The sequence below is a fragment of the Citrobacter sp. CK181 genome (assembly GCF_030333595.1).
In the GTDB taxonomy this organism is placed as follows: domain Bacteria; phylum Pseudomonadota; class Gammaproteobacteria; order Enterobacterales; family Enterobacteriaceae; genus Citrobacter_B; species Citrobacter_B koseri.
This window is the reverse complement of the sequence record NZ_JAOWFN010000014.1, coordinates 596,318-653,988: the sequence shown is the minus strand read 5'-3', so window position 1 is coordinate 653,988 and position 57,671 is coordinate 596,318. Positions and strand designations below refer to the sequence as shown.

Genomic DNA, 57,671 nt, shown 5'->3' with positions numbered 1-57,671 from the left:
TCCAACAATCTGCTGTCCACCGCAATGGAACGTCTGGGTACTGGCAAGCGTATTAACTCCGCAGCGGACGATGCGGCGGGTCTACAGATTGCCACCCGTTTGCAGGGCCAGACCAACGGCATGGCCGTTGCACAGCGCAACATCTCTGATGCCACTGCGCTGCTACAGACCTCCGAAGGTGCGTTCGACGAAGTGAGCAACATCATGTACCGCATGAAAGACCTTGCCACCCAGGCAGCGAACGACACCAACACCACCAAAGACCGCGATGCCATCAACGCCGAGCTGAACGACCTGAACTCTGAGTTGCAGAACATCATGAACAACACCTCCTATGCAGGTGACAAACTGTTCGGTGCTTCCGGTAAGTTTGGCGAAGCGATGAACTTCCAGATTGGCTCTTCCACCGATGAAACCATGCAGGTTGATCTGTCTAAAGAACTAAAAGGTTCTGGCACCGACTCGCTGATTGATGCCAGCGGCGGTTTTGGCACGATTAGCGATATAGGCAGCAGCTACTACTCGGCCAGCGGCATCAACATTACTGACGCTGCCGGCGCGAAAGATCTGATGAACAACCTGGAAACTACGCTGAATGACGTCGGCGCCGTGCGTTCCAAAATGGGTGCGAGCATTAACCGCCTGGGCCACACCGCGGCTAACCTGGCGAACATGAAAGACAACACCGATCTGGCTCTGAGCAACATTCAGGATGCGGACTTCGCCAGCGAAGCCTCCTCTATGACCCGTAACCAGATGCTGGCGCAAACCAGCATGTCCATGCTGAAACAGTCCAACAGCATGTCCAGCATGGTGATGTCTCTGCTGGGTTAATCCTTCGCGGATATCTGCCCCTAAAACACCGCTGTATGGCGGTGTTTTTGTATCCGGCAATGCGCTTCCTTCTGCCGGAAATTGCGGAAGGGGACATTCCTCCTCTTACGTAACTCATTGATAAATACTTATTAAAAAATTGGCACGATAGTTGCTTTATCTACTGTATGTTGAAAGCGGCGCGCGTGCCCGGAGAAACCCACTATGTCTGATTTTGATCCAACGACACTGGCCACACAGTTGGCAGGCTATGACATTCTTGCGCTGCAAACCTCGCTGAAATCACAGACTTCCACGCTGGAAGCGCAGAAAAAAGCGCTTTCCTCGCTGCGTACCGCCCTGTCGGATTTCCGTTCGGCAATCACCGGGCTGAATTCCTCCAGCACCAGCGTGCTGAAAAATACCGCGACCATGAACCAGGAAGGGATCGCGACCATCACCGCCAGCGCGTCTGCCCGTAAAGGGACATACAGCCTGAACGTCACCCAACTGGCTTCTGCGCAGCAGAAAGGGTTTGACGGGCTTGATGATGAGGCGATTAAAAACGCCAGCGGTACGCTGAAGATCAATCTCAACGGCGAGAGCCTTGAAATTGAGATGGATGATTTAGACAGCCTCGCTGATTTTGCCGACGCCATCAATAATGCGGATTTCCCGAGCGCGTCTGACACCGCGACCTCTGACGACGGTCAGAACGGCGTTACCGCTTCGCTGATGCGTATTGATGGCAAGGTGACGCTGATGATGAGCAGCGATCAGAGCGGCGAGAAATACGATATTCAGCTGGATACCAGCGGCATGACCAACGGTCAGGATATCTTTAATGGCGAGAATGTGATTACCGCCGGTAAAGATGCCAAATTCACCGTTGGCGATTCCAGCACCGTTTACTCCAGCAGCTCCAATACCCTGGATAACCTGGTAGACGGCGTTTCGATCAAACTGACCGGCACCACCGAAGCCAACAAGCCGCTGGTTATTTCAGTCGACACGGATGCCACGGGGACAAAGGAGCAAATCCAGGCCTTTATCGATGCCTATAACACGTTGCAGGACACCATCTCCGGGCTGACGGCGACCGGCAGCAGCTCTGATTCGCGCGGCGCGTTTGCCGGTGATGCCAGTATCTCCTCGTTAACCAACGATCTGAGCAACATGCTGCGCGGCACCTTCGGCGATCAAAACATGACGAAGTTCGGCATTACTGCCGACAAAGACGGCAAGCTGTCGATCGACGCCGACACGCTCAATGAGCAACTGAAATCAAATCCGCAATCGGTCGCTGATTTCTTCAACGGGAATAACGGACTGATTAAAGCGATGGATAAATCGCTGGATAAATACCTGAACACCAGCACCGGTTTATTAAAAGGTCGCCAGGAAACGCTCGACAGACAGCAGCGCGACATCGACACCAAAACCGAAAAAATGAACACGCGTTATGAGTCCTCCTATAACCGCTATCTGAAGCAGTTCACGCAGTTACAGTCGATCATGACGCAGATGAATAACACCATGAGTATGTTTAGCTAATTCTTAGGGAATTTAACTTTCAATGTACGGTAACGAGCAGGAAGGCTTCGGCCTCTATCACCAATCTGACCTGGCGATTCAGGCCGCAGCAGCGAATCCGCATCAGTTAGTGCTGATGTTGTTCAATGGCCTGATGGACGAACTGGTACGCGCGAAAAGCCATATTGCGGCGCGTCGCTACGAACGTAAGGCGCAAAGCATTAATAAATGCATCGACATCCTGAACGCGCTGACCAGCGCGCTGGATTTTGAAAAAGGCGGCGAGCTGGCATTAAGTCTGGCGAATCTTTATGACTACTGCGTTTACCGCCTCTATGACGCCAGCCACAAGCTGTCTGTCGAAAATATTGAAGAGGTGGAAGTTATCCTCGGCAATATTCAGGACGGCTGGGAAAAAATGGGTCAGGGAACATGAGCTATGCGTTGACGATGCGAACGCTGATGCAGGCGTTACGCCAGGCCGCAGCCGACCATAACTGGTCTGCCGTACGGAATGTTGACCTGAAGATTGCTGAATTGCTTACCGCTGTCCGGGGTAAACCCCTGGACGCGGCAGACAGCAAAGCCCTGGACGAGCTGCGGGAGATTCACCGTCAGGTGCGCGATTACTGTCAGGGGCAGAGCGACATTATCGCGAACAAAATGGCGCTCGCCATGCGCAATCGTGAAGGTGCGACGGCGTATGCCGCGTTTATGGACGCAGAGGATATGGGGTAATGGATATTCTCAATCTTTCTCAAAATGCGGGGCACGCTTCCGGTTTGCCGATGCAGGCGGAGACGATCGCCGGACAGAGCGGCGCTCAGTCATCTGCCGGGCAGACGCAGCCAGGATTCAACGATGCGTTGATGAATGTTGTCAGCACGCTGATGGGCGGGCAGGGCAAAAATGCCCTGGGGATTACCGTCAGCGCGCAGCCGGTGAGCGTGCAGGACGAGGACGATACGGGCGATCGGCATCAGAAGGATGCCTCTCCGTTGAAAGACGATGCGCAACAGCAACTGTTGCAGGCGCTGTTGATGACCGGGCAGATGCCGGTTAAACCCGTCAGCTACGCGGGTCGTTCGCAAAACGAGATGAATGCGCTGACGTTGCAGACGCAGCCGTTACTGGCGGGACAGTTGCAGGAGAAGGGGGCGTTATCGCCAACGCTGCGCCCGACGCTGGCGGCAGGGGTTAACGTAACGCCTGCGACCGAGTCGCCGCAGACGCCAACCGCAGGGTTGCAGCACATTACGCCGCAGCTTATGACCGCAGTCGCTGTGGCGACGCCGACAGTGAATGCGCAGCCAGTCTCCGTTGTCTCCACGACGCCAACGGCGGCGGTGACGCCTGATGCAATGTCTGCGCATACCTCGACATTAAAACTTGATACGGAAACCTCCCGCTGGACGCAGCAGTTGCAAAGCGCGTTGGGCGATCGTCTGCAACTTCAGGTGAAGAACCAGATCCAGCACGCCACTATCCGTCTCGATCCGCCTGAAATGGGCAAGATCGACATCTCGTTGCAGCTTGATAACGGGCGCGTACAGGTACAAATCAACGCCAGCCATGCTGAGGTCTATCGTGCGCTTCAGCAAACGAGCAACGATCTGCGCCAGAGCCTGACCGAACAGAACTTTGTTCAGGTAAACGTGCAGGTCTCCTCTCAGTCAGGGCAGCAGCAGGGCAAAGAACAGCAGTTCGCACAACAACACGCCATCATTCAGGCGGGAGATGAGATCGCGGCAGGTCTGCCGGAATCAGAAAGCACCCGCCGTGAAGATGATTCGGTATTACTGACCGTTTAACAAAAAGACATTTATGAACGCAAAAACAATCTCCTTTGGGCTGGCGATCGCTTTGGTTACCGCTTTACTGACGGCATGTTTAACCGTTGCCGGCACCTGGCTACTTCGCGCGGACACGGCATCGGAGAGCAATCCGTTGACGAGCTTATTTAAATCCTCCACGCCGCAACAGGTGGAGTTCGTGGAAATTAAAAACATCCTCATCACCCTGAAAGGGAAAGGTAATGCGGAGCGTTATCTGATGCTGGAACTGAACCTGGCGACCATGAGCGCGGAAAACGCGCGGACGGCGCAAGACATGATCCCTGCGATTCGTGGAGCGACCGTCAATCTGTTTTCCGAAATGGACTATGACGCCGTGCGTGCGCTAAGCGTCAGCAACCTGCACGACAAACTCAAAGCCGCCTATGCCGCCAGATTCGACAGCCTGAAGATGGACGTCCCCTTTGATGACGTCATCATCAGCAAAATGGTCTTCCAGTGATTGATAAGCCGTATTGGACATGATGGATTTTATCGCAAGTGAAACGCTGACGTCTGCGGATGAAGCGCGCTATGTCAGCACGTATCTGCCGCTCGTCAACAAAGTGGTGAAGCAACTCGCTTACCAGACCAGTAGCGTTATTGATCGGGATGATATGGAACAGATCGCGCTAATGGGGTTATTAACCTCGTTGCGCCGTTACGGTCATCCTGATGAGCAGTTTGCCGCTTATGCCATACAACGCGTTCGCGGCGCGGTACTGGATGAGCTGCGGTTGCTTGACTGGCGTCCGCGTCGTTTGCGACAGAAAACGCATAAGCTCAATGACGCAATCCGCGAGATTGCGCGTCAGCTGGGGCGTACGCCCAGCTTTGAGGATATCAGCCACCATCTTTCCATTACGGCTGAAGAGTATCAGGAATATCTCTTACTCGATTGCGCCAAAACGCTGGAGAGTCTCGACGATCTTCTGGGTAATGACGTATATGCGGGGGCGCTGGATAGCCGTCCGCTTGAAGAAGAGATCATCGTCAGCAGAACGCTACGCAACGCGTTGGCGAGTCTTGATGAGCGTGAGCAACTTATTCTCACGCTCTATTACCAGCATGAAATGAGCCTGAAGGAAATTGCGCTGGTCCTCAATTTAACCGAGGCCAGGGTATGTCAGCTCAATAAAATCATTGCGCAAAAAATTCAGTCTTTTTTCCAGAAGTGAAAGGTTTATGCAGAAATTCTTAGGTATTCTCATCATCATGGGGTGTGTTGTCGGCGGCTTTATTTTGTCAGGCGGACACCTCGCCTCATTCTGGCAGCCGGGTGAAATCATCATTATTCTTGGCGCGGGACTGGGGGCGATGGTACTGGCGAACCCCAAAGCGGTGCTGAGCGAAATGTACCGTCAGTTTCGCGGCATTATGCGCAAAAACGAATATACCGATGAGTATCAGCGCCAACTGCTGATGCTGCTGTATGAACTGCTGGAACTGGTGCAGGACGGTGGCCTGAAGGTGCTGGATGAGCATATCGAAGCACCGGAAAACAGCGCGTTATTCCAGAAATACCCCCTCATGCTGCACGACAAAGCGCTGGTGACGTTCATCTCCGATAACTTCCGCCTGATGGCGATGGGGAAAATCAACGAGCACGAGCTGGAAGGGATTCTCGAACAGGAACTGGTGGCAATGGAAGAGAACCTTCTGCAACCGTCCCGCTCTTTGCAACGTACTGCGGAAGCGATGCCTGGATTCGGCATCTGCGCGGCGGTACTTGGCATCATCATTACCATGCAATCCATTGACGGCTCGATTGCGGTCATCGGCGTGAAGGTTGCGGCCGCTCTGGTGGGAACCTTCCTCGGCGTATTCTTCTGTTACTGCCTGATGGACCCGGTGGCGAACGCCATGGAGCAACGCACCAAAAAGCAAATCTCGGTGCTGGAGTGCGTGCGTACCGTACTGGTGAACCACGTTGCCGGTAAGCCGACGCTGCTGGCGGTCGATGCCGGGCGCAAAATGCTGCCGATGGACACGAAACCGACATTCGCGACGCTGGACGGTTGGGTAAACCAGATGATGGGTGATGCCTGATGCGTAACCGCAGCAAAGAACATACCACGATCATCAAACGCTCCTCGCGTAAAAGCCATGATGAATTTCATGGCGGCGCCTGGAAAGTGGCCTTCGCAGACTTCACGCTGGCAATGATGGCGCTGTTTATGGTGCTGTGGATCATGGGCGCGGTAACGGAAGAAGAACGTAAAGAGATTGTCTCCATGCTTAATGGCGAGTCGGTCTTTGAAGGCAACTCATTAACGCCCATTACGCAAAAAGAGGGGCAGGGCGGGCAGCTTTCGCTGATTGACAGCCGTCATCCGAAAACGCCTAAATCGTCGAAAACGGCAGAGTCGTCAAAACCGTTGACCGATGCGGAGAAGCAGGTTGCTCAGCAGGCGAAACAGACGGAAAGCCTGGACGACGTGAACGCCCGCTCGCGTAATGAGATTGAAGATCTGGCGCGCATTATCATGAAAATCACCTCGACGTACGATGCGCAAGCCAACCTGAAAATGGAAATTGTGCCGCAGGGGCTGCGTATTCTGGTCTCGGACGATCAAAAACGCGAGATGTTCCAGCGCAGTAGCGCAATCCTGACGCCGTTTTTCAAGCGCTTACTGACGGAGTTCGCGCCGGAGCTGAACAAGATCGACAACAAGATCATCATCACCGGCCATACCGATGCCACGCGTTTTCGCGATCAGGTGCTTTATAACAACTGGAACTTGTCCGGCGAACGCGCCATGCAGGCGCGGGCGGTTCTGACCACCGGGGGGCTGGATCAAAACAAAATTCTGCAAGTGAGCGGCATGGCGGATCAGATGTTGCTTGACCCGCAACATCCGCTGAGTTCCGCGAACCGCCGCATTGAAATTATGGTGCTGACGCATTCCGCCAGTGATTCTCTGTACCAGTTCTTTGGGCAGCATGGCGAAAAAGTCATTAAACCGCTGACCGATAAACTGACGAAAAACCATTAATCAGATCGTTATTGCTGTGAAACGTTTCATCCGTTCTGTCCGTTTTGTACCTGCCCGGCATGTTCTGTGCCGCCAGGTACCTTTTTTTTCTCTCATCCTGCTATTGCTGATGCCGACGGGCTACAGCATCGCAAAGCCGAAGCCTGTAGAAACGGGTATGACGCAGCAGGAAAACGCGTTGCAGATGCGGAAAAAAAATCGCGAGCGGCTGATGGCGAAAGTGAAAAAACGGACTGCCGTCGTACCGTTGACGCCGGAACAAAAGCAGCGGGAAACGGCGAAAAAACTGGCTGACCGCACTAAAAACCGCGAGATGCTGGCAATGCATGCTCGCTGGCAGCCCGGTAGCCTGGGAAGCTCCGACACACTGTGGAGTCAGGCGCGCAAAGGGAAGGACAAAACGGGGCGCATCAGCCCGAAACTGGCGTCCCGATTACATACCGTCATCAAGCGTCTGGAAGACCAGTTAGGTAAGCCCTATGTCTGGGGCGGTAAAAATCCGCTGGAAGGATTTGATTGCAGTGGCCTGGTTTTCTACGCCTTCAATCATGTGCTGGAGCGCAAGCTACCCCGCACGGCAAACGGCATGTATCAGGACCCCACTCTTAAACATATTCGCGTAGATAAACTCCGTCGCGGCGATCTGGTGTTTTTTAACATTAACCAGCGACCGGGCGCCGACCATGTTGGCGTCTACCTTGGAAACGATGAGTTTATTGAGGCCCCGCGTAGCGGGCTAAATATCCGCATTAGCCAGCTTTCAGATGATTTCTGGCAATCGCATTACCTCGGCGCTCGCCGCATTCTGACGGAAGAGGCGACGCTGTAAAAATGACCCTTAGATTGAGTTAAAACCCATGACCGCAACACGTATGAAATTCGCCATTGATGATGGCTCAACCAATGTGAAAATTAGCTGGATTGAAAACGGTACGCTGAAGACCGTTGTTTCGCCGAACTCCTTCCGTAAGGACTGGAAAAGCGCGGCGCTGCTGCGTGGTCAGTCGGTATACAACTACACCATCGGCACCACGAAATACACCTATGATGCGACCTCGGATAAAGCGCTTTCCACGACGCATATCGAATACCAGTATGATGATTTGAATCTGCTGGCGGTTCATCATGCGCTGCTGCAAACCGGCCTGACGCCGCGTGACGTTGAAGTTATCGTCACACTGCCGATTACGCAATTCTACAAGCCGGACGATTGCCAGCGTAACGATGAGCGCATCGAAGCGAAACGTCGCAACCTGATGCGTGAGATCTCGCTGAATAAAGGCGAGCTGTTCCGTATCGTTGATGTGCATGTTATGCCGGAGAGCCTGCCTGCGGCGCTGTCGCATCTGCTTAACTCCAACGTGAATGAATTCACCAAGTCGCTGGTCATCGACTGCGGCGGGACAACGCTGGACATGGGGGTGATTGTCGGCGAGTTTGACGATGTTTCCGCAATTTACGGCAACAACGAAATCGGCGTGGCGATGGTGACGGACGCCACGCGTAAATTACTGGCGGCGGCGGACAGCGACTCCAGCTATCTGGTGGCGAACGAGCTGATCAAGCGTCGCAACGATCTGGATTTTGTCAGAAGCGTCATTAACGATGAATCGCGGATTGACGAGATCCTTGAACGGATCGAGATCAAGATTCAGGAACTTGGCGATCAGGTGGCTTATGAAGCGAAGAAATTCGCTAAGAACCCTAACCGCGTTTATCTGGTCGGCGGCGGCGCGCATCTGATCGAATCCGCTCTGCGCCAGGCCTATTCGACGCTTGGCGATCGCGTGGTGACGCTCGACAACCCGCAAAGCGCGCTCTCTCGCGAGATCTGCCTGTACCATGCTGAGTCAGGCGTTGAGCAGATTGATTCGCCGCAAATGGTTGAGGTAGGCGACGATGAGTAACAGGCAGATCCGCCGTGTTAACCTCTCATTGCATTTGTCGCCAGAGCGATCGCGCGCGGATTTGCGCGCGATGCTGCAACTAAAAAAATGGTATGGCGCAGTGCAGCGGGACGGGAGCGACGTCAATGACGCCAACATGGAGATCCGCCAGTTTCATCGCAATATCTATCTGTCCGGCCTGCAATTGCATCTTCTCAACCCGCAATTGTGCAGCCATGTTGCAGAATCCCTGAGCCGGGAAGGTTTGAGCCTCGAATCCCTTTGCGCGGAATTGCAGGAGAGCAATTTGCTGCCCGTCGCCCTCATGACCGGCGATGGCGATGAAGAAAAAGAGAAAGACTTCAGCGAACAGCAGCTGGCGCAAATGCGTACGCTGATGGCGCAGGCCCTGCAAAAACAGCAGGTCGCCGCAGCGCCATCGGATAACACGCAGCATGAGGAGACGGCAAAACTGCGTGAAGAGGTCGCCCAGCTCAAAGTCTTGCTGGAACAGCAGCATCTGCTGTTGCAACAGCTGCGCGTAACAGGGCGCACGTCAGCGGCGGAACCGGCTAAATCCGTAAATGCTGAAGAAGTCGATCTCAGTACCGTAGACGCGCCAACGCAGAAGATGAGTAAAGTGCGTCAGAAAGGGATCTTTTAGACTTTCGCCCAGCGCGTCACCAGTGTTGAAAAGGGAACCCGGCGGTTCCCTTTTTATTTTATGCCGCCGCGCACGGCGTACTACCGGTATACCGGCAGAAGGTTAATGCTGGATAGAATATGGATAAGCGCGTTAGCTGCCCCAAAGCATAAAATCAGGACGATCATTGCGTTGCCTCCCCATACCCGATAGTGCGGGCTGTTAAAGCGTTTGCGCGATGCGCGCGCCAGCAGCGCCGGGACAATCGCCGCCCAGACGGTGGCGGCCAGCCCGGCAAAACCGATGGCGTAGATAAACCCATTTGGCCAGATTAAGCCGCCGGTGATGGGCGGCAGAAACGTGACCAGCGCAGTTTTGAAACGTCCTTTTGGCGAGTCGTCGAACCTGAAGAGATCGGCGAGGTAATCAAATAATCCCAGCGTAACGCCGAGGAACGAACTGGCGACGGCAAAGTTGGAGAAGACGGTCAGCAGCAGATCGAGCGTTGAGCTGTTCAGCAAACCGCTCAGCGTCTGTACCAGCACGTCGATATTGCCGCCTTTTTCGGCGATCTCAATAAACGCCGGACGCGGAATATTCCCCATCGTACCGACCAGCCAGATGATATACAGCACCAGCGCCATCAACGTTCCCAGCAGCAGGCAGCGGCGGATGGTCAACGGATCTTTGCCGTAATATTTCATCAGACTGGGCACGTTGCCGTGATAACCAAATGAGGCGAGACAGAACGGCAACGTCATCAGGACGTAGGGCAGGTAGCTGGGGCTGACTTCAGCGGTATTGAGTAAAATCGTCGGCTGGACGTGCCAGAGCAAACCGCCAAACGTCATAAAGAAGGTGAGAATTTTGGCGCCCAGCACAATGGTCGTCATACGGCTCACCGCCCGGGTGCTTAGCCAGACAATAAACGCCACCGCCAGGGCGAATAATAACCCGCCGAGCCTGGCCGGAAAGACGATCCCCATTTGTGCAAAGGTATGGTGAATAACCGAACCGCTGGCGGAAATATAGGCGTAAGTCAGAATATACAGTACGAACGCGACGGTCAGACCGTTAATAATATTCCAGCGATTTCCCAGCAGGTCTTTGGTAATCGTGTCGAAGCTGGCGCCAATATGATAATTCAGGTTTGCTTCCAGGATCATTAACCCGGAATGCAGCATACAAAACCAGGTAAAAATTAATGCCAGCAGTGACCAGAAAAACCAGGCGCCAGACATCACCACCGGGAGAGAAAACATGCCCGCGCCAATAATGGTTCCACCGATAATCATTGCCCCGCCGATCAGCGACGGCGCTTTATTTGCGACCGATAATGTAGCCATAGTGCGTTTTCCTCGCGTGGCTATGCCCGTCATTGTGCAGAGAAAAGGGCGATCCCGCTTTTCTCATGCCTGAATGCGTCGAATATCGTATTAAATAGCGGAATCGCGCTCCCGCAGGGGAGCGCGTATCAGAACGTTATTTCACCGGTTTCAGCCGGGCCACAAAGTGGCGCAGCACCGGCGGTTCATAGGTGAAAGTCAGCCCTTTGATCGATGCGGCGCGGGCTTTTACGGCGATTAACGCATCCGCGATATAGTCCATGTGATCGTTGGTGTAGACCCGGCGGGGGATCGTCAGACGCAGTAACTCCATTGGCGACGGTTTTTGTTTGCCAGTGGCCGGATCGCGCCCAAGCAGCAGAGAGCCAATTTCCACGCTGCGAATCCCGGCTTCCAGGTACAGTTCGTTATTCAGCGCATGAGCCGGGAACTGTTCTGCCGGAATGTGCGGCAGCAGCAGCTTCGCATCGACAAATACCGCGTGGCCCCCGGTTGGATACTGGATTGGAATCCCCCCTTCGCGCAGCCGTTCGCCCAGGTATTCCACCTGGTTAATTCGATAGGCGAGGAAATCTTCATTCATCCCTTCTTCGAGGCCGATCGCCAGCGCTTCCATATCGCGCCCCGCCAGCCCGCCGTAAGTGACAAACCCTTCCATCGGCACGCAGCGAATGCGCACGTCGTTGAACAGATCTTCATCATCACGGAAGCAGCACAGCCCGCCGATATTGACCATCGGATCTTTCTTCGCCGACATGGTCAGCATATCCCCATACTGGTACATCTCACGGACGATCTCTTTCACCGTTTTATCTGCGTATCCCTCTTCGCGCTGTTTAATAAACCAGGCGTTTTCGCAGAAGCGGGCGGAGTCGATGACCACCGGAATATTGTGCCGCTTCGCTATTTGATACACCTCGCGCATATTGGCGATGGAAACCGGCTGGCCGCCTGAGCTGTTGCAGGTGACGGTGGTGATAATCGCCGCGACGTTTTCTGCGCCATGTTCCGCGATAGTGGCGTTGAGCAGGTCGATATCAAAGTTGCCTTTCCAGTCGTACCATGAGGTGGTGTCGAACGCTTTTGGCGTCACCACGTTGATGGCTTTCGCGCCGTTTAATTCGACATGGGCGGCGGTCGTATCAAAGTGGAAGTTGGAAATAAAGACCGGTTTTTCGGCGTTGCGGCGGGCAATCAGGCAGGGAAACAGAATTTGCTCGGCGCCGCGTCCCTGGTGCGTAGGGATCGTGAACGGGTAGCCGATCAGCTCTTTTACTTTGTCGCACAGATGGTAATAGTTGCGTGAGCCGGCGTAGGCTTCATCGCCCATCATCAGGCCAGACCATTGACGATCGCTCATTGCGCCAGTGCCGGAGTCGGTCAACAGGTCGATATATACATCATCGCTTTTGAGCAGAAAAGGGTTATATCCCGCTTCTTCAAGCGCTTTAACACGGTCGTCCCAGGTGGTCATACGAATGTTTTCTACCATTTTAATGCGGAACGGCTCAGGAATACGTTTCATATTATTTCTCCAATAGCATGTCGCGCTACGTGAACGTTATTTTTGTGCCTTTAACAGGCGCAAGAAATACCGACCAAACGTAGTGTTCAGTTAATTTTTTATTGATGTTGAACGGCTAAGGAGAATTAACGCGGAAAGTCGTTAGAAATACGCGGATCGAGGTTATACCAGAAGTGCAGACCGCCTGCGGCAATGAGGCGATAAAACGATTTGTGTTTCATTACATCGTCCTCCATGAGTGAAAGGGAATTTAAAAATAGCGGAAGATTAAAATTTATCCGCGATAAAAATCACAAAATGTTAAATCTGATACAGTTCAGTTAAGAAAGTTGATGAGGCGCGCATTTTTGCGTTCATTGGGCGGTGTGAGTTTATTCATCTTAATGTGAGGGAATAGCGGGAATACCCTGCCAGAATTGACAGGGTATTTGGACGAGAAGGATCAGAACTCCATTTTTACCGTGAACTGAACTTCACGCGGGTCGCCAATCTGATTACCCAGATTATTGGTGGCAATGGATGAGGTGTAATACGTTTTATCAAACACGTTTTTCACGTTGAGTTGCAGAGTCACCGGGTATTGCAGTTTCATCTTATAGGCTGCGAAGGCATCGGCCACAAAATAACCAGGCAGATAATAGTCCGCGCCGTTGGTGGCGGAGCGACGGCTTACGCCATGTCCGCCGCCGCCAATGGTCAGCGTATTGCCCATAAAGGCGTTGTGAATGTCATAGGTCAGGAACAATGAACCGGTATGACGCGGTACGTTAGGCAGCGGTTTCCCTTTGTAATCGGGATCTTCCGTGACTTTTGCTGCGGTATAACCGTAGCTGGCGATGATATTGGTATTGGGCGTCAGCGAGCCTGCGACATCCACTTCCACCCCCTGTGAGCGTACGCGCCCTGCGGTTTTCGCCACGGTTTCGCCATCCACGATTTCGTTGTACAGCACGTTGCGCTTATCAATATTGAACAGGGCGATATTGGCGGTGATGCCGTCAAAGAGATCGAATTTCGCCCCCACTTCATAGGCGGTAGAGGTTTCCGGCGGCAGATCGCCAATGTAGCTGGCAATAGAGTATTGCGGCATAAAGGCGCGCGATACGTTGCCGAACAGCGACACAGAAGGGGTCAGCTTATAGACCATGCCGAATTTCGGCACCCACTGCTGGTCCGTACTGTCGGTGTTGACGTTGAACGGGCGGCCCTTCCCGGCATATTCGGTGTAGTACTGATAGCGCATCCCGGCGACGGCGATCCACTTATCGGTCAGATACAGCGCATCCTGTACGTAAGCGGAATAGCTCTCCTGCTTAATCGTCTGGTCGCTGTCGGAGGCCGAGACGCTGGTGCATTTGCCGAGCGTACCGTAGACCGGATTGTAAATATTAAATCCTTTCACGTTCTTACAGCGAATCATATCCGTGCGCAGCAGATCGTAATTCTCATAAGAGACGCCGGTCAGGATCTCGTTATAGAAACCAGCGATATCCACGTTTCCTTGTAAATCGGCGCGGGTCGCGTGCATCCGTTGGGTGGAGCCTTGCGTTGCATCCACGCGGCGGGTCAGGTTCCCGGTAGCGGAATCATAAGCCATCACGCGAGCCTGGTTATCGCTGTATTTATCCTGGCTGAAGCTGTAATCAAATTTCGCCGTCCACGCGCTGTTGAAGCGATATTCGGCATTGAGCTGCGCCAGATCCGATTCGCCATCGGTGATATTGAATTTCTCATCAAAGCGGGTTTTCCGATCCACGTTAACCGGCTGTTTGGTATTGAGATCGAAAATGGTGCCGCGATCGAACGGGGCTTTGTAATTACGGTGCGAATAGAGCACGCTGACCGTTGCGTTGTCGCCAAACCAGGTCAGGGAAGGGGAGATGAAGCTGCTCTGGTTAGTACCATAGTTGCGCCAGTAGTCCTCGTGCTGATACTCACCGATCAGGCGATACGCCAGTTGGGTGCCTTCAATCGGCCCGGTGATGTCAAACTGGCCTGTGCCGCCGCCGAAGCTGGAGGAGGTGGCGGAAATTGAGCCGCCAAATTGCGTTTGCGGACGTTTGGTTACGACGTTAATCAGGCCGCCGGGATCGAGAATACCGTACAGCGTGGAGGCCGGGCCTTTCAGCACTTCCACCCGCGACGTGGCCGCGTTGAAACTGCGCGGCAATACGGTTTTAAGACCGTTGGTCATCACGGAACCGTCACGATTCGCGCCGAAACCACGGCGAACAAACGCATCCTGCGTTCCGCCCAGCGTGTTGGTTTGCACGACGTTGCTGACGTTATACAGCGCTTCATCGAGGGTTGTGGCGTGCTGATCTTCCAGCACTTTGTCGCTGACGGTATTGACCACCTGCGGGATATCCAGCAGCGGCATCGACGTCAGCGTGGCGGTGGACGAACTCAGCGGTTGATAACCTGACGTGACGGCCTGATCGGTAGAAGAGGCGTCTGCGCGCACGGTCATCGTCTCTTCATTTTTGAGCGGCGAGTTTTCTTTTTCCGCCGCCATGACCGCAGGAGCCGTCGTGATACCCAAAAACAGAGCGGAGCACAGCGCTCGCCCTTTCATCCCAGAAAAATAAGGAGTTAACTTAGCCATCTTTTATTTATTCCGCAAAATACCCTGCCAAAAACGGGAGGGGAAACAGGTTTATCCAGTTCATTGCCCGGCTTGCTAGCCATGCGTTTTATCCATCTTTTAACCAACGTAAACGGCGTCAGATGTGTAATTGAGAATCATTCAATCATGGGCGTTTGTAGTAGTAAACGTAAAAATGAAAAAGAAACTACAGCAGGGTTAACGTCATAAAACCGTAGTGTTATTGCGGGAAAATAATTTTTAATTTATTGATATTTATCTGTTTTTATAAGTTTGTTCGTCTTTTTCTGCGGCGTTTTTGTTGCGTGCGTACGGTGAGGTAACTACAGGACGTAATTGCTTGACTACTACAGCGCAACCCAGCAAGATCTTAAAGAGAATGAGTTTTATTTTTATTTGAAAGGCTGCGCGCGCTGGCTTTGCCAGGCTGCGACGGCGCAGGAGTGAACATGCCACAGCATGTGGAAAACACCGCCCACAGAACGGGTATTGAGCTGAAACAGCTTTCTGCTGGCTATCGTCAGCACGCCATCGTGCATGATGTCTGCCTCACTATCCCGCAAGGTAAAATGACGGTGCTGGCCGGGGCGAACGGCTCAGGCAAATCCACCTTATTAAGTACGATTGCCCGAATGCTGAAGCCGTTGGGCGGCAGCGTGCTGCTTGATGGTAAAGCGATTCATCAACAGCCGACCAAAGCGGTTTCGCGTCAGCTTGGCATCCTGCCGCAATCCCCGCTGGTACCGGAGGGATTAACGGTTTTTGAACTGGTTTCGCGCGGGCGTTTTCCCTGGCAGAATTTTCTCCAGCAATGGACCGATGATGACGCACAGGCCGTAGAGCAGGCGTTACAGCTCACCGGAACAACCGACTTCGCCCATTTGCCGGTGGAGAGTCTTTCCGGCGGGCAGCGCCAGCGGTGCTGGATTGCGATGGCGCTGGCGCAGCAAACGCCGTTTATTTTGCTGGATGAGCCTACAACCTTTCTCGATCTGCGTTATCAGGTAGAGATCCTTGAGCTTCTGCATTCCCTGACCCGCCATCATGGTCGTACCGTGGTGGTGGTGTTACATGATCTCAATTTCGCGGTGAATTACGGCGATATGCTGGTCTTTCTCAGACAGGGGCGGCTGGAGGGGATCGTACATGAAGGAGAACACTGTACGCCGGAGCTGATCAAATCGGTGTTTGACGTCGATGTGCAGATGTCGGTGAATCCGTTGACCGGAAAGCCGTTCTTCATGCCGTTTCGTGCAAAGGCTGGAGCGGAAGAATGACGGCTATGGTCATCGCATCAGGCCGCCGTCGTGGTCGATTTCTGCTGGCGCTTCCTGTCTTGCTACTGCTGCTGTTTATGCTGGCGGTGATTCATCTGGGCGTCGGGGCGCGTGCCGTCAGTCCGCAGACCGTCATTCAGGCGTTATTTCACTTCGATGCCAAAAACTTTGATCACCGAATCGTTATCTCTCTGCGTCTGTTGCGTATGGCTGCGGCCATGCTGGTTGGCGCGGCTTTGGGCGTAGCCGGCGTTCTGTTACAGGCATTGATTCGCAACCCGCTGGGCGAACCGCACATTCTGGGGCTGAATGCGGGGGCCGCGTTCTCCGTGGTGCTGTGTACCGCGCTGGGCGTCGCGGGGCTCAGTCAGTCACTGGTTGCGGCAGGAGGCGCAGCGGCACTCTTTTCGCTGGTGATGGCGCTCTCTTCCGCCGGGCGTGGCGGACTGACGCCGCTGAAGGTCACGCTCTGCGGCGTGGCGCTGTCGGCGATGGTGTCGTCGCTCACGGCGGCAATCCTTATTCTGGATGAGCAGACGTTGCTGGCGATGCGCACCTGGCTGGTGGGCGATCTCGCGGGGATGAGTTGGGAAAAAGTACGCCAGGCTCTCCTGCCGTCGCTGGTTGGCGTTGTACTGGCGATAGCGATAGCGCCGGGGCTGAATATTCTGGCGCTAGGCGACCGGATGGCCTGTGGGTTGGGCGTTAATATTCTGCGCATTCGTCTGATGGCGATGATCGCCATTGCGCTGCTGTGCGGCGCGGCGGTATCCGTCGCCGGGCCGCTGGGTTTTATCGGGCTGTTGGTTCCGGGCGTCATCAGACGTCTGGTGACGGAAGACATTCGCCAGATGCTCCCGCTGGCGGCGCTGCTGGGGGCGGCAGTGCTGCTACTGGCGGATATCGTTGCCCGAATCCTGCTTGCCCCGCAGGAGCTGGCTACAGGGGTGATGACCGCGCTGGTCGGCGCGCCGGTGTTTATTTTCATTGCGTCGAGATTTCTTAAATGAGCGTTGTTCTGGCGCGTGCCGGGCTGCGCGCATGGCGGGTGGGAAAATTCTCACGCCTTGTCCGGCTGAAAACGGTGTGGTGTGTGCTGGGGTTTGCCATGCTGGCCGCCGTACTGCTGGTTTCGGGCGTGTTGCAGGGGTCGCTTCCCGTTCCGGCTTCCGCCATCGGGCGTGCGTTGTTCTCTCCGCAGGCGTTAACGGAGCAGCAGCAGTATGTTGTCTGGGATGTCCGTCTTCCGCGTTTGCTGATGGCGCTGCTGTGTGGAGCAATGCTGGGGCTGGCTGGCGCGGCGATGCAGTCGATTACCCGTAACGGCCTGGCGGACCCCGGTCTTATCGGCGTGAAAGAGGGGAGTAGCGTGGTGGTACTGGCGTTAGTGCTGCTCTTCCCGTCGGTCAGCCTGGTCTGGCGACCGCTGGCGGGTATTGCTGGCGGATTACTGGTCGCCGCGCTGGTCATGTTGCTGGCCCGTGATTTCTCCCGCCCGCGATTTGTGCTGATCGGCATTGGCGTCTCGTGGTTCTTTGCTGCGGGAATGGGCGTTTTTATGACGACAGCCGATGTCCGCGATGTGCAAACGGCGCTGGTCTGGCTGGCCGGAAGCCTGCACGCCGCCACCTGGCCGTTGCTGTGGGTGGCGCTGGGGTGGGCGTTGCCTGCGGCTGTTCTGCTGTTTGTGACGGCGAGAGCATCGGATGTGGCGCTGCTGGGTAATCACACCGCGACCGGGCTCGGGGTGCGTCTGTCTCATCTGGCGCTGCTGCGTTTTATGGCGCCGGTATTTCTGACCGCCGCCAGCGTCTCCTGCGTGGGCAGCCTGGGGTTTGTCGGCCTGATGGCGCCGCATATGGCGCGTTTTTGCCTGCGCGGAGGGCAAATGGCGCTGCTGTGGGGCAGTGCGCTCATTGGCGCTCTGCTGGTGCTGCTCACGGATACCATCGGGCGTCTGGCCTTTGCGCCGCTGCAAATACCGGCGGGGATCGTGATTGCGCTGGTCGGCGGCCCTTTCTTTTTACTGTTGCTCTGGCGTCGCCGGGATCGTTTGTAATTTTTAAGAGGGTGTATGCGTTTACTTTTTTCGCTGTTGCTGCTGCTGGGGTGCTCTGTACAGGCAGAGGTTGCCACCCGGCCTTTTACCGACGATCTCGGACGCGTGGTGAACGTGCCGCTGCATCCGCAGCGCATTGTGTCGCTACACGATCTTGATATCACCATTCCGCTGATTGAGCTGGGCGTTCCGCCGGTCGCCAGCCACGGCAGAACGCGTCCTGACGGCAGCCATTTCCTGCGTTCGGGCGCGCTGCTGACCGGCGTCGATTTTGATCATTCAACGATAAAGTTTATTGGTACGGCGGACATTGATATTGAAGCGATTGTCGCCGCGAAACCCGATTTGATCATCACCGAGCCGAGTCGCCATACGCCCATCGAACAACTGGAGAAAATCGCCCCGACGGTGAGCATTGATCATCTCGACGGCGGCGCGCCGGAAATTTACCGCAAGCTCGCGCAGCTTACCGGAACTCAGGCGCGATTGGCTATTCTGGAGCGTCGCTACCGGGAAGAGATTGACCGGTTGAAGCACACGGTGGATACCCAACACATTACGGTGTCAGTCATTCAGGCAAACCAGGGAAAAATCAATGCGTTGCACACCTATCATTCGTTAGGACGCGTCCTGCGCGATGCCGGGTTTTCCTTCCCGAAACTGATCGACAGCATTCCGCCGGGAGGGCGGATTGACGTGAGCGCGGAGCGTCTGCCAGAGATGGATGCGGATTTTGTTTTTGCCACCTGGCGCGGTGATACCGGTGGTAAGCCGCAGGATGAAATTGCCGCGATGGATGCCGTGTTGCCGGGCTGGTGCGAGTTTCTTACCGCTTGCCAGCGCGGGCACTACGTTTTGATCTCCCGTGAAGAGGCGATTTCGAACTCCTTTGCATCACTCAGCCTGATGGTTGCACAGGTACAGTCGCATATTGCCGGGCGCCACTTACCGGAGGGGAAATAACCATGCTGACGGCGAAGAAAGTGAAAAATCGTATTGATGTCTACGGCGATCGCTTCCGGGCGCGGGCGCATCTGCTTTCGCCGAGGATGCAGGCGGTGGCGCGTTATATCCATGAGAACCGGGAAGTGGTACTGGAATTTACGGCGATAGAAATTGCGGCCGCCACTCAAACTTCTGACGCGACGGTTGTCCGGGCGATTCAGGCATTGGGGTTTGCCGGGCTGCGCGATTTAAAACAGACCATCGAACACTGGTTTGGCCCGGGTATCACCTCGGAAGAGAAAATGACGACCACGGTGAATACGCTTTCCTGCGATGTAAATTCGAGCATTGATTTTGTTCTGCAAGGGCATCAGCGCACCTGCGACGTGCTGTCTACGCCGCAAAACCGTTACGCGATTGCGCAGGCGGTCGCACTGTTGGTGGAGGCGCGTCAGGTGGGGATATTTGGCATTGGCGCATCCGGGATACTTGCGGACTACACGGCGCGTCTGCTCAGCCGTATTGGCTTGCCGTCGGTGGCGTTTAATCGTACCGGGATTAACCTGGCGGAACAGCTGATTGCGCTACAGCGGGGGGATGTGCTGATTATGATGGCGCAGAAATCGCCGCATCGCGAAGGGTTGACGACCATCCGCGAGGCGAAGCGGTTGGGCGTGCCGGTGATTTTACTGACCAATGCGCTGGAATCACGTTTTAGCAAGGAGGCGGATGTGGTGATCAATGTGCCGCGCGGCGGTGAGAACGGGAAAATGCCGTTGCACGGTACGGTGCTGGTTTGCCTGGAAATGATCGTGTTGTCTGTCGCTTCGACAGCCCCGCAGCGTTCGATTAAGTCCGTTAAGCGCATCAATGAATTGTACCGGGGAATTGGAAAGTCAGGGGCAAAGAAATAAATTTAAATATTCTCTCCATTTGATTTTCAGATTTTTTTCATTAAATCTCCATAATCTCTCCATTATTTTCCTGGCAAATAATGCAGGAAAATAATAAGCAAAAAAATCCTTTTCAATGTGCGCAGGAGACGTATAATTAGCCAAAATGAGAACGATCATTCTCACTTTAGAGGTGACGAGGAGATGCGATGAGCAGCAAGCTGGAAATCCGCCAGAAACAACGACAGGATGAGATCATCAACGCCGCGCGCCAGTGCTTTCGCGCCAGCGGATTTCACGGCGCCAGCATGTCGCAGATCGCTGCTGAAGCCCGTCTCAGCGTGGGGCAAATCTATCGCTACTTCGCCAGTAAAGATGCCATTATCGAAGAGATGATCCGCCGTATTATCGACTATCGCATTACACAGATAGAAGATAAAACCCAGACGGATCGTATCCCCGGAATCCTGGCCTGGCGGCAAACGCTGAGCGAGGATGATGATGCGCTGATGCTGGAGATGGCGGCTGAATCGACCCGCAATCCTCATGTTGCCGCGATGCTCGAAGAGGCGGATGCGCGGATGTTCGACAACGCCTGCGCGCACCTGAGAAAAACGTGTCCGCAACTCAGCGAAGCCCGCATCCGTTGCTGTGTTGAAGTGATTGCAACCATGATGGAAGGGGCGGTTTACCGTCGCCTGACGCCGCAAAAAAGTGACCCTGATGCGTTACAGGAGATATATCGGGATATCGTTACCATGCTTGTGAATGGCTGAATAAAGAATCTAATAATCAAAGGGAAATAAATTATTTCCCTTATTGTCGTTGTGAGAAATAGCTCATGACGCGATACCGCTGTACCTGAAATAACGTTCAGTCGCCTGGTGCTACCTTGTTAATTTTAACGGGGCAGGCGTTTCTCACCCTGGAAAAAAGATGAAATACATAACAACATCAATTATCGCGCTATTGTTATTATCCGGCTGTGATAATACGCAAACCGACAATACCGCTTCTCCGTCTCAGGAAGTGGGCGTCGTGACCCTTAAAACAGAACCCGTTTCTGTCGTCAGTGAACTGACCGGACGCACCAGCGCAGCGCTCAGTGCCGAAGTTCGCCCGCAGGTGGGGGGCATTATTCAAAAACGCCTGTTTAATGAGGGCGATATCGTCAAAGCGGGGCAGGCGCTGTATCAGATCGATCCTGCCAGCTATCGCGCCGCATGGAACGAAGCGAATGCCTCGCTCAGACAGGCGCAGGCGCTGGTGAATGCCGACTGCCAGAAGGCGCAACGTTACGCGCGGCTGGTTAACGATGACGGTGTTTCCCGCCAGGATGCCGATGATGCGCAGGCCACCTGTGCTCAGGACAAAGCCAGCGTGGAGGCAAAGAAAGCCGCATTAGAAAGCGCGCGTATCAATCTGGACTGGACCACCATTACCGCCCCGGTTTCCGGGCGCATTGGTATCTCATCCGTCACGCCTGGCGCGCTGGTGACGGCTTCACAGGAGACGGCGCTGGCGACCATTCGTGGGCTCGACACCATGTATGTCGATCTTACCCGCTCCAGCGTGGATTTGCTGCGCCTGCGTAAGCAGTCTCTGGCGACCAACAGCGATACCCTGAACGTGACGCTGACGCTTGAAGATGGCACGACCTATAGCGAAAAAGGAAAGTTAGCGCTGACGGAAGTGGCGGTAGATGAATCTACAGGCTCAGTCACGCTGCGGGCGATTTTCCCCAACCCTCAACAGCAGCTGTTACCCGGTATGTTCGTTCGCGCCCGCATTGATGAAGGGATCATGAACGATGCGATCCTCGCGCCGCAGCAGGGGATCACGCGCGATGCGAAAGGCAATGCGACAGCGCTGGTGGTCACTAAAGACAATAAAGTGGCGCAGCGTACCCTGGAAACAGGCGATACCTATGGGGATAAATGGCTGGTGCTGGACGGTTTACGTAGCGGCGACCGGTTGATCGTTGAGGGATCAAGTAAGGTCACGCCGGGTCAGCAGGTTAACGCCGTTGATGTACAACTGAACGGAGGCAAAGGCTGATGTTCTCCCGTTTCTTTGTGCGCAGACCCGTTTTCGCCTGGGTTATCGCCATTCTGATCATGCTGGCCGGTATTCTGGCGATTAAAACGCTGCCGGTTGCGCAGTATCCTGACGTGGCGCCGCCGTCGGTGAAAATCTCGGCGACCTATACCGGCGCTTCCGCTGAAACGCTGGAAAACAGCGTGACTCAGGTGATTGAACAGCAGCTTACCGGGCTGGATAACCTGCTCTATTTTACCTCGACCAGCAGTTCCGATGGTTCGGTCAGTATTGATGTCACCTTTGAACAGGGCACCGACCCTGACACCGCGCAGGTGCAGGTACAGAACAAGGTGCAGCAGGCGGAATCCCGCTTGCCGAGCGAGGTTCAACAATCCGGCGTCACGGTGGTGAAATCGCAAAGTAACTTCCTGCTGATTGCCGCCGTGTATGATAAGTCCGACCGGGCGAGCAGCTCAGATATCGCTGACTGGCTGGTGAGTAACGTACAGGACCCGCTGGCACGCGTGGAAGGGGTCGGGAGCCTACAGGTGTTTGGTGCGGAATACGCCATGCGTATCTGGCTGGACCCGGCAAAACTGGCCTCCTATTCTTTGATGCCGTCGGATGTGCAGAGCGCCATTGAAGCGCAAAACGTTCAGGTTTCCGCCGGGAAAATCGGTGCGTTACCTTCCCCTGACACACAGCAATTGACCGCTACGGTTCGCGCGCAGTCGCGCTTGCAGACGGTAGAACAATTCAAAAAGATCATTATCAAAAGCCAGTCTGACGGGGCCGTGGTACGCATCCAGGATGTGGCGCGCGTGGAGATGGGCAGTGAAGACTACACCGCCATCGCTAAACTCAACGGTCATCCGGCTGCGGGGGTTGCGGTCATGCTTGCGCCGGGGGCGAACGCGCTGGATACCGCCACGCTGGTAAAAGATAAAGTCGCTGAATTTAAACGGGATATGCCGCAGGGCTATGACGTAGCGTATCCGAAAGACAGCACCGAATTTATTAAGATCTCCGTAGAGGATGTGGTTCAGACGCTGTTTGAAGCCATCATTCTGGTGGTCTGCGTGATGTACCTGTTCTTGCAGAATCTTCGCGCCACGCTGATTCCGGCGCTGGCGGTTCCGGTCGTGCTGCTCGGTACTTTTGGCGTGCTGGCGCTGTTTGGCTACTCCATCAATACGCTGACGCTGTTTGCAATGGTGCTGGCGATAGGTCTGCTGGTCGATGACGCCATTGTGGTGGTGGAAAACGTCGAGCGTATTATGCGCGATGAAGGGCTGCCCGCGCGCGAAGCCACCGAAAAATCGATGGGGGAAATCGCTGGCGCGCTGGTGGCTATCGCTCTTGTTTTGTCTGCGGTATTCCTGCCGATGGCGTTCTTTGGCGGCTCTACCGGCGTCATTTATCGCCAGTTCTCTGTGACGATTATCTCGGCAATGCTGCTCTCGGTCGTGGTGGCGTTGACCCTGACCCCAGCCCTGTGCGGTTCGATTCTTAGCCATACCGCGCCGCATAAAAAGGGCTTCTTCGGGATATTCAACCGATTCTATAGCCGAACTGAACAGGGTTATCAGCGCGGCGTCCTGCATGTGCTGCGTCGCAGCGTCAGCGTGATGGGCGTTTATGCGCTGTTATGCGGGGCGATGGCGCTGGCGATGTGGAAGCTGCCCGGCAGCTTCTTACCGACCGAAGATCAGGGTGAAATTATGGTGCAGTACACCCTGCCCGCAGGGGCGACGGCGTCGCGAACCGCAGAGGTCAATCGTCAGGTAACAGACTGGTTTCTCAATAAAGAGAAAGCCAATACGGACGTTATTTTTACCGTCGATGGTTTTAGCTTCAGCGGCAGCGGGCAGAATGCCGGGATGGCGTTCGTTTCGCTGAAAAACTGGTCGGAGCGTAAAGGCGAAGAAAATACCGCACAGGCTATTGCGCTGCGTGCCAGTAAAGAACTGGGCGCCATTCGCGATGCGACGCTTTTTGCGATGACGCCGCCGTCGGTTGAGGGGCTGGGGCAAAGCAACGGCTTCTCATTTGAGCTGATGGCGAATGGGGCGACCGATCGCGATACCCTGTTACAGATGCGTAATCAGCTGATCGCCCAGGCAAACCAGAGCGATATTCTGCACGCCGTGCGCGCAAATGACCTGCCGCAAATGCCGCAGCTTCAGGTGGATATCGACAGCAATAAGGCCGTCTCGCTGGGGCTTGGCTTAAGCGATGTGACCAGCACCTTATCCAGCGCCTGGGGGGGAACCTATGTCAATGACTTTATCGATCGCGGTCGCGTGAAGAAGGTCTACATTCAGGGCGACAGCGAGTTCCGTTCTTCACCTGCGGATCTGGGCAAATGGTTCGTGCGCGGCAGCGATAACAGCATGACGCCCTTTTCCGCCTTCGCCACTACCCGTTGGGAGTACGGCCCGGAAAGTCTGGTGCGCTACAACGGCTCTGCCGCCTATGAGATTCAGGGAGAAAACGCCAGCGGTTTCAGCTCCGGCGCCGCGATGGACAAAATGGAAGCGCTGGCAAACAGCTTGCCTGCTGGCACCACATGGGCGTGGAGCGGGTTGTCATTGCAGGAAAAGCTGGCCAGCGGTCAGGCTATGAGCTTGTACGCCATCTCTATTCTGGTGGTTTTCCTCTGCCTGGCGGCGCTGTATGAAAGCTGGTCGGTACCGTTTTCGGTGATTCTGGTCATCCCTCTGGGGCTGTTAGGCGCAGCGCTGGCGGCCTGGATGCGTGATTTAAATAATGATGTTTACTTCCAGGTCGCGCTGCTGACCACCATCGGCCTGTCGTCGAAAAACGCCATTCTGATCGTCGAATTTGCCGAAGCTGCGGTTGCGGAAGGCTATTCCCTGAGCCGGGCTGCGCTGCGAGCGGCGCAGACCCGTTTGCGCCCAATCATTATGACCTCTCTGGCCTTTATTGCCGGGGTTACGCCGCTGGCTATCGCCACAGGGGCCGGGGCGAACAGCCGTGTGGCGATCGGGACCGGAATCATCGGTGGGACATTAACCGCCACGCTGTTGGCTATCTTCTTCGTCCCGCTGTTCTTCGTGCTGGTTAGGCATCTGTTTACCCGCAAGTCCCGTCGTCAGGAGTAAGTTATGTTGCGTATTTTTCTCTTTGTTTTCGCTCTCCTGAGCGCAGGGTGTGTGTCGCTTGATCCGCACTACAGCACGCCCGATGCGCCGGTTCCGGCAAGTTTACCGGGCGCGCAGGGGCAGGGGAACGCTGTCAGCCGCGACTGGCAGCAGATTGTTAACGACGCGCGGCTGCAACAGGTGGTGAACACTGCCCTTAACAGTAACCGTGATGTCCAGAAGGCGATTGCTGATATCGACTCCGCACGGGCGTTGTATGGCGAAGCGCGTGCCTCGTTGTTCCCGACGGTGAATGCTTCACTCAGTTCTACACGCAGCCGTACGCTGGCGAACGGAACCGGAACGAGCGCTGAAGCCGATGGCGCGGTGTCCAGCTTTGAGCTGGATCTGTTTGGCCGCAATCAGAGCCTGTCGCGGGCGGCGCGGGAAACCTGGCTTGCCAGCGAATTTACCGCGCAGAACACCCGTTTGACGTTAATTGCCGAGATCAGCACCGCGTGGCTGACCCTGGCGGCAGATAACAGCAATCTGGCGCTGGCCAGGGAGACGATGGCCAGTGCGGAAAACTCGCTGAAAATTGTTCAACGTCAGCAGCAGGTCGGGACAGCCGCCGCAACGGATGTCAGTGAAGCGATGAGCGTTTACCAGCAGGCGCGCGCCAGCGTAGCCAGCTATCAGACTCAGGTGGCGCAGGATATCAACGCCCTGAACCTGCTGGCGGGCACAACGCTGCCGGAAAGCGTGCTGCCCGGTACGCTGGAAAGCCTTGATGCGCAGGTGATTACGCTGGTGCCCGCTGGCGTCTCTTCTTCCGTGCTGTTGCGTCGACCGGATATTCAGGAAGCGGAACATAACCTGAAAAGCGCCAATGCCGATATTGGCGCGGCGCGAGCGAATTTCTTCCCGACCATCTCCCTGACGGCAAGCGCCGGTGTCGGCAGCGATGCGCTCTCGTCCTTGTTCAGTCATGGCATGAAGGTGTGGTCGTTTGCCCCTTCCATTACGCTGCCGCTGTTTACCGGCGGCAGCAACCTGGCGCAGCTCCGCTATGCCGAAGCGCAAAAACGGGGACTCATTGCTACCTATGAAAAAACGGTGCAAAGCGCGTTCAAAGATGTGGCTGATGCGCTTGCCCGGCGTGCGACACTGGATGAACAGCTGGATGCCCAGCGCCAGTATGTCGCCGCAGAACAAAAAACGCTGGATGTCGGGATGCGTCGCTATCGCGCCGGGGTCGGGGATTATCTGACCGTACTGACGGCGCAACGCACGCTGTGGTCGGCGCAGCAGACGCTTATCGCCCTGCAACTGACGGACAATGAAAACCGCATAACGCTCTGGCAGTCGCTCGGCGGCGGGGCCCGGTAATCAGAGGGAGGTGTTTTTATGGCGCGCGTGTCGCTTTCGTGGGTGTTGATCCTCGGTTTGTTAACCGGGATCGGGCCGCTGTGTACCGATCTTTATCTGCCCGCTCTGCCGGAGATGTCCGAACAGCTGGCAACGACGACCACCCTGACGCAACTGACGCTGACGTCTTCGCTGATCGGCCTTGGGCTTGGGCAACTGCTGTTTGGCCCGCTCAGCGACCGGATTGGTCGTAAGGTTCCGTTGATCCTGTCGCTGTTGCTGTTTATTGCCTCTTCGGTACTGTGCGCGACAACTCAGGATATTCACTGGCTGATCGTCTGGCGCTTTGTGCAGGGCGCGGCGGGGGCCGGTGGTTCGGTGCTCTCGCGCTCTATTGCGCGGGACAAATATCAGGGCGTGACCCTGACCCAGTTCTTCGCGCTGCTCATGACGGTGAACGGCATCGCCCCGGTGCTTTCTCCGGTTCTGGGCGGCTACATTGCCACCGCGTTTGACTGGCGTATGTTGTTTTGGGTAATGGCGGGGATTGCGACACTGCTTTTGCTCTGCTGCATCCTGTTTATCAGTGAGACGCTGCCGCAGCGAACGCGCGGCACATCGTTATTTTCGACCGGGCGCAGCGTGGTGAAAAATCGTCTCTTTATGCGCTTCTGCCTGATGCAGGCCTTCATGCTGGCGGGGTTGTTTGCTTATATCGGCTCTTCGTCATTTGTGCTGCAAAGCGAGTATGGCTTAAGCCCGATGCAGTTCAGCCTGCTGTTTGGTCTTAATGGGATCGGGCTGATCGTCGCCTCGCTGATTTTTTCCCGTCTTGCGCGTCGAATCACGGCAATGACGCTGCTGCGCGGCGGCTTGCTGTTGGCCGTCATCTGCGCGTTAATCACCTTGCTCTGCGCCTGGCTACAGCAGCCGGTTCTGGCGCTGGTGGCGCTCTTTTTTACCGTCGCCTTTTGCAGCGGAATTGGCACCGTGGCGGGCGCTGAGGCGATGAGCGTGGTGGCTGTTCAGGAGTCAGGAACCGCCTCCGCGCTGATGGGGATGAGCATGTTTGTTTTCGGTGGCATCGCTGCGCCGTTGTCGGGGCTGGGCGGCGAAACCATGCTGAAAATGAGTCTGGCGGTGGCGCTCTGTTATGTGGCCGCTCTGCTACTGGCTAGCGGTGGTTCACGCCTTCGTAAATCAGCCTGAGGGCAAACACGCCGATGATCGCGCCAATCACCCTGCTGGCAATGCGCTGAATCCGCCCGTAAACGCGGCGTACCGCCGGTAGGGAAAAGGCCTGGCTCAGGAAGATGCGCCAGATGACGGAAGAGAGCACGATGCCGGCCCAGGCCATCAGTCTTGCCCATGTCGGGGTTTCCGCGCTGAGCGTGACCGAGAAAATACTGATGAAAAACAGCACCGTCTGCGGATTTGACAGATCGGTTAGCAGTCCCCGGCGGAAGAACACGCTCCAGGGAGCGGAAATGGGCTGTTGCAGAGTCGGCATTTGCGGGGTGGCCTGATGGCGGATGCTGTTCCAGGCAAACCATAACAAATATGCGCCGCCGACGATTTTGATCAGCGAGAAAATTTCTTCGCACTGGGTAATCAGGGTCGCCATGCCAAACAGTCCCAGCCCGGAATAAATCGCATCGCCAAGCGCCACGCCCAGCCCCGTTAATACACCGGCCCGACGCCCGGAGGCGAGGCTGGTTTGTACCACCACAAAGAGGTTTGCGCCGGGGTTAAAGAAGGTTAAGACGAACAGGCTGACGGTCAGGACAACCGCGTGCAGAGGTTCCATAGTGAGATTTCCAGGGCCTGATAGTTAACGCCATACTATTTATAGTAAAAGTGCAGGGGTGAGAGAAAGATCACAAATTATGATACATCCGGCTGACTGGATTTTTCCGCTAATCTCAACTAGTTATTTAATCACTCAGAACAGAGCATCCGTTCCGAGAAGGCGATGATAGCGTAATAACACAACCGGAGCTTTTATATGAAGACAGGATATAAAGTATTGATTGGTGCGTTAGCGTTTGTCGTAACCAACGTCTATGCTGCGGAGTTGTTGACAAAGGTCGAGTTTGAGAAAGTGGAGTCGCAATACACGAAGATAGGCACCATTAATACCAGCAACGAGACGTCAACTATGGAGGCAAAAGAGGATCTGCTTAAAAAGGCCGATGAAAAAGGGGCTGATGTGGTCGTACTGACCTCCGGGCAAACCGATAATAAAATTCATGGTACTGCGGATATCTACAAGAAAAAATAAGCTGTCATTGTGCCGGATGGCGACGTAAAACGTCTTATCCGGCCTACGGTTCAGTGCTGCTCGTAGCTCGTAGGCCGGATAAGCGCCAGCGCCATCCGGCAATAAGTTCTCACTCTGCTCGTAGGCCGGATAAGCGTTAGCGCCATCCGGCAATAAGTTCTCACTCTGCTCGTAGGCCGGATAAGCGTTAGCGCCATCCGGCGATAAGTTCTCACTCTGCTCGTAGGCCGGATAAGCGTCAGCGCCATCCGGCGATAAGCCTTCACTCTTTTAATCGTCGCCAGAATGTCGTCCGGCTAATACCCAGATATCGCGCCGCCGCGGTTTTATCGCCGTTAAACTGCGCCAGAACCTGCTGCGGCGTAAGCGCTGATGGCGCTTCGGGAATCGTCGCCAGCTCGGGTAAAAACTGCTGTAAAAACTGGCTATCCAGACTGGGCTGCGGCTCGACGCTTAAAAAAAGCGCCAGGCGCTCCATCATATTCCGCAGCTCGCGAATATTGCCGGGCCAGGCATAGCGCAGAAGAATGGTCTGGCTTTGCGCCAGCCCCTCGCGCACCGATTCGCCAAACGGCGCGTCTAATGCCGCCAGGGACTGTTTCAAAAATCCCTCCGCCAGCGGCACGATATCTGACGGGCGCTCCCGAAGGGGCGGAAGCGTCAGGCGCAGAATGCTGAGACGATAAAACAGATCGGTGCGAAATTGCCCCTGCTTTATCGCCTGTTCCAGATTGCAGTGCGTGGCGCTGATGACCCGTACATCCACCGGGACTGGCTGATGCCCGCCAACGCGCGTCACCTCTTTCTCTTCCAATACGCGCAGCAGACGGGTCTGTAAGGGCAGGGGCATTTCCCCGATCTCATCCAGAAACAGCGTCCCGCCGTGGGCGATTTCAAACAGACCGGCGCGTCCGCCGCGTCGGGAACCGGTAAATGCCCCCTCCTCATAACCGAATAACTCTGCTTCAAGCAGCGATTCGGTAATTGCGCCGCAGTTAATGGCCACAAACGGAGGCGTTTTTTTACCGCTGCGCTGGCCCCGACGGGCAAAAAACTCGCGGTGAATCGCCTGCGCCGCCAGCTCTTTACCGGTGCCGGTCTCGCCCTGAATCAACACCGCCGCGCTGGAGCGGGCGTACAGCATGATCGTATGGCGAACCTGCTCCATTTGCGCGGAATGGCCGCGCATATCTCCCAGATCGTAGCGGGTGCGCAGCCCGTTGCCGGAGGCATATTGGCCGCTATGTTGCAGCGTCAGCCGGGTCATATCCAGCGCATCGCTAAACGCCTGACGCACGGTGGCCGCAGAATAGATAAAAATGCCGGTCATCCCGGCTTCTTCCGCCAGATCGGTAATTAGCCCTGCGCCGACTACCGCCTCAATGCCGTTGGCTTTCAGTTCATTAATTTGCCCACGGGCATCCTCTTCGGTGATGTAGCTGCGCTGTTCCAGACGCAAATTAAACGTTTTTTGAAAGGCGATCAGCGCGGGGATCGTCTCCTGGTAGGTGATAACGCCAATGGACGAGGTCAGTTTGCCGGCTTTCGCCAGCGCCTGGAGCACGTCGAATCCGCTGGGTTTAATCAGGATCACCGGTATGGAGAGGCGGCTTTTTAAATAAGCGCCGTTGGAACCCGCCGCGATAATGGCGTCACAGCGCTCGGTCGCCAGTTTTTTACGGATATAGTTCACCGCTTTTTCAAACCCAAGCTGGATGGGGGTGATGGTCGCCAGATGGTCGAACTCCAGGCTGATGTCGCGAAACAGCTCGAACAGACGCGTTACCGAGACCGTCCAGATCACCGGCTTGTCATGATTATCGCGAGCGGGAAGGTGCGTGTCAGCCATAGCAGTTGATGTTGTATTGAGGGACCGAGATTTTGTTTTAGCCGTGTTTCATAAATGTTGCAATGAAACAGCGCGAACCGTTTCATGAAACGTTAGCTGACACGCTTTTGTCCTGATGAAAGGTATGGTTAAGTTTGTGTTTTTTTGTTATTTATTTGAATTATAAGAAAAAACAAAATTCTCTCTTTTTCAGCGACCGCTCTGGCATTCCCTTTGCTTTATGTGAATCAACATTAAATAACAATTTGATAACAAGAGGATGGGATATGTCTCTACACTCTCCGGGCCAGGCGTTTCGCGCTGCGCTCACCAAAGAAAACCCCTTACAGATCGTCGGCGCCATCAATGCCAATCACGCATTACTGGCCCAGCGCGCAGGCTATCAGGCGATTTACCTTTCCGGCGGCGGCGTGGCGGCGGGATCGCTGGGTCTGCCGGATCTGGGGATCTCCACGCTGGATGATGTGTTGACCGACATCCGCCGTATTACCGACGTCTGCCCGCTGCCGCTGCTGGTGGATGCCGACATCGGCTTTGGTTCCTCCGCCTTTAACGTGGCGCGTACGGTGAAGTCGATGATTAAAGCCGGCGCCGCTGCGCTGCATATCGAAGATCAGATCGGCGCGAAACGCTGCGGCCATCGCCCGAATAAGGCGATCGTGTCCAAAGAGGAGATGGTGGACAGGATTCGTGCGGCGGTGGATGCGCGTACCGATCCTGACTTCGTGATCATGGCGCGTACCGATGCGCTGGCGGTGGAGGGATTAGAGGCGGCGATCGATCGCGCGCGGGCTTATGTGGAAGCGGGGGCCGACATGCTGTTCCCGGAAGCGATTACTGAGCTGTCAATGTATCGCCAGTTCGCCGATGCCGTACCGGTGCCGATCCTGGCGAATATCACGGAGTTTGGCGCGACGCCGCTGTTTACCACCGACGAACTGCGCAGCGCTAACGTGGCGATGGCGCTCTATCCGCTGTCGGCATTTCGCGCCATGAATCGCGCTGCCGAGCGTGTCTATAACGTGCTGCGCCAGGAAGGCACGCAAAAAAACGTTATCGACATCATGCAGACCCGCAACGAGCTGTACGAAAGCATCAATTATTACCAGTACGAAGAGAAGCTGGATGCGCTGAACCTGAAGTAGAGCCGTAGGCCGGATAAGGCGCAGCCGCCATCGGGCATTGCCGGATGGCACTTCGTTTATCCGGCCTACGGCTTATCAGGCCTACGGCGACGAAACGTACACCCTCAATACCCTACATATAACAATGACGAGGACAACATGAGCGATACGACGATCCTGCAAAACAACACCCATGTCATTAAGCCCAAGAAATCTGTCGCATTATCGGGCGTTCCGGCCGGAAATACCGCGTTGTGTACCGTGGGAAAAAGCGGCAACGACTTACACTATCGCGGGTACGATATTCTCGATCTCGCGGAGCATTGTGAATTTGAAGAAGTCGCGCATCTGTTAATTCACGGCAAATTGCCCAATAGCGATGAACTCCATGCCTATAAAAATAAGCTGAAAGCATTGCGTGGATTACCGGCCAATGTACGCACCGTGCTGGAAGCATTGCCTGCGGCGTCGCACCCGATGGACGTCATGCGCACCGGCGTGTCGGCGCTCGGCTGTACGCTGCCGGAAAAAGAGGGGCATACCGTTTCCGGCGCGCGCGATATCGCCGACAAACTGCTGGCCTCGCTCAGTTCCATCCTGCTCTACTGGTATCACTACAGCCATAACGGCGAACGTATTCAGCCGGAAACTGACGACGACTCCGTCGGTAGCCATTTCCTGCATCTGCTGCACGGCGAGAAGCCGTCGCAAAGCTGGGAAAAGGCGATGCACATCTCGCTGGTGCTGTATGCCGAGCATGAATTCAACGCGTCCACTTTCACCAGCCGGGTGATTGCAGGGACGGGCTCCGATGTCTACTCCGCCATCATCGGCGCGATTGGCGCGCTGCGCGGCCCGAAGCACGGCGGGGCAAATGAGGTATCGCTGGAAATTCAGCAGCGTTACGAAACGCCGGAGGAAGCCGAAGCGGATATCCGTAAACGCATTGAAAATAAAGAGGTGATCATTGGTTTCGGCCATCCGGTCTACACCATTGCCGATCCGCGCCATCAGGTGATCAAACGCGTGGCGAAACAGCTTTCGGAGGCCGGTGGTTCGCTGAAGATGTACAACATCGCCGACCGTCTGGAAAACGTGATGTGGGAATCGAAAAAGATGTTCCCCAACCTCGACTGGTTCTCGGCGGTCTCCTACAACATGATGGGCGTCCCCACCGAAATGTTCACCCCGCTGTTTGTGATCGCCCGCGTCACCGGCTGGGCGGCGCACATCATCGAACAGCGTCAGGACAACAAAATTATCCGACCTTCCGCCAATTATACCGGCCCGGACGATCGCGAATTTATTCCGCTGGATCAGCGCCAATAACTTTATTTCTCTAACGATAAAACGCAGGAAATGTACCCTATGTCCGCACAAATAATGAACATTCGCCCGGAATTTGACCGTGAAATCGTTGATATCGTCGATTACGTCATGAACTACGACATCACCTCTAAAGTGGCCTGGGACACCGCCCACTACTGCTTGCTCGACACGCTGGGCTGCGGTCTGGAAGCGCTGGAATATCCGGCCTGTAAAAAACTGCTGGGGCCGATCGTTCCGGGCACCGTCGTGCCGAACGGCGTACGCGTACCGGGCACCCAGTTTCAGCTCGATCCGGTGCAGGCGGCGTTTAATATCGGCGCGATGATCCGCTGGCTCGACTTCAACGATACCTGGCTGGCGGCAGAGTGGGGCCACCCCTCTGATAACCTCGGCGGGATTCTGGCAACCGCAGACTGGCTGTCGCGTAATGCGGTTGCCGCAGGCAAAGCGCCGCTGACCATGAAGCAGGTGCTGGCCGGGATGATCAAAGCCCATGAGATTCAGGGCTGCATCGCGCTGGAAAACTCCTTCAACCGCGTCGGCCTGGATCACGTACTGCTGGTCAAAGTGGCTTCGACAGCGGTTGTCGCCGAAATGCTGGGGCTGACGCGTGATGAGATCCTCAACGCGGTGTCGCTGGCGTGGGTGGATGGTCAGTCGCTGCGCACCTATCGCCATGCGCCAAACACCGGAACACGTAAGTCCTGGGCGGCGGGCGATGCCACCTCCCGCGCGGTGCGTCTGGCGCTGATGGCAAAAACCGGTGAGATGGGCTATCCGTCGGCGCTGACGGCGAAAACCTGGGGCTTTTATGACGTCTCTTTCAACGGCGAGCCGTTCCGCTTCCAGCGTCCGTATGGTTCTTACGTCATGGAAAACGTGCTGTTCAAAATCTCCTTCCCGGCGGAGTTCCACTCGCAGACGGCGGTTGAAGCCGCCATGACCCTCTTTGAACAGATGCAGGCGGCGGGCAAAACGGCGGCGGATATTGAGAAAGTGACGATTCGCACCCATGAAGCCTGCATTCGCATCATCGACAAAAAAGGGCCGTTGAATAACCCGGCCGACCGCGACCACTGCATTCAGTACATGGTGGCGATCCCGCTACTGTTCGGGCGCTTAACGGCGGCGGATTATGAGGACGGCGTAGCGCAGGACAAACGCATTGACGCCCTGCGCGAGAAGATAACCTGCTTTGAAGACCCGGCGTTTACCGCCGACTATCACGACCCGGAAAAACGCGCCATCGCCAACGCTATCACCCTTGAATTTACCGATGGTTCACAGTTTGCCGAGGTGGTAGTGGAGTACCCGATTGGCCACGCTCGCCGCCGCGCCGACGGCATTCCGAAGCTTATCGATAAATTCAAAATCAACCTGGCGCGTCAGTTCCCGACCCGTCAGCAGCAGCGCATTCTGGATGTCTCCCTGGACAGAACTCGCCTGGAGCAGATGCCGGTCAATGAATACCTCGACTTATTTGTCATCTGAGCCAGCAGGCAGTAAGTTCAACAGGAGAGCTTCATGTCTTTTAGCGAGTTTTATCAGCGTTCCATTACGCAGCCGGCGTCGTTCTGGGCCGAGCAGGCCCGACGTATCGACTGGCAGCAGCCGTTTACTCAAACGCTGGATTACAGCGATCCGCCGTTTGCCCGCTGGTTTTGCGGCGGAACCACTAATTTGTGCCATAACGCTATCGACCGCTGGCTGGACAAGCAGCCGGATGCGCTGGCGCTGATTGCCGTCTCTTCTGAAACGGAAGAGGAGCGCACGTTTACCTTCAGCCAGTTGTATGACGAAGTGAACGTGGTGGCGTCGATGCTGTTGTCGCTGGGCGTGCAGCGCGGCGACCGGGTGCTGGTTTATATGCCGATGATTGCCGAGGCGCACATTACGCTGCTGGCCTGCGCGCGGATTGGCGCGATTCATTCGGTGGTGTTCGGCGGTTTTGCCTCGCACAGCGTAGCGGCGCGAATCGACGACGCTAAGCCGGTGCTGATTGTCTCGGCAGACGCCGGGGCGCGCGGCGGTAAGATTCTGCCGTATAAAAAGCTGCTGGATGATGCCATCGCGCAGGCGCAGCATCAGCCGCGCCACGTTTTGCTGGTGGATCGCGGGCTGGCGAAAATGGCGCGAGTACCGGCGCGCGATCTCGATTTTGCGTCGCTGCGTCAGCAGCATCTCGGGGCGCGGGTGCCGGTGGCCTGGCTGGAATCCAATGAGATCTCCTGCATTCTCTATACCTCCGGCACGACCGGAAAACCGAAAGGCGTACAGCGCGACGTCGGCGGCTATGCGGTGGCGCTGGCAACCTCGATGGACACTATCTTCGGCGGCAAAGCGGGCGGCGTGTTCTTTTGCGCGTCGGATATCGGCTGGGTTGTGGGGCACTCCTATATTGTCTACGCGCCGTTGCTGGCAGGCATGGCAACCATCGTTTATGAAGGGTTGCCGACGTACCCGGACTGCGGCGTCTGGTGGAAGATCGTAGAGAAATACCGCGTCAGCCGGATGTTCTCTGCGCCAACCGCCATCCGCGTGTTGAAGAAGTTCCCGACGGCGCAGATCCGCAATCACGATCTCTCCTCGCTGGAGGTACTCTATCTGGCCGGTGAGCCGCTGGATGAGCCGACGGCCGCCTGGGTGACGGAGACGCTGGATGTGCCGGTTATCGACAACTACTGGCAGACCGAGTCCGGCTGGCCGATTATGGCGATCGCCCGCGCGCTGGACGACCGGCCTTCACGGCTGGGCAGCCCTGGCGTACCGATGTACGGCTATAACGTGCAGTTGCTCAACGAGGTCACTGGCGAACCTTGCGAAGTGAACGAGAAGGGGATGCTGGTCATTGAGGGGCCGCTGCCGCCTGGCTGCGTTCAGACTATCTGGGGGGACGATGCGCGTTTTGTGAATACCTACTGGTCGCTGTTCTCGCGTCAGGTGTACGCCACTTTCGATTGGGGGATTCGCGACGCGGACGGCTATTATTTCATCCTCGGGCGCACCGATGATGTGATCAACGTCGCCGGACACCGTCTGGGCACGCGCGAGATCGAGGAAAGCATTTCCAGTTACCCGAACGTGGCGGAAGTGGCGGTGGTGGGGGTGAAAGATGCGCTGAAGGGACAGGTGGCGGTAGCGTTTGTGATCCCGAAACAGAGCGACACGCTGGAGGACAGGGACGTGGCGCAAACGGAAGAGAAGGCGATTATGTCGCTGGTGGACAGTCAGATCGGTAATTTTGGCCGCCCGGCGCACGTCTGGTTTGTTTCACAGTTGCCGAAAACACGCTCTGGCAAAATGCTGCGTCGTACGATCCAGGCGATTTGCGAAGGCCGCGATCCGGGCGATTTGTCCACGCTTGACGATCCCGCTTCATTGCAACAAATCCGTCAGGTGATTGAGGAGTAACCGAGGTGCCCGATGGCGTTATCGCTTATCGGGCCTGGAAGAAAATGTATCGCAGGCCGGATACGGTGCCTGCACCGCCATCCGGCAGTTTCCCTTTTACCGCCAGCTTATCTGGTAGTGGTAGCGCCCGGCGCTGAGCTGATATTCCGCAGAGACAGAAGGGCTCCAGGAGTCATCGCCGCCCACGCCCATATGGAAACCGTCAATATTGAGCCAGGTGCCCGCTTCCGGCTGGAGCAGATGGCGGTGGCTGGTTTCCATCAGCTGTTTCTGGCTATAGCGACCGATGTTGAACTGAAAATCGCCGCGCCACTGATGCGCGCCATAGCGCAATTCACGCGTTCCGCAGCGCAGGCCGTTTTCGCTCGGGAAAACATACGGGGTGTACATCTCTTCCAGCGGCAGATCCCAGCGATCAAAACAGGCGGCAGAGAGACGATCCGGGTAGTTTTCGTGCGGGCCTAATCCCAGCCAGTTGACCCGCTCCGCTACCTGCGCAAGCTGGCAGCTCAGGCCGATGCGCGCCGGATGCGGTGTCCCGCTGGCGACGTCAACATCTACCGTTATCTGCATTTCACCGTTGCCGTCGATACGGTAGATTTTCCGGCTGATGAACAGCGTTTCGCCCTGATACTGCCAGGCGTGGGCGGTGGTAATCAGTATCGCGCTGGCAAGCGTGTCGGCATCGCATTGCAGTAATACCGCTTTAGCCTGGTAATGGCCGGCGGCCTTCCAGCGTTCAACCCAGGCGTTAGGGTCGATGCGGGTTGCCTCGCTCACGCCGATGTCGTTGTCCAGCGGCGCGCGGGTGAACTGATCGACAAGCGGAGTCAGCAACTGTGCCTCTTCGCCAATCCAGAACTGCGTTAATACGCCCTGCTGGCGGCTGAACTCCCAGCGTTTCTCGCCTGCGACAATACGGAATGCCGTCCCGCTGCTGGTGAGCTGTGGCGCGTTGCCAGCGTGCTGCGGCCACTGCGTAGCGAGTTTTTCGCCGAGCTTCCACTGTTGCCAGGCGCTGATATGTCCGGCTTGCGACCACGCGGTTGCCTGCGGTTGTTCAACGCGTACCGTCAGCCACAGCTGGCCTGCGGTTTCCGCTTCCGGGAGCGCTGGCAGCGTGATGATCTGGCGTCCCTGCGGCGGGATATCCAGCGTCACAACGCCTGCGGTCAGCGGGTTGCCATCCAGCGCCAGTGACCAGTGGAGCACTTCGTTATCGCTATGGCGGAACAGGTATTCGCTGGTCACTTCAATCTGACATTCGGCTCCCGGCAGCAGCGTAAACTGGAAAAACTGCTGCGCGTGTTTGGCTTCATACAGTGACGGATGCGGCGTACGGTCGGCGAACACCAGGCCGTTCATACAGAACTGACGGTCGTTAGGCGCGTCGCCAAAGTCGCCGCCGTAGGCTGACCACGGCCGACCGTCGTCGTCATATTTGATAAGCGACTGATCCACCCAGTCCCAGACAAAACCGCCTTGCAGACGCGGATACTGGCGAAACGCCTGCCAGTATTTCGCGTAACCGCCGAGGCTGTTGCCCATCGCGTGGGCGTATTCACAAAGGATCAGCGGGCGCTGCTCGCCCGGCATCGACAGCCATTTTTTGATCGACCATTTCGGTACGGCGGGGAAGGGCTGATCCTGATCGACGCGGGCGTACATCGGGCAAATGATGTCGGTTGCCGCCGTATTCGCGCCGCCGCCTTCATACTGCACGGGACGGGAGGGATCTTCCGACTTAATCCAGCGGTACAGCGCGTCGTGGTTGGCGCCGTGCCCGGACTCGTTGCCCAGTGACCAGATAATAATGCTCGGATGGTTGCGGTCGCGCTGTACCATCCGCGTCACGCGCTGGCTCATGGCGGGCAGCCAGACCGGATCGTCGCTCAGGCGATTCATCGGCACCATGCCGTGGGTTTCGATATTGGCCTCATCCACCACGTACAGGCCGTAGCGATCGCACAGGGTGTACCACAGCGGGTGATTCGGATAATGGGAGCAGCGCACGGCGTTAAAATTGTTCTGCTTCATCAGCAGAATGTCTTTAATCATGGTCTCTTTATCCATCACCTGGCCGTTTTCCGGGTGATGTTCATGGCGGTTGGCGCCGCGGATCAGCAGCGGTTTACCGTTTAACAGCAGCAGACCGTTTTCAATGCTGACCTGACGGAAACCGACGTCGCAGGCTTCGGCTTCAATCAGCGTGCCATCGGCGGCGTGTAGCTGTACAACGGCACGATACAGATACGGGGTCTCCGCGCTCCACAGCGCCGGGTGTTCGACATTCAGACGGAGGGTTGTGCGATCAGGGTAAGCGCCGCGCTCATCAATGATCTCGCTGCCGAGCGGGGCGGTTTTTTCTCCGACGAATGTTTCGCTATCCCACAGTTGCACCGTCACGCGTAAATCATCGCGTCGTTCCCCCGTCGCTCTGACCTCCGCTTCCAGCACTGCGCGGCTGAAATCATCGTTGAAGCGGGTGTTGATGCGCAGGTCACGGATTTGCGTTGCCGGTTTATGCAGCAGCGAGACGTCGCGAAAGATGCCGCTCATCCGCCACATATCCTGATCTTCCAGATAGCTGCCGTCACTCCAGCGCAGCACCATTACCGCGAGGCGGTTTTCACCCTTAAGCAAAAAATGCGTGAGATCGAATTCAGACGGCAGACGGCTGTCCTGACCGTATCCGACCCAGCGACCGTTGCACCACAAATGGAAGGCGGAGTTCACGCCATCAAAAATGATCCGCGTCTGGCCTGCCTGTAGCCAGTCTGCGTCAATACTGAATGTGAGCGAGTAACATCCGGTTGGGTTATCTGCCGGAACGAACGGCGGGTTAACCGGAATGGGATAGGTGATGTTGGTATAAATGGGGGCGTCGTAACCGTCCATTTGCCAGTTAGACGGCACGCACACGCTATTCACCTGTTGCAGATCGCTTGTACGCCAGCTCTCTGGTACTGCTTCAGGCGCCGAAAACCAGGCAAACGTCCATTCACCGTTCAGGCTGCGCTTTTGTGCGGAGTCACGGTTCGCGCGGGCGTCATCGGCATTACGCCAGCTGCAAAAAGGAGGGTGCGCCTCCAGGCGATTAAGTTGCGTTACGCCAGGGTTTTCCCAGTCGCGACGTTTCAGAACGACGGCGAGTGAATCTGCATTCTGGGGCATAGCGGTATCCTGATTGGGTTTGTTATTCGCTCACAATTTCAGTCAAAATACGAAGAAGGGATTCCTGCTGTAAAGGACAGGAGGTTCAATGAGTGAACTGACTCACACAATTGTTATGCGTTCACATTTTCGGCGCTAACAGCGAAACCTGACGAGCCAGTTGGATCAAGGAGTCGGCCAACGCCTGCGGAGAAGTGACCTGAGCATTGGGGGGCTGCACGGTTTTACGCTGAACCAATGAAACGGGGAGTCGCTGGTTATCGGTGGCGGGCTCGCCACGGGAGAGTTGCAGCAGTTTGTCGACGCTGGTTGCGCCAAGCAGGGGGAAATTCTGTCTGATGGTGGTCAGCGGTGGGATGTAGCAGGCGCTGTCTTCGGTGTCATCGTAGCCTATCACCGAGATATCCTGCGGGATGCGCAGGCCAAACTCGGCGATCGCCCGCATGGCGCCCAGCGCCATCTGATCGTTAGCCACCAGTATTGCGGTGGGCATCGTTCCGTCATTGAGCATCTGCATGGTTTGCTGGAAACCGGACATCGCGCTCCAGTCGCCTTCCGTTTCTGCCACCGGTCGCAACTGATAGTGGGTCAGATATTTATGCCAGCCCGCCAGTCTTAGCCGCGCAGAGACGGACGAGTGCGGCCCTGTCAACAGCGCGATGCGCTGGTGCCCGTGTTCTACCAGATGCTCAACGCCCAGACGCGCGCCGTCGTCATGGGAAAAGATAATGCTGTTAACGGGGAACCGATCGGACACGTCGAGAAACAGTACCGGCACGTTGCCGCAGGCGGCGGCAACGGCAATGGCATCGTTCTCATCAAGCGGGTAGTTGATGAGCAACCCGCTTACCCGCTGCGCCAGCAGGTTATGTACCGCCGCTTTGCAGGCGTCTACCCCGTTGCGCTCCACCATCGCGATCACCACGCTGGCGCCTGACCTGTCGGCGCGGGATTTAATCGCCGCGACAATTTGCGACGGCGCGTGCAGCGCGAGGTTAGCGGTGGCGACACCGATGAGCGGGGTTTGTTTACCCGCCAGCTGCTGCGCGACGCGATTGGGAATGTAATTCAGCTCCGCCATCGCGGCTTCGACTTTTTCACGGGTTTTGGCGGAAACGTGGCTGGCCTGATTCACCACGCGAGAGACGGTCTGATAAGAGACGCCTGCACGGTCTGCAACATCATAGAGCGTTACCGGTTTCACATTCATCACCCTGAATTTGTTGTTATCTGCGCGTTATGATGCCACACCCTGAAGGTTTTTCGCCATTCTGCCGGTCTGACGTCAGTTGGTCGGCTGATATCGCCCCTGGCTCCTGACGTTGTCCTCATTCCGTCGTATGAGTGGGGACGGTATGTTCCCACTTCTGTCTGAGCGCCGGTGCGCTGCCTTGTTGCCAGAGTTGTAAGAGATTCTGGCAGCGGAGGCATTATGAGCTGGCGACCCTTTCTTTACCTCATTGTTACTCCTCACCCGGTGCTGAGCGCCCGGCGCGCGCGTTTGCGGCTGGTACAAGGCTGACGAGTCTTTAATAATTGCGTAGCGCTCCCGATTACCGCCCGGCGCGCTGTGTTATGGTGCTTGTTTCATTGCCGATTTCATAAGCAGAAACAGGAGCCAGACTATGTCGCAACATAATCCGTTGAGCGCCATCCTTGATAAACAGGATTTCCTGTTGCTGGACGGGGCGATGGCGACGGAACTGGAAGCGCGCGGCTGTGATTTAGCCGATAGCCTGTGGTCAGCGAAGGTGCTGGTAGAAAACCCGGCGCAGATCCGCGAAGTCCACCTTGATTACTACCGGGCGGGGGCGCAATGCGCGATTACCGCCAGCTACCAGGCAACGCCCGCAGGACTTGCCGCGCGTGGGTTTGATGAAGCGCAGTCGAAAGCGCTGATCGGCAAGAGCGTGGAACTGGCGCGCAAAGCGCGGGAAGCGTATCTGGCTGAGAACCCGCAGGCGGGCACGCTGCTGGTGGCGGGTTCCGTCGGGCCATATGGCGCGTATCTGGCCGACGGTGCGGAATATCGCGGGGATTACGTATGTACTCCCGAAACGTTCCAGGCTTTTCATCGCCCGCGTGTGGAAGCGCTGCTGGATGCGGGCGTTGACCTGCTGGCCTGCGAAACGCTGCCGAATTTTATTGAGATGAAAGCGCTGGCTGAGTTGTTAACCGAATATCCACGGGCACGGGCATGGTTTTCGTTTACGCTGCGCGACAGTGAGCATCTGAGCGACGGTACGCCGCTGCGTGACGTGGCGGCGTTTCTCAACGCCTGCCCGCAGGTTGTGGCGACAGGCGTAAACTGCATCGCGCTGGAAAACGTCACCGCCGCATTGCAGCATTTGCACGGGCTGACCGCGCTGCCGCTGGTGGTTTATCCCAATTCGGGCGAACGGTACGATGCGGTAAGCAAAACCTGGCATCATCACGGCGAAGCGTGCGCCACGCTGGCAGAGTATTTACCGCAGTGGCTGGCGGCGGGTGCGAAGCTGATTGGCGGTTGTTGCCGGACGACGCCGAAGGATATTGCTGAATTGAACGCGCAACGTTGAGTGTGTGGGCTGATGCCTTACCCGGCCTACAACGTGCACGAACCGTAGGCCGGGTAAGCGTAGCGCCACCCGGCATCAATTACACTGCGTCTGCTAAAACAAACATCCCGTACGGGTGGATTTCGAGGTAATAATTTTCCCCCACGTCCGGCTGCAATCGGGTGGCGTTAACCTGCAATAAAATCTCCTGTCCGTGCCACGCCACCGTCACCTCATACTGCGGCCCCATATAGGCGACATGCTGAATCACACAGCGCTGGCTCTCTTCGCCGCGATCGCTCAAGGTAATCGCTTCCGGGCGCACGCCAACGGTGCCGGAACCCTGGGCGGCAAAGTGCGCCGGGCGCGGCAGTCGATAGCCGTAGATATCCACATACTCCTGACTGAACGTCGCCGGGAACAGGTTGGCATCGCCCATAAAGCTCGCCATAAAGCGTGACGCAGGTTGACGGTAGAGATCCTGCGGCGAACCGATCTGCATAATATGCCCCTTGTTCATCACCAGCACGGTATCGGAAACCGCAAAGGCTTCGCTCTGATCGTGGGTGACGTACAGCGAGGTGATATCAAACTGCTTTTGCAGTTCGCGGATCTTGTCGCGCATGCTGCGGCGCAGGTTGGCGTCGAGGTTACTTAACGGCTCATCAAACAGCAGCACCTTCGGCTTGAGGATCAGCGCGCGCGCCAGCGCCACGCGCTGCTGCTGACCGCCGGAGATCTGATCAACATAGCGATCTTCGAATCCTTCCAGATCCACCATCGCCAGCGCCTCTTGCACACGGGCTTTCACTTCGCTGCGCGACACGCCAAGCATCTTCAGACCGTAGCCGACGTTTTCTCCCAGCGACATGTGCGGGAACAGGGCATAAGACTGAAAGACCATACAGATATCACGCTGCTGAATAGAGCGATGGGTGACGTCTTCGCCATCAATGAAAATCTGCCCTTCGCTCGGTTTTTCCAGCCCGGCCACCAGACGCAAAATGGTCGTTTTGCCGCAGCCGGAAGGGCCGAGCAGCGTCACCATTTGCCCCTGCGGGATGGTGAGATTGATATTATCGATAACCGTGTTGCTGCCGAATCGTTTGGTGACGTTGCGCAGTTCAACAAAATTTTTCTGACTCATAGTGCGCTCCATTACGCCTGGTTTTTGGCTTTTGAACGGGAGATACGCGCTTCCCCGATCAGCCAGTCAAAGATGAAAATAATCGCCAGCATCACCACGATCAGAATCGAGCCGTAGGCGATCGCCACGCCGTATTCGCCGTCTTCCACGCGGTTGAGGATGTAGGCCGTCGCCACGCGGGTGTCTGGCGTGACGAGGAATACAATGGCGCTGACGGTGGTAATGGCGCGCACAAAGCTGTAGATCAGCGCTGAGAGGATCGCCGGGCGCAGCAGCGGCAGCAGGATGTGCGTGATGGTGCGTAAGCTCCCGGCGCGCAGGCTGAGCGACGCTTCATCCAGCGATTTATCGATCTGGCCTAATCCGGCGATCCCGGCGCGAATCCCAACCGGCACGTTACGCATCACCATCGAAATAATCACAATCGCCGCCGTTCCGGTGAGGTACACCGGGGCGCTGTTAAAGGCGAGGATGTACGACACGCCCGCCACGGTGCCCGGTACGGCGAAGCACAGCATGGTGGTGAACTCGATAGTCTTTTTGCCTTTGAACTGCTGGCGTACCACAATCCAGGCGATCAGCAGACCGAAGATGGCGGTGATCGGCGCGGCAATTCCGGCGTAGAGCAACGTATCAAGCAGGGAAGGCCACGCGCCGTCGCTCATTCCCTGGCCGAACAGCTTGATAAAGTTCGCCAGCGTCAGGGTGTAATCCACGCCCCAGTTGACGGTGAAGCTACCGTAGAAAATGCTGCCGTAGAGCAGGGCGTTGAAGGCTATCCACACGGCCAGAATGGCGATGACGCTCCACACCAGGGTGACAGGCAGCGGCTGGACGTCGCCACGGTACGATTTCCCGGAGACCGTGACGTAAGAGCGCTTACCGATCCACATATACTGCACACAGAACACCAGCAGCGAGAACAGCAGCAGGAACGCGCCCAGCGTACTGGCGGCCTGATAATCAAGCTGCGAACCGGTGATATAGAAATAGATCTGCGTCGCCAGCACGTCGAAGTTACCGCCGAGCACCAGCGGGTTACTGAAGTCGGCCAGCGACTGCACCACCACGATCAGGAAGGCGTTCGCCAGCGCCGGTTTCAGCAGCGGGACAAACACACCGTTAAAGGTCTGCCAGCGGCTGGCGCGCAGGGTATATGACGCTTCTTCCAGCGATGGATGGATAGTTTTGATCGCCCCGTCGAGGATCATAAACGCCATCGGGGTAAAGGCCAGCACCTGCGCCAGCCAGATGCCGGTAAACCCGTACAGCCAGTTGGTGTTGGTCAGCCCGAACCACTCGACCATAAATTCGGTGACGTAGCCGGAGCGTCCCATCATCAGCGTAACGCCTAAACCCACTACGAACGGCGGCGTGACGATTGGCAAAATCGAGAAGATGCGGCCAATAATGGCGCTGCGTTTGGCAATGCGGGTGGTGTAAATCGCCAGCACCAGGCCGAAGAAGGTACAGCCCACGCCCACCGCAATCGACAGGGCGATGGAGTTGAGGATCACCTGGATGATATGCGCCTGCGACAGCACCGTCATAAACGCCAGCGGCGCGAACTCCCCGGCGTCGTTGGTGAACATCGGGATGAAAATCGCGATACTCGGCCAGACGATAAAGATGCCGATCAGCGCCACAATGGCGGTAAGTGAGCCGATCACGAAGCGGTCGCCGCCCAGCCATTCCAGACGGGTCAACGCCAGCGTCATGATCGCGCCCAGCGCGACGAACAGCACGATAGTGGCGTAGCCTAAACCACGGCCTTCAACGGTGGCGCTGACGACGATAAAGGCCATACACAACAGCGCCCAGCCCGCATCAAGGTAATGGCGGCTGCGCTGTTCGCGCCTGGCTTCATGGAACGGGCGAATCAGCAGCAGGCTTGGCAGCAGATACCACAGCCAACTGATATTGCGCTGTGACCAGCCGTAGGACTCAAGGATTTCATCGCCCGTGGACTCCAGCAGGCCGTAATCCAGGCTCCAGCTTGGCAGCAGGGCAAACGCCAGCCAGCCCAGCAGAACCCAAAAGAATATCGCATCCCGTTTTTTCACGGGATGGTGTGCAAGTGTGTGTGACATAGCGGTTCCGGTATTGTGGCCGGGTACGGCGTTACGCCGCCACCCGGCAAATGAACGCAATGTGGGCTTATTTACCCATCTTCACTTCGCTAACCCACTTATTGATAAGCTGCTTACGGACGTCGGTAGAACCGTATTTATCCATGTCGTAATTGATGAGCTTCAGGTCGTCGAGCTTCAGCGAGTTCGGTGATGTTTCCGCTGTGGTGTTGGTCAGGATCTGATAAGACTTGCCTTTCTTCCACGCCAGCTCTTGTGCTTCTTTTGACAGCACCCAGTCCACGAACAGTTTGGCGTTGTCGAGGTTACGCGCGCCTTTCAGGATGCTGACGCCGCCAATTTCATAGCCGGTGCCTTCGCACGGAGAGATCAGCTCCAGCGGCGCGCCCTGTTCTTTTTCCAGCGAATAGTCGTGCAGGAAGCCGATGCCGATAGCGGTTTCGCCACGGGCGGCGTTACGTGCCGGGGCAATACCGGATTTGGTGTACTGAGACACGTTGGCGTTGAGCTGTTTCAGGTAATCAAAGGCCTGATCCTCTCCCCACAGCTGGGCGAAGGTCGCCAGTGCGGTATACGCGGTGCCTGAACTTTGCGGGTCGGCAATCTGAATCTCGCCTTTGTATTCCGGTTTGGTCAGATCCTTCCAGCATTTTGGCACCGGCAGATTTTTCTCTTTCAGGCGCTGGGTGTTGACGCCAAAACCGAGAATACCGACATACACCGCTGAAGAGAGGTTGCCTTTTACTTTCGCCGGATCGCGGAATTTCTCCATGACCTGCTCAAGATTGGGAGACTTGTAGGGTTGCAGCAGCCCCATTTCACCCGCCTGGGACTGAGGGTCCAGCGTCCCGCCGTACCAGACGTCCGCCTGCGGGTTTTTCTTCTCGGCATCGACTTTCGCCAGCGTACTGCCGGAGCCATTGCGGATGAATGAGGTTTTGACGTCATATTTGTCGCCAAACGCTTTGGTTTCTGCTTCGCACATTTCGTTGGTGGCGCTGCAATAAACCACCAGGCGGCCTTTGGCCTGCGCGGCGCCGGTTAAGGTTGCCAGCGCAATGCCGGATGCAATCAGGGTAGAGGTAAGCGTCAATTTCATTGTTTTATCCTTTGACTGAGCGAGGTGGTGATGCCCGCCATCAGTAGCGGCATCAGCAATAAACCCATAAGTACCGCGGCGACCGAGAGCAGACTGAACATGCCCGACCAGCCGTAGCGTTCAATGACCAGCGACAGAGGCCAGCCCGCCAGCGCTGCCCCCAGATAGGCGAACAGGCCGAGAAACCCGGTGATGGAACCGGCCGCCGCTTTGTGTCCGCACTCGACGGCGGCAAGGCCAATCAACATTTGCGGGCCAAAAACGAAAAAGCCCACTGTAAAGAAACAGACCGCCAGCAGTGCGTAATGGTGTACCGGCGCTAACCACAACGCGGCGACGGACACCATCAGCCCCAGCGTGAACAGCAAAATCATCGGCGCGCGCTGGCCGCTGAACAGCAAATCCGACCCCCAACCGGCGAACAACGCGCCGAGCAGACCGCCAACTTCAAACAGCATCACCGTGGCGTTGGCGCTGAGCAGATTGACGCCGTGGCTTTCCGTGAGCCAGATGTTGCCCCAGTCGTTGAGGGCGATGCGGATCAGATAGACCAGCACATATGAGACGCCCAGCAGCCAGATCATCGGGTTTTTCAGCATCGTGGTGCGCAGCATCTGCCACAGCCCCATCGGCGGGCTTTGCTGCTCCTGGCGCAGCTCCAGCGGGTCATGACGCCATGCGCCGACCGTTGGCAATCCCTCTTCCTGCGGCGTGCCTTTCAGCTGTAGCGTGAGCCAGATACCTAATGCCATGCTGATGATTCCCGGCGCCAGCATCGCCGCCTGCCAGCCCCACCAGTGGGCGGCGAAAGCGCTAATCAGCGGGATAATCGCCCCGCCGATGTTGATCGACATATTCCAGCAGCCCCACCAGAAGCCGCGCTCGTTGCGCGAATACCAGTGGGTCAGCAGTCGGGCGCAGGGCGGCCATCCCCAGCCCTGAAAGAAACCGTTCAGCGTCCAGACCGCCAGCAGCAGCGTCAGCGACTCGCCAAAGGCGAACACCACATTCAGCAGGCCGGTGGCGAACAGGCCAACGCCCATAAACCAGCGCTGCCCGTGGCTGTCGTGCCACAGCCCGGCGGTAAACTTCGACAGGCCGTAGGTCAGGTAAAACAGTGAACCCAACAGGCCGATATCGCCTTTATCAAGTCCCAGATCCGTTTGCAGCGCCGGAAGCACGTAATTCACGCTTTTTCGCGTCAGGTAAAACGCGGCGTACCCAATGACCATGCACATCAGCAACCGCAGGCGTAGCGCCCGGTATCGTTGGTCTGTTTCGTTTACTGGGCGTGGGTGCATGGCCGTCTCCGTTTGTGCTGACTATAGGAAAGTGAAAACCAAAGGGGATGAGAGAAAGTCCGCAGTGATTAAGACTTTTTCCTGGTCAGGACGTGGTTTGTTGCAAAATTGTGGGCAAGTTAACAATTACCCGCGTGCCGTGCAGCGATTCGAGCGTCAGTTCGCCACCCAGCGCGCTGACCCGTTCGCGCATCCCCTGAATACCGAATCCCGGCATTTTTTCAGGCTGGATGCCGGTGCCGTTGTCCCGAACTTCCAGATGGAGGGTCTGTTTCTGCTGGCTTAACAGAATTGTGACCTCGCTGGCTTCGGCATGTTTACAGACGTTGTTCAGCAGTTCCTGCAACAGGCGGTAGAGGGTAAACCTGACGGTTTCATTTTCCGGGGTAAGCGTAAGGCGATACTCAAACTGGCAGCGAATCCCACGTTCGGGGAACGCGAATTCGTTGACCAGATGATGCAGCGCCTCTTTAAACGACAGCTCATCCAGCGCGGGGGGACGTAGCTGGCGTAACAGCTGGCGGGTAGAGTGGTGAATACGGCGGGCGAGATCGTTTATCTGGCTGGCGGCGGCCTGCGTCTGCGCCGGATCGCGCGCGCGTTTCACGAGCTGTGACTGGATCTGAATGGCGGTGATGTTCTGCCCGATCTCGTCGTGCAGCTCGCGCGCCAGGTTTTTGCGCGTATCCTCTTCGGTATGGATCAGCTTTTCGGTCAGCGCCCGGCGCGCCGCCAGCTCCGCCTCCAGACGCTGGCGATAGTGGTGCAGGTTTTGCGCCAGATGCTGCTGGCGGCTGATGGCGATCCCAAGACCTATACCGAGTAGCGCCTGGGTGGCGAGGAAAATCTCCAGTTCGACCAGGTTGTTAAACCCGACGCCGACCTGGCGGGCGATGGTGATCATCATGCTGCCCAGCAGCCCGGAGAGCACGCCGCCCTGCCAGCCAAACTTCCACGCCATCACCACGTTAGGCAGGAACACCACGATCAGCAGCAGGCGTTCAATTTCCGGCGACAGCACCATTTGCGTGCCGATGCCGATAATAAAGAACAGGCTGCACCAGATGATCAGCGAAGTGCGCAGCGGCGGGTTGTTGGTATCCAGCCCCAACAGGTGATAACGGTGCTGCTGGCGTAAAAATTCAAATACCAGATAAACAAAGGGGGTGAGCAGCACGCCGCCGGTAAACGACGCCAGGCCAGTCAGCATCGCCGGGCTTTTTATAAAGGGCGACAGCAGGGCGGTATTCAGCAGCGAGGCCAGCGTGACGGCGGCCAGCAGCAGCGTGAGACGCTGCCAGTACAGGGGAAAACGGTGCCAGAATTTTTGTCCGATGCTGGCCGGGATCAGGCAGATCAGCGGCGCCGCCAGCAGGACGTAGCCGCTGAGCAATTGCTCGCTATGGAGCCATAACGGCATCAGCACCGGCGGCAGTATCAGCGCGGGCCAGTAACGGCGGGAGAGTAAAATCAACAGCGCAAGATAAACGCCGTGCGGCAAAAAGAGCGCCGCCTGTTGGCCGTTATGGGTCAGGTAAAAGCCCAGCGTCCATAGCATCAGCCAACCTGTTCCCCAGGCCAGCAGGATAAACAGTGAGATCACCCAGTAACGCACGCCGCGAGACATCAGTGCCCCGTCAGCAGCTGGTGGTCGAGGGCGAAATGCACCAGCTCGATGGTACTGTGGCACTGCAATTTACCCAGTACGTTAGCACGGTGGACGTGAACGGTTTTATGGCTGAGGTCGAGCTTAAATGCGATCTCTTTGACGCTGTCGCCTTTGACCAGTAAATCAAAAACTTCTCGCTCACGGGGGGTTAATACCTCCAGCACCTGCGCCGGCTGTTCGCCGCCGCGCAGCGCCCGCAACGCATCGGCGCACAGATAGTGGCCGCCCATACCGACGGAACGCACCGCCTGAACCAGCTCTTCCGGCCCGCAGCGTTTAGTCAGATAGCCGCTGGCGCCTGCATCCAGCGCGCTTTGCACAAACGCTGGCGTGTCGTAAATACTGAGGACGATGGCGCGAAACGTGGGTTTTTGCGCGCGTAGCCGCTTTAACAGACTCAGCCCGTTTTCGTCCGGCATCGCGATATCCAGCACCGCGACGTTAACGTCATCGCGCAATAATGCGGGCCAGGCTTCCGCCGCGCTGCTGTACTGGCCTGCTACGTCCAGATCGTCTTCAAGACTTAATAATTGCGCAAAGCCGGAACGCACCACCACATGGTCATCAACCAGCACCACACGAATCATATGCTTACTCTCTTGCCGAATAATGCCTCTATGATGCCTGCCCCCGCTGCGCTGGCAATCATCCGGGTGTGGTTATGGAATGAATGTAACAAAATCGCAATAATTTGCAGGGTGTTGTTGTCGTGGTAGGCCGGATAAGCGCAGCGCCATCAGGCATGGATTGCCGGATGGCGGCGCAAGCGCCTGATCCAGCCTACAACTCAATGCTAAATACATTTCCACACTAACCATTCCCGTTTTTTTTCTAAAAACGCTTTGCTATTAGCAAGAATTTTTAATTCCTTTATCAAACTCGGCCGCAACGAAATACTGCCCCCATAACAAGACAGGGGAGCAGACAATAATGGGTATTTCATCGCGTAACACACTTCTCGCCGCACTGGCGTTTATTGCATTCCAGGCGCAGGCGGTTAACGTCACCGTCGCGTATCAGACATCCGCCGAACCGGCGAAAGTGGCGCAGGCGGATAACACCTTCGCCAAAGAGAGCGGGGCGACCGTTGACTGGCGTAAATTCGACAGCGGCGCGAGCATCGTGCGCGCGCTGGCTTCCGGCGATGTACAGATCGGCAACCTTGGATCCAGCCCACTGGCGGTCGCCGCCAGCCAACAGGTGCCGATTGAGGTTTTCCTGCTGGCGTCAAAACTGGGGGAATCCGAAGCGCTGGTGGTGAAGAAAACGATCGCTAAGCCGGAGGATCTCATCGGCAAACGCATTGCGGTGCCGTTTATCTCCACCACCCATTACAGCCTGCTGGCCGCGCTGAAACACTGGGGCATTAAGCCCGGGCAAGTCGAAATCATCAATCTGCAACCACCGGCGATCATTGCCGCCTGGCAGCGTGGCGATATTGACGGCGCTTACGTCTGGGCACCCGCCGTTAACGCGCTGGAAAAAGACGGGAACGTGCTGACAGACTCGGGGAAAGTTGGCGAATGGGGCTCGCCGACGCTGGATGTGTGGGTAGTGCGTAAAGACTTCGCGGAAAAACATCCAGAGGTAGTCAAAGCATTCGCGAAAAGCGCCATCGACGCGCAGCAACCCTATATCGCCAATCCTGAGGCGTGGCTTCAGCAGCCGGATAACATCAGCAAACTGTCGCGCTTAAGCGGCGTGCCGGAAACGGACGTGCCGGGGCTGGTGAAAGGCAATACCTACCTGACGGCGCAACAGCAGGCCGTTGAGCTGAACGGGCCGGTCAATAAAGCGATTATCGACACCGCGCAGTTCCTGAAAGAGCAGGGCAAAGTGCCCGCCGTCGCGACGGATTACAGCCAGTACGTCACCGATCGCTTTGTGCAATAAGGAGGCGCGGATGCTGCAAGTTTCCCATCTCTTTGCTGATTACGCCGGTAAACCGGCGCTGGAAGATATCAATCTGACGCTCGACAGCGGTGAGCTGTTAGTGGTGCTGGGCCCGTCAGGGTGTGGGAAAACCACGTTGCTGAATCTGATCGCCGGTTTTTTGCCTTATCAGCACGGCACGATCCAACTGGCGGGAAAACGGGTCGATGGGCCGGGTGCGGAGCGCGGCGTCGTCTTTCAGAACGAAGGGCTGCTGCCCTGGCGCAACGTGCAGGATAACGTCGGACTTGGCCTGCAACTGGCGGGAGCAGACAAAACCCGGCGTCAGCACGTTGCGCAGCAGATGCTGAAAAAAGTCGGGCTGGAAGGGGCGGGAAAACGCTTTATCTGGCAGCTTTCCGGCGGGCAGCGCCAGCGTGTCGGCATCGCCCGCGCGCTGGCGGCAAATCCTCAACTCCTGCTGCTGGATGAGCCTTTCGGCGCGCTGGACGCTTTCACCCGTGAGCAGATGCAAACGCTGCTGCTGAAACTCTGGCATGAGACCGGCAAGCAGGTATTGCTCATTACGCATGATATTGAAGAGGCTGTGTTTATGGCGACGGAGCTGGTGCTGCTTTCTCCTGGCCCCGGTCGCGTGCAGGAGCGGCTGTCGCTTGATTTCGCCCGCCGCTTTGTGGGGGGCGAATCCTGCCGCAGCATTAAATCCGATCCGCAGTTTATTGAGACGCGGGAGTATGTGTTAAGCCGCGTCTTTGAACAACGGGAGGCCTTCTCATGAGCGTGGTCATCAACGATAAGCTGCGTCAACGCGGGTTGAAATGGCGCTGGCCGTTCTCTCGTCGTATTACCCTGAGTATCAGCACATTAGCGGTGATTCTGGCCGTGTGGTGGAGCGTAGCGGCGTTGCAGTTAATCAGCCCGCTGTTTCTGCCGCCGCCGGGGCAGGTGCTGCAAAAACTGATCGCCATCGCCGGGCCGCAAGGGTTTATGGACGCCACGCTGTGGCAGCATCTGGCGGCGAGCCTGACGCGCATTCTGCTGGCGCTGCTGGCCGCCGTGATTATCGGCATTCCGGTGGGCATTGCGATGGGGCTAAGCCCAACGATACGCGGCATTCTCGATCCGATCATTGAACTCTACCGACCAGTCCCGCCGCTTGCGTATTTACCGCTGATGGTGATCTGGTTCGGGATTGGCGAGACCTCCAAGATCCTGCTGATCTATCTGGCGATTTTCGCCCCGGTCGCTATGTCGGCGCTGGCGGGCGTCAAAAGCGCGCAGCAGGTTCGCATTCGTGCGGCGCGGTCGTTAGGCGCCGGACGAGTACAGGTATTGTGGTTTGTGATTCTGCCCGGCGCGCTGCCGGAGATCCTCACCGGATTACGCATTGGCCTGGGCGTGGGCTGGTCAACGCTGGTGGCGGCTGAGCTGATTGCCGCCACCCGGGGTTTAGGGTTTATGGTGCAGTCCGCCGGGGAATTTCTGGCAACCGACGTGGTGCTGGCGGGGATCGCGGTGATTGCGGTGATCGCGTTTATTTTAGAACTGGGTCTGCGTGCGCTTCAGCGCCGCCTGACGCCCTGGCATGGAGAAGTACAATGAGTGAACGTCTGAGCATTACCCCGCTGGGGCCGTATATTGGCGCGCTGGTTTCCGGCGCGGATCTGACCCGCCCGCTGAGCGATAATCAATTCGAACAGCTGTATCACGCGGTGCTGCGCCACCAGGTGGTTTTTCTGCGTGAACAAGCCATTACGCCACAGCAACAGCGCGCGCTGGCACAGCGTTTTGGCGATCTGCATATTCATCCGGTCTATCCCCACGCCGAAGGCGTCGAAGAGATTATCGTGCTGGATACCCATAACGATAACCCGCCGGATAATGATAACTGGCACACCGATGTGACCTTTATTGAGACGCCGCCAGCAGGGGCGATTCTGGCGGCAAAGGAACTGCCCTCTACCGGCGGGGATACGCTATGGACCAGCGGTATTGCCGCATATGACGCGCTTTCCGAACCGTTTCGCCAGTTGCTGAGCGGTTTGCGGGCGGAGCATGATTTCCGTAAATCGTTCCCGGAATACAAATACCGCAAAACTGATGAGGATCATCAGCGCTGGCTTGAGGCGGTAGCAAAACATCCGCCTTTGCTGCATCCGGTGGTGCGTACCCATCCGGTGAGCGGCAAACAAGCGCTGTTTGTGAATGAAGGCTTTACCACGCGGATTGTCGATGTGACGGAGAAAGAGAGCGAGGCGCTGCTTGGATTCTTGTTTGCGCACATCACAAAACCGGAGTTTCAGGTGCGCTGGCGCTGGCAGCCTGATGACGTAGCCATCTGGGATAACCGCGTCACTCAGCATTATGCCAACGCTGATTACCTGCCGCAGCGGCGCATTATGCACCGGGCGACGATTCTGGGAGATAAGCCGTTTTATCGCGCACCGTAAAAGATAATCACACTATTCGGTTAGGGAACGGTTAGGGAAATTCAGGCCTGATAAGCGCAGCGCCATCAGGCACGATGTGGCACCGCGCCGGATGGCGGGGTAAACGCCTTATTCTGCCTGGAAACCCAAATGCGCGCCAATATAGCGCTGATACCTGTTTGCCTTCAGATAGGTTAAATCGACCAGCACCAGACCATCCACGCAGTTGCTGAATGCCGGATCGTTACCGAAATCAATAAACTGCACGCCGCCGGGGTCGCAAAGTTCGGAGTATTGTTTGTAGAGCGGGGGAATACCGCAGCCCAGATTGCCGAGCAACGATTTCAGCCGCGTCAGATCGTCGTTGTAGCTTTTGCCTTCAAACTGCGCCAGTACGTCCGGCAATGACGCGGGGTAGGGCTGGCGTGATATTGCCAGCGGGTGCGTCGGCGGGAACCACAGGCGATAAAAGGCCACCAGTAAATCCCGCGCATCCGCAGGCAGACCGCCGGAAATAGACACCGGGCCGAACAGGTATCGGTATTGCGGATAGCGCGCCAGATAAACGCCAATGCCAGACCAGAGATAGTCCAGCCCGCGACGTCCCCAGTAACGCGGCTGGATAAAACTGCGACCCAGCTCAATGCCGTGCTGCATCACTTGCGCCATCTGCTCGTCGTAATGGAACAAACTGTAGCTGTAAAGCCCTTCTATGCCGCGTTTTTCCTGCTGCTGCGCGCAGGGAATGAACCGATAGGCACCAACAATTTCCAGATCGTCTTCGTCCCATAAAATCAGGTGCAGATAGTCGTCATCATAGCGGTCGGTGTCCCGACGCTTTCCGCTGCCTTCGCCAACCGCGCGAAAGGCGATTTCACGCAGCCGCCCCAGTTCCCGCAGGATGGGGACATCCTCTTTGCCGTTGCGTTGCCAGAGGTAAATGTGCTTCCCGTCGGCGGTGTGCCCAAGGCATTCCGCCTGGGCGAGATCGCGTTTGAGGTGCGCTCTGTCTTCTGCGCGGGCTATCGTACTTTCGGTGGTGAATAACCCAGGGCGTCCTTTACCTAATGCCGCGACGTGCTGACGGCATTTTTCGGCCTGCTCGCGGACGTTGGTTTTCGTGGCGAACCACTGTGTCCAGGCGATTTGTTGGCCGATGCGGAGCGGCAGGCTGCTGCGACGCCGACGAAACATCTGCTGCATCAGGAGCAGCAATGCGAAGGTGGGGGACACCAGGCTGCTGGCGTAAAACAGCGAGCTGTTACGCGCGTTGATATGTACGGGAAGCAGCGGCGTGCGGTATTTCTCCGCCACCCGGATAAACCCGGAATGCCATCGGCCTTCCCTGATTCCCTGCGATGTGAAGCGCGCTACTTCGCCCGCCGGAAAGAAAATTAACGCTCCGCCGGCCTGTAAATGCGCATCTATCTGTTGTAGCGATGATTTTGGCGTGCGCCCGCCGATGTTGTCCACGGGAATGAAAAGTGAGCTGAGCGGTTGCAGATGCGAGAGCAGGCGGTTGGTCACTACTTTCACGTCACGGCGCACACGCGAGATGGCATACAGCAGGGCCAGCCCATCAAGCGTGCCTGTCGGGTGATTGGCAATGATGACCAGCGGGCCATGTGCGGGGATGTTTTCGAGGTCGTGTGCGGGGATATCGCAGCGTATTTCAAGGTGTTCGAGAACCTGTTCCACCATGTCCACCCCTTTCAGATGGGGATGGCGGGATGCAAATTGCTGAAATTCTTCTTCATACAGCAACCGCCTGAGCAGATTTTTTTGCCAGGGTGTCGGCCTCGCCTGAGGCCACAGGTCGTCGAGTACGTTATCGAGACTAAACATAGCGGCTCCTCCTCCCGTCCTGTGCTGACAGTAGAAGGTACAAATGTCGTTTGTATGACGATGAGGTGACGTTTTGTGACAGTGCCGGATGGCGGCACCCGGCCTACAGATGTCAATCCCGTAGGCCGGATAAGCGCGGCGCCAGCAGGCACCGCAGGTCAGAAAGGATTAACGCAGGATTTTTTTCTCCGCCAGATCCAGCGCGAAGTAGCTGAAGATCAAATCCGCGCCCGCGCGTTTGATCGAGCCTAAGCTTTCCAGCACCACTTTCTCTTCGTCGATCGCGCCCGCCATCGCGGCGAATTTGATCATAGCGTATTCGCCGCTGACCTGATACGCGCCGAGCGGTAATTCGGTACGATCGCGGATATCACGCAGAATATCCAGATAAGCGCCAGCGGGTTTCACCATCAGGCAGTCCGCGCCCTGCGCTTCGTCGAGCAACGACTCGCGAATCGCTTCACGGCGGTTCATCGGATTCATTTGATAGGTCTTACGATCGCCTTTCAGTGCCGTACCGGCCGCTTCACGGAACGGGCCGTAGAAAGAGGAGGCGAACTTGGTGGAGTAGGACATGATGGCCGTATCCGTAAACCCGGCGGCATCCAGCGCCTGGCGAATCGCCTGCACCTGACCGTCCATCGCGGCGGAAGGGGCAATAAAATCAGCGCCCGCAGCGGCGGCGACCACCGCTTGTTTACCGAGGTTCGCCAGGGTTGCATCGTTGTCGACGCCGTGTTCGCACAGCACGCCGCAGTGACCGTGGGAGGTGTACTCACAGAAACAGGTGTCAGACATCACGATCATTTCCGGCACGGTTTGCTTGCAGATGCGCGACATGCGCGCCACCAGGCCGTCTTCTTTCCAGGCATCGCTGCCGGTATCGTCGGTATGGTGGGAAATGCCGAAGGTCATCACTGACCGAATGCCGGCGTTGGCGATGCGTTCAATCTCGCGCGCCAGGTGTTTTTCAGGAATGCGCATGACGCCAGGCATGGCGTCGATCGCTTTGTAGTCGTCGAGTTCTTCTTCAACAAAAATCGGCAACACCAGGTCGTTTAAACTGAGTGTTGTCTCTTCAAACATGGCGCGCAGCGCAGCGGATTTGCGCAGGCGACGGGGGCGTTGGATTAGGTCTGTCATGGTATGCCTGATGTTTGTGGAATCGAAACGTCGAGTATACCTGAACCTGCCGCGAGGTGTTTTACGAAAGTTGTCCTTATGTGAAGTATTGCGGGTTGCTGTTAATGAAGCGATTAAATATTCGCAATTAGTATTTCTATGAATAAGATTATTTTTGTTAGTGATACATTTATTTCTGGTTTTAATTTTATTAAATGTTGTTTTAAGCTCTTCTGTCCTTTATTTATTGGTGATTTCTTTATTTCTTCATCATATATCATTCAGTTAAATAAGTAACTTCTATTTCCCTTTCTAATTTATTGAAAACTGGCGATTTAAAAAATATCTGTGATTTTGCTGGTGGTTTTTTAATTGTCCGCTTTCGGACATTAAACAAAGAATAATTGAACCTTTCAATGCTGACGCCGCATAATCGACCTGCGAAACATAAAATGTTTTCTATGCATTGATAATTGATGGATCAACTATATTACGTCCCTGAGGAG

General features: G+C 56.3%; 48 protein-coding genes (1 of these 48 cut by a window edge). 32 read left to right on the top strand and 16 right to left on the bottom strand.

Annotated elements, in window-relative coordinates; translation table 11 throughout:
* The 12 genes from OGW17_RS16570 to OGW17_RS16515 form a co-directional block, all read left to right on the top strand.
* A protein-coding gene (locus tag OGW17_RS16570) for a flagellin N-terminal helical domain-containing protein (RefSeq protein WP_071259971.1) crosses the window boundary here: on the top strand, positions 1-834 show its 3' portion. The gene continues 60 nt to the left of window position 1, outside the view; 834 of the gene's 894 nt are visible here — the last part of the coding sequence; its start codon lies off the left edge, out of view; its stop codon occupies positions 832-834.
* Positions 835-1,038: 204 nt separating this feature from the next.
* Positions 1,039-2,367 carry a flagellar filament capping protein FliD gene (fliD, locus tag OGW17_RS16565; protein ID WP_047458617.1) on the top strand — a complete coding sequence of 443 codons (1,329 nt, stop codon included), beginning with the start codon at positions 1,039-1,041 and terminating at the stop codon, positions 2,365-2,367.
* 22 nt (positions 2,368-2,389) lie between these two features.
* Positions 2,390-2,782, top strand: coding sequence for a flagellar export chaperone FliS (gene fliS / locus OGW17_RS16560; RefSeq protein ID WP_012133681.1), 393 nt, complete (start codon positions 2,390-2,392; stop codon positions 2,780-2,782).
* Entirely contained in the window at positions 2,779-3,084 is a 306-nt protein-coding gene (locus tag OGW17_RS16555) for a hypothetical protein (RefSeq protein WP_012133679.1), read from the top strand. The genes fliS and OGW17_RS16555 overlap by 4 nt, the downstream gene beginning before the upstream one ends.
* Entirely contained in the window at positions 3,084-4,157 is a 1,074-nt protein-coding gene (locus tag OGW17_RS16550; RefSeq protein ID WP_012133678.1) for a flagellar hook-length control protein FliK, read from the top strand. The genes OGW17_RS16555 and OGW17_RS16550 overlap by 1 nt, the downstream gene beginning before the upstream one ends.
* Before the next feature lie 13 nt (positions 4,158-4,170).
* Positions 4,171-4,641 (top strand): flagellar basal body-associated FliL family protein, encoded by a 471-nt coding sequence (locus OGW17_RS16545; RefSeq protein ID WP_012133676.1) that lies wholly within the window; start codon positions 4,171-4,173, stop codon positions 4,639-4,641.
* 19 nt (positions 4,642-4,660) lie between these two features.
* Positions 4,661-5,356, top strand: coding sequence for a FliA/WhiG family RNA polymerase sigma factor (locus OGW17_RS16540; RefSeq protein ID WP_071259969.1), 696 nt, complete (start codon positions 4,661-4,663; stop codon positions 5,354-5,356).
* 7 nt (positions 5,357-5,363) lie between these two features.
* Positions 5,364-6,227: a flagellar motor stator protein MotA gene (gene motA / locus OGW17_RS16535; protein WP_012133674.1), complete on the top strand. Its 864-nt coding sequence runs from the start codon at positions 5,364-5,366 to the stop codon at positions 6,225-6,227.
* Positions 6,227-7,174 carry a putative lateral flagellar export/assembly protein LafU gene (gene lafU / locus OGW17_RS16530; RefSeq protein WP_071259967.1) on the top strand — a complete coding sequence of 316 codons (948 nt, stop codon included), beginning with the start codon at positions 6,227-6,229 and terminating at the stop codon, positions 7,172-7,174. The genes motA and lafU overlap by 1 nt, the downstream gene beginning before the upstream one ends.
* Before the next feature lie 16 nt (positions 7,175-7,190).
* Complete coding sequence (locus OGW17_RS16525; protein WP_371320448.1) at positions 7,191-8,003, top strand: C40 family peptidase; 813 nt, start codon at positions 7,191-7,193, stop codon at positions 8,001-8,003.
* 43 nt (positions 8,004-8,046) lie between these two features.
* Entirely contained in the window at positions 8,047-9,081 is a 1,035-nt protein-coding gene (gene parM, locus OGW17_RS16520) for a plasmid segregation protein ParM domain-containing protein (protein WP_197982146.1), read from the top strand.
* Positions 9,074-9,724, top strand: a complete 651-nt coding sequence (locus OGW17_RS16515) for a hypothetical protein (protein WP_012133670.1) — start codon at positions 9,074-9,076, stop codon at positions 9,722-9,724. The genes parM and OGW17_RS16515 overlap by 8 nt, the downstream gene beginning before the upstream one ends.
* An 80-nt stretch (positions 9,725-9,804) precedes the next feature.
* Here the strand turns inward: OGW17_RS16515 and mtr are convergent, their stop codons facing one another.
* The 4 genes from mtr to OGW17_RS16495 all read right to left on the bottom strand — a co-directional run bounded on the left by mtr (position 9,805) and on the right by OGW17_RS16495 (position 15,179).
* Positions 9,805-11,049, bottom strand: coding sequence for a tryptophan permease (mtr, locus tag OGW17_RS16510; RefSeq protein ID WP_024130622.1), 1,245 nt, complete (start codon positions 11,047-11,049; stop codon positions 9,805-9,807).
* Positions 11,050-11,185: 136 nt separating this feature from the next.
* The gene (gene tnaA, locus OGW17_RS16505; RefSeq protein ID WP_071259965.1) at positions 11,186-12,574 is read right to left on the bottom strand and encodes a tryptophanase; all 1,389 of its coding nucleotides are present in this window, start codon (positions 12,572-12,574) and stop codon (positions 11,186-11,188) included.
* A 125-nt stretch (positions 12,575-12,699) separates the two neighbouring features.
* On the bottom strand, positions 12,700-12,795 hold the full coding sequence (gene tnaC / locus OGW17_RS16500; RefSeq protein ID WP_024130621.1) for a tryptophanase leader peptide: 96 nt from the start codon (positions 12,793-12,795) through the stop codon (positions 12,700-12,702).
* 221 nt (positions 12,796-13,016) lie between these two features.
* The gene (locus tag OGW17_RS16495) at positions 13,017-15,179 is read right to left on the bottom strand and encodes a TonB-dependent siderophore receptor (RefSeq protein ID WP_071259963.1); all 2,163 of its coding nucleotides are present in this window, start codon (positions 15,177-15,179) and stop codon (positions 13,017-13,019) included.
* Between the two features lie 449 nt (positions 15,180-15,628).
* On the opposite strand from OGW17_RS16495, the gene OGW17_RS16490 reads away from it, so the two are divergent.
* The 10 genes from OGW17_RS16490 (at position 15,629) to OGW17_RS16445 (ending at position 28,074) form a co-directional block, all read left to right on the top strand.
* Entirely contained in the window at positions 15,629-16,456 is an 828-nt protein-coding gene (locus tag OGW17_RS16490; protein ID WP_058668675.1) for an ABC transporter ATP-binding protein, read from the top strand.
* Positions 16,453-17,466, top strand: coding sequence for a FecCD family ABC transporter permease (locus OGW17_RS16485; protein WP_071259961.1), 1,014 nt, complete (start codon positions 16,453-16,455; stop codon positions 17,464-17,466). Before OGW17_RS16490 ends, OGW17_RS16485 begins: the two co-directional genes overlap by 4 nt.
* Positions 17,463-18,515, top strand: a complete 1,053-nt coding sequence (locus tag OGW17_RS16480) for a FecCD family ABC transporter permease (protein WP_058668677.1) — start codon at positions 17,463-17,465, stop codon at positions 18,513-18,515. Before OGW17_RS16485 ends, OGW17_RS16480 begins: the two co-directional genes overlap by 4 nt.
* A 15-nt stretch (positions 18,516-18,530) precedes the next feature.
* Positions 18,531-19,478, top strand: a complete 948-nt coding sequence (locus OGW17_RS16475; protein WP_012133661.1) for an iron-siderophore ABC transporter substrate-binding protein — start codon at positions 18,531-18,533, stop codon at positions 19,476-19,478.
* 2 nt (positions 19,479-19,480) lie between these two features.
* Positions 19,481-20,374: a MurR/RpiR family transcriptional regulator gene (locus OGW17_RS16470; RefSeq protein WP_012133660.1), complete on the top strand. Its 894-nt coding sequence runs from the start codon at positions 19,481-19,483 to the stop codon at positions 20,372-20,374.
* A 188-nt stretch (positions 20,375-20,562) separates the two neighbouring features.
* On the top strand, positions 20,563-21,129 hold the full coding sequence (locus tag OGW17_RS16465; RefSeq protein WP_071259959.1) for a TetR/AcrR family transcriptional regulator: 567 nt from the start codon (positions 20,563-20,565) through the stop codon (positions 21,127-21,129).
* A gap of 160 nt (positions 21,130-21,289) precedes the next feature.
* A complete protein-coding gene (locus OGW17_RS16460) occupies positions 21,290-22,411 on the top strand; it encodes an efflux RND transporter periplasmic adaptor subunit (RefSeq protein ID WP_012133656.1) in 1,122 nt (373 codons plus the stop codon).
* Positions 22,411-25,518, top strand: a complete 3,108-nt coding sequence (locus OGW17_RS16455) for an efflux RND transporter permease subunit (protein WP_071259957.1) — start codon at positions 22,411-22,413, stop codon at positions 25,516-25,518. Before OGW17_RS16460 ends, OGW17_RS16455 begins: the two co-directional genes overlap by 1 nt.
* Positions 25,519-25,521: 3 nt before the next feature.
* Entirely contained in the window at positions 25,522-26,886 is a 1,365-nt protein-coding gene (locus OGW17_RS16450; protein WP_012133654.1) for an efflux transporter outer membrane subunit, read from the top strand.
* Positions 26,887-26,904: 18 nt separating this feature from the next.
* Positions 26,905-28,074 carry a multidrug effflux MFS transporter gene (locus OGW17_RS16445; protein WP_071259954.1) on the top strand — a complete coding sequence of 390 codons (1,170 nt, stop codon included), beginning with the start codon at positions 26,905-26,907 and terminating at the stop codon, positions 28,072-28,074.
* Here OGW17_RS16445 and OGW17_RS16440 read toward each other — a convergent pair.
* A complete protein-coding gene (locus OGW17_RS16440; RefSeq protein WP_071259952.1) occupies positions 28,040-28,672 on the bottom strand; it encodes a LysE family transporter in 633 nt (210 codons plus the stop codon). The two genes, OGW17_RS16445 and OGW17_RS16440, sit on opposite strands and share 35 nt — an antisense overlap.
* 198 nt (positions 28,673-28,870) lie before the next feature.
* Here OGW17_RS16440 and yahO point away from each other — a divergent pair, with 198 nt between their 5' ends.
* On the top strand, positions 28,871-29,146 hold the full coding sequence (gene yahO / locus OGW17_RS16435; RefSeq protein ID WP_012133651.1) for a DUF1471 family periplasmic protein YahO: 276 nt from the start codon (positions 28,871-28,873) through the stop codon (positions 29,144-29,146).
* A gap of 262 nt (positions 29,147-29,408) precedes the next feature.
* Here yahO and prpR read toward each other — a convergent pair whose 3' ends face one another.
* The gene (gene prpR / locus OGW17_RS16430) at positions 29,409-30,995 is read right to left on the bottom strand and encodes a propionate catabolism operon regulatory protein PrpR (protein ID WP_058668678.1); all 1,587 of its coding nucleotides are present in this window, start codon (positions 30,993-30,995) and stop codon (positions 29,409-29,411) included.
* Positions 30,996-31,261: 266 nt separating this feature from the next.
* On the opposite strand from prpR, the gene prpB reads away from it, so the two are divergent.
* From prpB to prpE, 4 genes are all read left to right on the top strand, one after another.
* Positions 31,262-32,140: a methylisocitrate lyase gene (gene prpB / locus OGW17_RS16425; protein WP_024130618.1), complete on the top strand. Its 879-nt coding sequence runs from the start codon at positions 31,262-31,264 to the stop codon at positions 32,138-32,140.
* Positions 32,141-32,278: 138 nt separating this feature from the next.
* Positions 32,279-33,448 carry a bifunctional 2-methylcitrate synthase/citrate synthase gene (gene prpC / locus OGW17_RS16420; RefSeq protein WP_024130617.1) on the top strand — a complete coding sequence of 390 codons (1,170 nt, stop codon included), beginning with the start codon at positions 32,279-32,281 and terminating at the stop codon, positions 33,446-33,448.
* Between the two features lie 39 nt (positions 33,449-33,487).
* Positions 33,488-34,939, top strand: a complete 1,452-nt coding sequence (locus OGW17_RS16415) for a bifunctional 2-methylcitrate dehydratase/aconitate hydratase (RefSeq protein WP_071259950.1) — start codon at positions 33,488-33,490, stop codon at positions 34,937-34,939.
* A 33-nt stretch (positions 34,940-34,972) separates the two neighbouring features.
* Positions 34,973-36,859, top strand: a complete 1,887-nt coding sequence (gene prpE / locus OGW17_RS16410) for a propionate--CoA ligase (protein ID WP_071259948.1) — start codon at positions 34,973-34,975, stop codon at positions 36,857-36,859.
* A 96-nt stretch (positions 36,860-36,955) separates the two neighbouring features.
* Here prpE and OGW17_RS16405 read toward each other — a convergent pair whose 3' ends face one another.
* Both OGW17_RS16405 and OGW17_RS16400 read right to left on the bottom strand, forming a co-directional pair.
* The gene (locus tag OGW17_RS16405; RefSeq protein WP_071259946.1) at positions 36,956-40,033 is read right to left on the bottom strand and encodes a beta-galactosidase; all 3,078 of its coding nucleotides are present in this window, start codon (positions 40,031-40,033) and stop codon (positions 36,956-36,958) included.
* A gap of 121 nt (positions 40,034-40,154) precedes the next feature.
* Positions 40,155-41,237, bottom strand: a complete 1,083-nt coding sequence (locus tag OGW17_RS16400; protein ID WP_071260133.1) for a LacI family DNA-binding transcriptional regulator — start codon at positions 41,235-41,237, stop codon at positions 40,155-40,157.
* Positions 41,238-41,658: 421 nt separating this feature from the next.
* On the opposite strand from OGW17_RS16400, the gene mmuM reads away from it, so the two are divergent.
* Positions 41,659-42,591, top strand: coding sequence for a homocysteine S-methyltransferase (gene mmuM / locus OGW17_RS16395; RefSeq protein ID WP_071259944.1), 933 nt, complete (start codon positions 41,659-41,661; stop codon positions 42,589-42,591).
* Between the two features lie 79 nt (positions 42,592-42,670).
* Here the strand turns inward: mmuM and fbpC are convergent, their stop codons facing one another.
* The 6 genes from fbpC to OGW17_RS16365 all read right to left on the bottom strand — a co-directional run bounded on the left by fbpC (position 42,671) and on the right by OGW17_RS16365 (position 50,463).
* Positions 42,671-43,717: a ferric ABC transporter ATP-binding protein gene (gene fbpC / locus OGW17_RS16390; protein ID WP_024130614.1), complete on the bottom strand. Its 1,047-nt coding sequence runs from the start codon at positions 43,715-43,717 to the stop codon at positions 42,671-42,673.
* An 11-nt stretch (positions 43,718-43,728) separates the two neighbouring features.
* Positions 43,729-45,807, bottom strand: coding sequence for an ABC transporter permease (locus OGW17_RS16385; RefSeq protein WP_071259942.1), 2,079 nt, complete (start codon positions 45,805-45,807; stop codon positions 43,729-43,731).
* A 67-nt stretch (positions 45,808-45,874) separates the two neighbouring features.
* Entirely contained in the window at positions 45,875-46,906 is a 1,032-nt protein-coding gene (locus tag OGW17_RS16380) for an ABC transporter substrate-binding protein (RefSeq protein ID WP_012133638.1), read from the bottom strand.
* Positions 46,903-48,207, bottom strand: coding sequence for an MFS transporter family glucose-6-phosphate receptor UhpC (gene uhpC, locus OGW17_RS16375; protein ID WP_024130613.1), 1,305 nt, complete (start codon positions 48,205-48,207; stop codon positions 46,903-46,905). The genes OGW17_RS16380 and uhpC overlap by 4 nt, the downstream gene beginning before the upstream one ends.
* A gap of 85 nt (positions 48,208-48,292) precedes the next feature.
* Positions 48,293-49,834: an MASE1 domain-containing sensor histidine kinase gene (locus tag OGW17_RS16370; protein WP_012133636.1), complete on the bottom strand. Its 1,542-nt coding sequence runs from the start codon at positions 49,832-49,834 to the stop codon at positions 48,293-48,295.
* Positions 49,834-50,463 (bottom strand): response regulator transcription factor, encoded by a 630-nt coding sequence (locus OGW17_RS16365; protein WP_047458568.1) that lies wholly within the window; start codon positions 50,461-50,463, stop codon positions 49,834-49,836. The genes OGW17_RS16370 and OGW17_RS16365 overlap by 1 nt, the downstream gene beginning before the upstream one ends.
* 343 nt (positions 50,464-50,806) lie before the next feature.
* Here OGW17_RS16365 and tauA point away from each other — a divergent pair, with 343 nt between their 5' ends.
* The 4 genes from tauA to tauD are packed head-to-tail and all read left to right on the top strand — an operon-like array spanning position 50,807 to position 54,219.
* Positions 50,807-51,769, top strand: coding sequence for a taurine ABC transporter substrate-binding protein (gene tauA, locus OGW17_RS16360; RefSeq protein WP_012133631.1), 963 nt, complete (start codon positions 50,807-50,809; stop codon positions 51,767-51,769).
* Between the two features lie 10 nt (positions 51,770-51,779).
* Positions 51,780-52,547 carry a taurine ABC transporter ATP-binding subunit gene (gene tauB / locus OGW17_RS16355; RefSeq protein ID WP_012133630.1) on the top strand — a complete coding sequence of 256 codons (768 nt, stop codon included), beginning with the start codon at positions 51,780-51,782 and terminating at the stop codon, positions 52,545-52,547.
* Complete coding sequence (gene tauC, locus OGW17_RS16350) at positions 52,544-53,371, top strand: taurine ABC transporter permease TauC (RefSeq protein WP_071259940.1); 828 nt, start codon at positions 52,544-52,546, stop codon at positions 53,369-53,371. Before tauB ends, tauC begins: the two co-directional genes overlap by 4 nt.
* Positions 53,368-54,219 (top strand): taurine dioxygenase, encoded by an 852-nt coding sequence (gene tauD, locus OGW17_RS16345; RefSeq protein ID WP_071259938.1) that lies wholly within the window; start codon positions 53,368-53,370, stop codon positions 54,217-54,219. Before tauC ends, tauD begins: the two co-directional genes overlap by 4 nt.
* A 108-nt stretch (positions 54,220-54,327) precedes the next feature.
* On the opposite strand, the gene olsF is transcribed toward tauD, so the two are convergent.
* Both olsF and hemB read right to left on the bottom strand, forming a co-directional pair.
* Entirely contained in the window at positions 54,328-56,043 is a 1,716-nt protein-coding gene (gene olsF / locus OGW17_RS16340) for a bifunctional ornithine lipid synthase OlsF (protein ID WP_071259936.1), read from the bottom strand.
* 168 nt (positions 56,044-56,211) lie between these two features.
* Positions 56,212-57,186, bottom strand: a complete 975-nt coding sequence (gene hemB, locus OGW17_RS16335) for a porphobilinogen synthase (RefSeq protein WP_012133626.1) — start codon at positions 57,184-57,186, stop codon at positions 56,212-56,214.
* Positions 57,187-57,671 lie beyond the last annotated feature (485 nt).

Coding starts and splice junctions, on each gene's coding strand:
- fliD (WP_047458617.1), top strand. CDS start 1,039: ATGTCTGATTTTGATCCAACGACACTGGCCACACAGTTGGCAGGCTAT.
- fliS (WP_012133681.1), top strand. CDS start 2,390: ATGTACGGTAACGAGCAGGAAGGCTTCGGCCTCTATCACCAATCTGAC.
- OGW17_RS16555 (WP_012133679.1), top strand. CDS start 2,779: ATGAGCTATGCGTTGACGATGCGAACGCTGATGCAGGCGTTACGCCAG.
- OGW17_RS16550 (WP_012133678.1), top strand. CDS start 3,084: ATGGATATTCTCAATCTTTCTCAAAATGCGGGGCACGCTTCCGGTTTG.
- OGW17_RS16545 (WP_012133676.1), top strand. CDS start 4,171: ATGAACGCAAAAACAATCTCCTTTGGGCTGGCGATCGCTTTGGTTACC.
- OGW17_RS16540 (WP_071259969.1), top strand. CDS start 4,661: ATGATGGATTTTATCGCAAGTGAAACGCTGACGTCTGCGGATGAAGCG.
- motA (WP_012133674.1), top strand. CDS start 5,364: ATGCAGAAATTCTTAGGTATTCTCATCATCATGGGGTGTGTTGTCGGC.
- lafU (WP_071259967.1), top strand. CDS start 6,227: ATGCGTAACCGCAGCAAAGAACATACCACGATCATCAAACGCTCCTCG.
- parM (WP_197982146.1), top strand. CDS start 8,047: ATGAAATTCGCCATTGATGATGGCTCAACCAATGTGAAAATTAGCTGG.
- OGW17_RS16515 (WP_012133670.1), top strand. CDS start 9,074: ATGAGTAACAGGCAGATCCGCCGTGTTAACCTCTCATTGCATTTGTCG.
- mtr (WP_024130622.1), bottom strand. CDS start 11,049: ATGGCTACATTATCGGTCGCAAATAAAGCGCCGTCGCTGATCGGCGGG.
- tnaA (WP_071259965.1), bottom strand. CDS start 12,574: ATGAAACGTATTCCTGAGCCGTTCCGCATTAAAATGGTAGAAAACATT.
- tnaC (WP_024130621.1), bottom strand. CDS start 12,795: ATGAAACACAAATCGTTTTATCGCCTCATTGCCGCAGGCGGTCTGCAC.
- OGW17_RS16495 (WP_071259963.1), bottom strand. CDS start 15,179: ATGGCTAAGTTAACTCCTTATTTTTCTGGGATGAAAGGGCGAGCGCTG.
- OGW17_RS16490 (WP_058668675.1), top strand. CDS start 15,629: ATGCCACAGCATGTGGAAAACACCGCCCACAGAACGGGTATTGAGCTG.
- OGW17_RS16485 (WP_071259961.1), top strand. CDS start 16,453: ATGACGGCTATGGTCATCGCATCAGGCCGCCGTCGTGGTCGATTTCTG.
- OGW17_RS16480 (WP_058668677.1), top strand. CDS start 17,463: ATGAGCGTTGTTCTGGCGCGTGCCGGGCTGCGCGCATGGCGGGTGGGA.
- OGW17_RS16475 (WP_012133661.1), top strand. CDS start 18,531: ATGCGTTTACTTTTTTCGCTGTTGCTGCTGCTGGGGTGCTCTGTACAG.
- OGW17_RS16470 (WP_012133660.1), top strand. CDS start 19,481: ATGCTGACGGCGAAGAAAGTGAAAAATCGTATTGATGTCTACGGCGAT.
- OGW17_RS16465 (WP_071259959.1), top strand. CDS start 20,563: ATGAGCAGCAAGCTGGAAATCCGCCAGAAACAACGACAGGATGAGATC.
- OGW17_RS16460 (WP_012133656.1), top strand. CDS start 21,290: ATGAAATACATAACAACATCAATTATCGCGCTATTGTTATTATCCGGC.
- OGW17_RS16455 (WP_071259957.1), top strand. CDS start 22,411: ATGTTCTCCCGTTTCTTTGTGCGCAGACCCGTTTTCGCCTGGGTTATC.
- OGW17_RS16450 (WP_012133654.1), top strand. CDS start 25,522: ATGTTGCGTATTTTTCTCTTTGTTTTCGCTCTCCTGAGCGCAGGGTGT.
- OGW17_RS16445 (WP_071259954.1), top strand. CDS start 26,905: ATGGCGCGCGTGTCGCTTTCGTGGGTGTTGATCCTCGGTTTGTTAACC.
- OGW17_RS16440 (WP_071259952.1), bottom strand. CDS start 28,672: ATGGAACCTCTGCACGCGGTTGTCCTGACCGTCAGCCTGTTCGTCTTA.
- yahO (WP_012133651.1), top strand. CDS start 28,871: ATGAAGACAGGATATAAAGTATTGATTGGTGCGTTAGCGTTTGTCGTA.
- prpR (WP_058668678.1), bottom strand. CDS start 30,995: ATGGCTGACACGCACCTTCCCGCTCGCGATAATCATGACAAGCCGGTG.
- prpB (WP_024130618.1), top strand. CDS start 31,262: ATGTCTCTACACTCTCCGGGCCAGGCGTTTCGCGCTGCGCTCACCAAA.
- prpC (WP_024130617.1), top strand. CDS start 32,279: ATGAGCGATACGACGATCCTGCAAAACAACACCCATGTCATTAAGCCC.
- OGW17_RS16415 (WP_071259950.1), top strand. CDS start 33,488: ATGTCCGCACAAATAATGAACATTCGCCCGGAATTTGACCGTGAAATC.
- prpE (WP_071259948.1), top strand. CDS start 34,973: ATGTCTTTTAGCGAGTTTTATCAGCGTTCCATTACGCAGCCGGCGTCG.
- OGW17_RS16405 (WP_071259946.1), bottom strand. CDS start 40,033: ATGCCCCAGAATGCAGATTCACTCGCCGTCGTTCTGAAACGTCGCGAC.
- mmuM (WP_071259944.1), top strand. CDS start 41,659: ATGTCGCAACATAATCCGTTGAGCGCCATCCTTGATAAACAGGATTTC.
- fbpC (WP_024130614.1), bottom strand. CDS start 43,717: ATGAGTCAGAAAAATTTTGTTGAACTGCGCAACGTCACCAAACGATTC.
- OGW17_RS16385 (WP_071259942.1), bottom strand. CDS start 45,807: ATGTCACACACACTTGCACACCATCCCGTGAAAAAACGGGATGCGATA.
- OGW17_RS16380 (WP_012133638.1), bottom strand. CDS start 46,906: ATGAAATTGACGCTTACCTCTACCCTGATTGCATCCGGCATTGCGCTG.
- uhpC (WP_024130613.1), bottom strand. CDS start 48,207: ATGCACCCACGCCCAGTAAACGAAACAGACCAACGATACCGGGCGCTA.
- OGW17_RS16370 (WP_012133636.1), bottom strand. CDS start 49,834: ATGTCTCGCGGCGTGCGTTACTGGGTGATCTCACTGTTTATCCTGCTG.
- OGW17_RS16365 (WP_047458568.1), bottom strand. CDS start 50,463: ATGATTCGTGTGGTGCTGGTTGATGACCATGTGGTGGTGCGTTCCGGC.
- tauA (WP_012133631.1), top strand. CDS start 50,807: ATGGGTATTTCATCGCGTAACACACTTCTCGCCGCACTGGCGTTTATT.
- tauB (WP_012133630.1), top strand. CDS start 51,780: ATGCTGCAAGTTTCCCATCTCTTTGCTGATTACGCCGGTAAACCGGCG.
- tauC (WP_071259940.1), top strand. CDS start 52,544: ATGAGCGTGGTCATCAACGATAAGCTGCGTCAACGCGGGTTGAAATGG.
- tauD (WP_071259938.1), top strand. CDS start 53,368: ATGAGTGAACGTCTGAGCATTACCCCGCTGGGGCCGTATATTGGCGCG.
- olsF (WP_071259936.1), bottom strand. CDS start 56,043: ATGTTTAGTCTCGATAACGTACTCGACGACCTGTGGCCTCAGGCGAGG.
- hemB (WP_012133626.1), bottom strand. CDS start 57,186: ATGACAGACCTAATCCAACGCCCCCGTCGCCTGCGCAAATCCGCTGCG.